Source organism: Streptomyces sp. NPDC033177 (assembly GCF_055577715.1).
Map to the genome: position 1 here is coordinate 169378 of NZ_JBVIPS010000002.1, position 56775 is coordinate 226152.

At 70.1% G+C, this 56775-nt stretch carries 51 protein-coding genes and 1 riboswitch (1 of these 52 only partly in view); of the genes, 26 read left to right on the forward strand and 25 right to left on the reverse strand.

From position 1 onward, the window contains the following. Positions 1-267: 267 nt before the first annotated feature. The gene (locus ACZ5U5_RS06815; protein WP_469017356.1) at positions 268-1617 is read right to left on the reverse strand and encodes an NYN domain-containing protein; all 1350 of its coding nucleotides are present in this window, start codon (positions 1615-1617) and stop codon (positions 268-270) included. A 34-nt stretch (positions 1618-1651) separates the two neighbouring features. Further along, on the reverse strand, positions 1652-1891 hold the full coding sequence (locus ACZ5U5_RS06820; RefSeq protein WP_363208279.1) for a hypothetical protein: 240 nt from the start codon (positions 1889-1891) through the stop codon (positions 1652-1654). A gap of 138 nt (positions 1892-2029) precedes the next feature. On the opposite strand from ACZ5U5_RS06820, the gene ACZ5U5_RS06825 reads away from it, so the two are divergent. From ACZ5U5_RS06825 to ACZ5U5_RS06855, 7 genes are all read left to right on the forward strand, one after another. Then, positions 2030-2761, forward strand: coding sequence for a rhomboid family intramembrane serine protease (locus ACZ5U5_RS06825; protein WP_469017359.1), 732 nt, complete (start codon positions 2030-2032; stop codon positions 2759-2761). Next, a complete protein-coding gene (locus tag ACZ5U5_RS06830; protein WP_363208281.1) occupies positions 2758-3039 on the forward strand; it encodes an Lrp/AsnC family transcriptional regulator in 282 nt (93 codons plus the stop codon). The genes ACZ5U5_RS06825 and ACZ5U5_RS06830 overlap by 4 nt, the downstream gene beginning before the upstream one ends. A gap of 119 nt (positions 3040-3158) precedes the next feature. Next, positions 3159-3500 (forward strand): small secreted hydrophilic protein, encoded by a 342-nt coding sequence (locus ACZ5U5_RS06835; protein ID WP_469017363.1) that lies wholly within the window; start codon positions 3159-3161, stop codon positions 3498-3500. After that, positions 3427-4932 (forward strand): sensor histidine kinase, encoded by a 1506-nt coding sequence (locus ACZ5U5_RS06840; RefSeq protein ID WP_469017365.1) that lies wholly within the window; start codon positions 3427-3429, stop codon positions 4930-4932. Before ACZ5U5_RS06835 ends, ACZ5U5_RS06840 begins: the two co-directional genes overlap by 74 nt. Beyond that, entirely contained in the window at positions 4929-5591 is a 663-nt protein-coding gene (locus ACZ5U5_RS06845) for a response regulator transcription factor (protein ID WP_469017368.1), read from the forward strand. Before ACZ5U5_RS06840 ends, ACZ5U5_RS06845 begins: the two co-directional genes overlap by 4 nt. A 75-nt stretch (positions 5592-5666) precedes the next feature. Beyond that, a complete protein-coding gene (locus tag ACZ5U5_RS06850; protein ID WP_469017370.1) occupies positions 5667-7079 on the forward strand; it encodes an SLC13 family permease in 1413 nt (470 codons plus the stop codon). A 31-nt stretch (positions 7080-7110) separates the two neighbouring features. Then, positions 7111-8319, forward strand: coding sequence for a glycerate kinase family protein (locus tag ACZ5U5_RS06855; protein WP_469017372.1), 1209 nt, complete (start codon positions 7111-7113; stop codon positions 8317-8319). On the opposite strand, the gene ACZ5U5_RS06860 is transcribed toward ACZ5U5_RS06855, so the two are convergent. The 6 genes from ACZ5U5_RS06860 to ctaE form a co-directional block, all read right to left on the reverse strand. Further along, complete coding sequence (locus tag ACZ5U5_RS06860; protein WP_469017374.1) at positions 8271-9644, reverse strand: aminotransferase class V-fold PLP-dependent enzyme; 1374 nt, start codon at positions 9642-9644, stop codon at positions 8271-8273. The genes ACZ5U5_RS06855 and ACZ5U5_RS06860 overlap by 49 nt on opposite strands. 167 nt (positions 9645-9811) lie before the next feature. After that, positions 9812-9928, reverse strand: a riboswitch (SAM riboswitch). 74 nt (positions 9929-10002) lie between these two features. Then, the gene (gene trpD, locus ACZ5U5_RS06865; RefSeq protein WP_469017377.1) at positions 10003-11067 is read right to left on the reverse strand and encodes an anthranilate phosphoribosyltransferase; all 1065 of its coding nucleotides are present in this window, start codon (positions 11065-11067) and stop codon (positions 10003-10005) included. 136 nt (positions 11068-11203) lie between these two features. Then, positions 11204-12835 (reverse strand): cytochrome bc1 complex cytochrome b subunit, encoded by a 1632-nt coding sequence (gene qcrB, locus ACZ5U5_RS06870; RefSeq protein ID WP_469017379.1) that lies wholly within the window; start codon positions 12833-12835, stop codon positions 11204-11206. Beyond that, positions 12832-13887, reverse strand: a complete 1056-nt coding sequence (gene qcrA / locus ACZ5U5_RS06875) for a cytochrome bc1 complex Rieske iron-sulfur subunit (protein WP_453450544.1) — start codon at positions 13885-13887, stop codon at positions 12832-12834. The genes qcrB and qcrA overlap by 4 nt, the downstream gene beginning before the upstream one ends. Continuing rightward, entirely contained in the window at positions 13884-14693 is an 810-nt protein-coding gene (qcrC, locus tag ACZ5U5_RS06880) for a cytochrome bc1 complex diheme cytochrome c subunit (RefSeq protein WP_469017381.1), read from the reverse strand. Before qcrC ends, qcrA begins: the two co-directional genes overlap by 4 nt. Before the next feature lie 83 nt (positions 14694-14776). Beyond that, the gene (gene ctaE / locus ACZ5U5_RS06885; protein ID WP_363208291.1) at positions 14777-15397 is read right to left on the reverse strand and encodes an aa3-type cytochrome oxidase subunit III; all 621 of its coding nucleotides are present in this window, start codon (positions 15395-15397) and stop codon (positions 14777-14779) included. Between the two features lie 179 nt (positions 15398-15576). Here ctaE and ACZ5U5_RS06890 point away from each other — a divergent pair, with 179 nt between their 5' ends. After that, positions 15577-15978, forward strand: a complete 402-nt coding sequence (locus ACZ5U5_RS06890; RefSeq protein WP_363208292.1) for a DNA-binding transcriptional response regulator — start codon at positions 15577-15579, stop codon at positions 15976-15978. A 60-nt stretch (positions 15979-16038) separates the two neighbouring features. Here ACZ5U5_RS06890 and ACZ5U5_RS06895 read toward each other — a convergent pair whose 3' ends face one another. From ACZ5U5_RS06895 to ctaC, 4 genes are all read right to left on the reverse strand, one after another. After that, complete coding sequence (locus ACZ5U5_RS06895; RefSeq protein ID WP_469017385.1) at positions 16039-17286, reverse strand: L,D-transpeptidase; 1248 nt, start codon at positions 17284-17286, stop codon at positions 16039-16041. A gap of 134 nt (positions 17287-17420) precedes the next feature. Further along, positions 17421-17819 (reverse strand): cytochrome c oxidase subunit 4, encoded by a 399-nt coding sequence (locus tag ACZ5U5_RS06900; protein WP_469017388.1) that lies wholly within the window; start codon positions 17817-17819, stop codon positions 17421-17423. Beyond that, complete coding sequence (ctaD, locus tag ACZ5U5_RS06905; protein WP_469017391.1) at positions 17816-19555, reverse strand: aa3-type cytochrome oxidase subunit I; 1740 nt, start codon at positions 19553-19555, stop codon at positions 17816-17818. The genes ACZ5U5_RS06900 and ctaD overlap by 4 nt, the downstream gene beginning before the upstream one ends. Then, complete coding sequence (ctaC, locus tag ACZ5U5_RS06910; RefSeq protein WP_363208296.1) at positions 19552-20514, reverse strand: aa3-type cytochrome oxidase subunit II; 963 nt, start codon at positions 20512-20514, stop codon at positions 19552-19554. The genes ctaD and ctaC overlap by 4 nt, the downstream gene beginning before the upstream one ends. A 341-nt stretch (positions 20515-20855) precedes the next feature. Here ctaC and ACZ5U5_RS06915 point away from each other — a divergent pair, with 341 nt between their 5' ends. Next, the gene (locus ACZ5U5_RS06915) at positions 20856-22238 is read left to right on the forward strand and encodes an aminotransferase class V-fold PLP-dependent enzyme (protein ID WP_469017394.1); all 1383 of its coding nucleotides are present in this window, start codon (positions 20856-20858) and stop codon (positions 22236-22238) included. Here the strand turns inward: ACZ5U5_RS06915 and ACZ5U5_RS06920 are convergent, their stop codons facing one another. Next, a complete protein-coding gene (locus ACZ5U5_RS06920) occupies positions 22239-23213 on the reverse strand; it encodes a carbohydrate kinase family protein (RefSeq protein ID WP_363208298.1) in 975 nt (324 codons plus the stop codon). It lies immediately after the preceding gene. A gap of 135 nt (positions 23214-23348) precedes the next feature. Here ACZ5U5_RS06920 and ACZ5U5_RS06925 point away from each other — a divergent pair, with 135 nt between their 5' ends. Continuing rightward, the gene (locus ACZ5U5_RS06925) at positions 23349-23567 is read left to right on the forward strand and encodes a hypothetical protein (RefSeq protein ID WP_469017397.1); all 219 of its coding nucleotides are present in this window, start codon (positions 23349-23351) and stop codon (positions 23565-23567) included. A 166-nt stretch (positions 23568-23733) separates the two neighbouring features. Next, on the forward strand, positions 23734-25266 hold the full coding sequence (locus ACZ5U5_RS06930; RefSeq protein WP_469017399.1) for a hypothetical protein: 1533 nt from the start codon (positions 23734-23736) through the stop codon (positions 25264-25266). Positions 25267-25336: 70 nt separating this feature from the next. Here the strand turns inward: ACZ5U5_RS06930 and ACZ5U5_RS06935 are convergent, their stop codons facing one another. Continuing rightward, positions 25337-25693, reverse strand: a complete 357-nt coding sequence (locus ACZ5U5_RS06935) for a HesB/IscA family protein (protein WP_363307246.1) — start codon at positions 25691-25693, stop codon at positions 25337-25339. A gap of 297 nt (positions 25694-25990) precedes the next feature. Here ACZ5U5_RS06935 and nadA point away from each other — a divergent pair, with 297 nt between their 5' ends. Next, on the forward strand, positions 25991-27196 hold the full coding sequence (gene nadA, locus ACZ5U5_RS06940) for a quinolinate synthase NadA (protein WP_469017404.1): 1206 nt from the start codon (positions 25991-25993) through the stop codon (positions 27194-27196). 50 nt (positions 27197-27246) lie between these two features. Here nadA and ACZ5U5_RS06945 read toward each other — a convergent pair whose 3' ends face one another. Further along, positions 27247-27759, reverse strand: a complete 513-nt coding sequence (locus ACZ5U5_RS06945) for a MarR family winged helix-turn-helix transcriptional regulator (protein WP_469017407.1) — start codon at positions 27757-27759, stop codon at positions 27247-27249. A gap of 64 nt (positions 27760-27823) precedes the next feature. On the opposite strand from ACZ5U5_RS06945, the gene ACZ5U5_RS06950 reads away from it, so the two are divergent. Further along, the gene (locus tag ACZ5U5_RS06950; RefSeq protein ID WP_469017410.1) at positions 27824-29044 is read left to right on the forward strand and encodes a multidrug effflux MFS transporter; all 1221 of its coding nucleotides are present in this window, start codon (positions 27824-27826) and stop codon (positions 29042-29044) included. A gap of 12 nt (positions 29045-29056) precedes the next feature. Here the strand turns inward: ACZ5U5_RS06950 and ACZ5U5_RS06955 are convergent, their stop codons facing one another. The 5 genes from ACZ5U5_RS06955 to ACZ5U5_RS06975 all read right to left on the reverse strand — a co-directional run bounded on the left by ACZ5U5_RS06955 (position 29057) and on the right by ACZ5U5_RS06975 (position 35471). Continuing rightward, entirely contained in the window at positions 29057-32194 is a 3138-nt protein-coding gene (locus ACZ5U5_RS06955) for an efflux RND transporter permease subunit (RefSeq protein WP_469017412.1), read from the reverse strand. Between the two features lie 151 nt (positions 32195-32345). Continuing rightward, positions 32346-33026 carry a response regulator gene (locus ACZ5U5_RS06960; RefSeq protein WP_469017414.1) on the reverse strand — a complete coding sequence of 227 codons (681 nt, stop codon included), beginning with the start codon at positions 33024-33026 and terminating at the stop codon, positions 32346-32348. Continuing rightward, a complete protein-coding gene (locus tag ACZ5U5_RS06965) occupies positions 33023-34261 on the reverse strand; it encodes a sensor histidine kinase (RefSeq protein WP_469017417.1) in 1239 nt (412 codons plus the stop codon). Before ACZ5U5_RS06965 ends, ACZ5U5_RS06960 begins: the two co-directional genes overlap by 4 nt. A 111-nt stretch (positions 34262-34372) precedes the next feature. Then, a complete protein-coding gene (gene pspAA / locus ACZ5U5_RS06970; protein WP_469017419.1) occupies positions 34373-34651 on the reverse strand; it encodes a PspA-associated protein PspAA in 279 nt (92 codons plus the stop codon). Positions 34652-34679: 28 nt separating this feature from the next. Continuing rightward, positions 34680-35471, reverse strand: a complete 792-nt coding sequence (locus ACZ5U5_RS06975; RefSeq protein WP_384279107.1) for a PspA/IM30 family protein — start codon at positions 35469-35471, stop codon at positions 34680-34682. 219 nt (positions 35472-35690) lie between these two features. Between ACZ5U5_RS06975 and ACZ5U5_RS06980 the strand changes: the two genes are divergently transcribed. From ACZ5U5_RS06980 to ACZ5U5_RS06990, 3 genes are all read left to right on the forward strand, one after another. Next, entirely contained in the window at positions 35691-36365 is a 675-nt protein-coding gene (locus ACZ5U5_RS06980; protein ID WP_469019308.1) for a DUF3043 domain-containing protein, read from the forward strand. Between the two features lie 74 nt (positions 36366-36439). Continuing rightward, entirely contained in the window at positions 36440-37150 is a 711-nt protein-coding gene (locus tag ACZ5U5_RS06985) for a class I SAM-dependent methyltransferase (RefSeq protein ID WP_469017421.1), read from the forward strand. A 140-nt stretch (positions 37151-37290) separates the two neighbouring features. After that, positions 37291-38346, forward strand: a complete 1056-nt coding sequence (locus ACZ5U5_RS06990; RefSeq protein ID WP_469017424.1) for a S1C family serine protease — start codon at positions 37291-37293, stop codon at positions 38344-38346. Positions 38347-38417: 71 nt separating this feature from the next. Here the strand turns inward: ACZ5U5_RS06990 and ACZ5U5_RS06995 are convergent, their stop codons facing one another. After that, positions 38418-38639, reverse strand: a complete 222-nt coding sequence (locus ACZ5U5_RS06995) for a hypothetical protein (protein ID WP_469017426.1) — start codon at positions 38637-38639, stop codon at positions 38418-38420. 90 nt (positions 38640-38729) lie between these two features. Here ACZ5U5_RS06995 and ACZ5U5_RS07000 point away from each other — a divergent pair, with 90 nt between their 5' ends. Further along, positions 38730-39929, forward strand: coding sequence for a bifunctional adenosylcobinamide kinase/adenosylcobinamide-phosphate guanylyltransferase (locus ACZ5U5_RS07000; RefSeq protein WP_469017428.1), 1200 nt, complete (start codon positions 38730-38732; stop codon positions 39927-39929). 9 nt (positions 39930-39938) lie between these two features. Here ACZ5U5_RS07000 and ACZ5U5_RS07005 read toward each other — a convergent pair whose 3' ends face one another. After that, entirely contained in the window at positions 39939-40676 is a 738-nt protein-coding gene (locus ACZ5U5_RS07005; protein ID WP_469017430.1) for a class I SAM-dependent methyltransferase, read from the reverse strand. A 156-nt stretch (positions 40677-40832) separates the two neighbouring features. On the opposite strand from ACZ5U5_RS07005, the gene cobT reads away from it, so the two are divergent. The 3 genes from cobT (at position 40833) to ACZ5U5_RS07020 (ending at position 44591) form a co-directional block, all read left to right on the forward strand. Next, on the forward strand, positions 40833-41978 hold the full coding sequence (gene cobT / locus ACZ5U5_RS07010) for a nicotinate-nucleotide--dimethylbenzimidazole phosphoribosyltransferase (protein WP_469017433.1): 1146 nt from the start codon (positions 40833-40835) through the stop codon (positions 41976-41978). Positions 41979-42105: 127 nt separating this feature from the next. Then, complete coding sequence (locus ACZ5U5_RS07015) at positions 42106-43854, forward strand: phosphatidylglycerol lysyltransferase domain-containing protein (protein ID WP_469017436.1); 1749 nt, start codon at positions 42106-42108, stop codon at positions 43852-43854. Further along, the gene (locus tag ACZ5U5_RS07020; RefSeq protein ID WP_469017438.1) at positions 43851-44591 is read left to right on the forward strand and encodes a hypothetical protein; all 741 of its coding nucleotides are present in this window, start codon (positions 43851-43853) and stop codon (positions 44589-44591) included. The genes ACZ5U5_RS07015 and ACZ5U5_RS07020 overlap by 4 nt, the downstream gene beginning before the upstream one ends. Here the strand turns inward: ACZ5U5_RS07020 and ACZ5U5_RS07025 are convergent. Next, positions 44528-45295, reverse strand: coding sequence for a hypothetical protein (locus ACZ5U5_RS07025; protein ID WP_469017440.1), 768 nt, complete (start codon positions 45293-45295; stop codon positions 44528-44530). The two genes, ACZ5U5_RS07020 and ACZ5U5_RS07025, sit on opposite strands and share 64 nt — an antisense overlap. A gap of 530 nt (positions 45296-45825) precedes the next feature. Between ACZ5U5_RS07025 and ACZ5U5_RS07030 the strand changes: the two genes are divergently transcribed. From ACZ5U5_RS07030 to aceE, 6 genes are all read left to right on the forward strand, one after another. Then, positions 45826-46608 carry an adenosylcobinamide-GDP ribazoletransferase gene (locus ACZ5U5_RS07030; protein ID WP_469017443.1) on the forward strand — a complete coding sequence of 261 codons (783 nt, stop codon included), beginning with the start codon at positions 45826-45828 and terminating at the stop codon, positions 46606-46608. Between the two features lie 168 nt (positions 46609-46776). After that, complete coding sequence (locus tag ACZ5U5_RS07035) at positions 46777-48309, forward strand: leucyl aminopeptidase (RefSeq protein ID WP_469017446.1); 1533 nt, start codon at positions 46777-46779, stop codon at positions 48307-48309. 302 nt (positions 48310-48611) lie between these two features. Further along, positions 48612-50000 carry a dihydrolipoyl dehydrogenase gene (gene lpdA / locus ACZ5U5_RS07040; protein ID WP_469017448.1) on the forward strand — a complete coding sequence of 463 codons (1389 nt, stop codon included), beginning with the start codon at positions 48612-48614 and terminating at the stop codon, positions 49998-50000. 62 nt (positions 50001-50062) lie between these two features. Continuing rightward, a complete protein-coding gene (sucB, locus tag ACZ5U5_RS07045; protein ID WP_469017451.1) occupies positions 50063-51820 on the forward strand; it encodes a 2-oxoglutarate dehydrogenase, E2 component, dihydrolipoamide succinyltransferase in 1758 nt (585 codons plus the stop codon). 150 nt (positions 51821-51970) lie between these two features. Beyond that, the gene (locus ACZ5U5_RS07050; protein ID WP_469017453.1) at positions 51971-52594 is read left to right on the forward strand and encodes a GntR family transcriptional regulator; all 624 of its coding nucleotides are present in this window, start codon (positions 51971-51973) and stop codon (positions 52592-52594) included. Positions 52595-52881: 287 nt separating this feature from the next. Further along, on the forward strand, positions 52882-55578 hold the full coding sequence (aceE, locus tag ACZ5U5_RS07055; RefSeq protein ID WP_469017456.1) for a pyruvate dehydrogenase (acetyl-transferring), homodimeric type: 2697 nt from the start codon (positions 52882-52884) through the stop codon (positions 55576-55578). 117 nt (positions 55579-55695) lie between these two features. Here the strand turns inward: aceE and ACZ5U5_RS07060 are convergent, their stop codons facing one another. Together ACZ5U5_RS07060 and ACZ5U5_RS07065 are read right to left on the reverse strand one after the other, a co-directional pair. Continuing rightward, positions 55696-56667: a helix-turn-helix transcriptional regulator gene (locus ACZ5U5_RS07060; protein WP_469017459.1), complete on the reverse strand. Its 972-nt coding sequence runs from the start codon at positions 56665-56667 to the stop codon at positions 55696-55698. 37 nt (positions 56668-56704) lie between these two features. Beyond that, positions 56705-56775 carry the end of an SDR family oxidoreductase gene (locus ACZ5U5_RS07065; RefSeq protein ID WP_469017462.1) on the reverse strand. It continues 901 nt past the right edge of the window, so the window shows 71 of its 972 coding nt (coding positions 902-972); its start codon lies beyond the right edge, outside the window; it ends in the stop codon at positions 56705-56707.

A 56775-nucleotide genomic window follows, 5' to 3' on the forward strand; every position in this document is an offset into this window, starting at 1 on the left:
TACCACCGCTGTCACCCCGGATGGGTGATCAACCGAGCGGAGGTTCGAGGCGAGACCCTAGTGACCTTCTTGTGATCAGTTCAAATCCTGACCGGCAAAAAGTGGGGTGCGGGAGGCATATTTTACCGATAACGCACAGCCGGTGATGATCTCTTGACGCTACGTCGCGCAGTCGGCTCCCCAATTCGGGCATAGGGCGCAGGAGTTACTTGCACCCCTTTAGGAGTGCGAAACCGGCGCGCGCCGGGCGTGAGCAAACGGCGCGCGTCAGCCGCGCGAGAGCCGCTTCAGAAGAACGGCCGAAGCGACGGGCCGCGCCCCCGCCTTCGCGATCCCGTCCGCCACTTCGCGGTCGGTCGAGACGACGACCACGGGGCGCCCGGGAGGCTCGGCGCGCACCAGCTGGCGGATCAGTTCGTCCGCGGTGACGCCCGGCTTGGAGAACAGCACCCGCACCCCGCGCGGCGGCGCGAGCAGCACGGGCGCGGCGAGTTCGGCCCCGTCGAAGACGCAGGTCATCTCGGCGCCGGTCTGCGCGGCAAGCTGCGAGAGCGAACCGAGAAGGCGCAGCCGCTGCTTCTCCAGGGGCATCGTCGGATAGCCGGTCTTGGTGACGTTGTAGCCGTCCACGACCATGTGCGCCTGCGGCAGCGCGAGCAGTTGGTCGATGATCGCCGGGTCGTTCTCGGAGAGGGCGCGTGCGGCGATGTCCTTCGGCGTCATCCGCCCCGGCTCGACGGCGTCGACGGTCTCGGCGGGCCGCACGGAGACGGGCGGCAGGGCCAGTTCGCGGCGCAGCCCCTGGGCGGACTCGAGCACCGTGTCGAGCAGCAGCCGCACCCGCATGTCCTCGACGCTGCGGCCCTCGCGCGCCGCCCTGCGGCTGGCCTCCAGGGCGGCCTCGGTCTCGCTGAGCCGGGCCTTGAGCCGCCGGCCCTCGCTCTCGGCGGCGGACAGCTGTGCCTGGCCGTCGGCCCGCGCGGCGTCGTACTCGGCGGCGGCCTTGCGCAGGGCCGCCTCGCCGCGCTTGACGTCGCTGAGAGCGCCGCGCAGCTTGCGATGCATCGATTCGGCTTCCTTCTTCGCCGACTCAAGCTCCGTGCGCAGCCGCTCGGTCTCGGCCTTCGTCTGGCCGCGGGCCGCCGCGAGTTCCTCGCGCAGCCGTTCGAGCTCGGCCCGGGTCTCGTCGTCGACGCGCTCGGCGTCCGCCCGCAGGGCCTCCTCGCCCGCGGCGGTCACCAGCTTCACCCAGCCGGTGGGACGCAGCACATAGGCCGCGGCCGCCACATCGAGGGGGTCCGCGGCCGGGGGCGGTGAGCCCGCGCCCAGGGCGCCGGTGAGCTCGGGCTGCGCCTCTCTGAGACGTTCGCCGATGCGCTGCCGGAAGAGCGCGTCGCCCTCCAGGGCCGCCGCCATGGCGTTGCCCGCGAACTTCGTGCGCCGGGTCGGCGTGAAGCGGGCGTACTGCCGCAGCTGTGCGGGCAGTTCGCTGACCGTGAGGCCGCCGAAGCCGTCCGAGACGATCTGGACGACCCTCCGGCGCACTCCGTCGGGCAGCGGGCGGTCGAGCACCTCAGCGGCGCCGTCGTCCGGCTCCCCGCTCGCGCTCTCCACCATCCGTCACCCCACTAGCTGTGCGGGGCCCGCTCCGTCAGGAGCCGGCACCCGGCCTGTCCACGAGTTCCACCTGGTCCACCGCGTTGCACCAGCGGCAGCGCACCGACTCGATGGTCTCACTGACCACCTCGCGTTCCTCGATGTTCGACTCACCGGCCAGGTCGAGGTGCACATATTCGACGACCTTCGAACTGCGGGTCACGTCGAAGCGCGTGAGGTTGCCGCAGAGCTGGCAGCGCCACCTGGTGGTGTCGGTCGGCAGAGGAACCGTCATCGTGGCTGTTCGCTTTCCTTCGGAATTCCATGGTGCGTGGTGCCCGTAACCCTAAGGCCTGTAAGGGTCTCCATGCGGCGGCCTCCCACGCGGCGGGGCGCTCTGTACGGTTTACCGCCCTTACGTCATGCTCTGTTCATGATCAGGACTTGGGGTACGACGGCGGGCCGAATGCTCAAGGGGCAGTCCGCCCCGGTGACGTACGGCCTGATCGCCGCCTGTTGTCTGGTCTTCGTGATCTCGCCGGTCTCCGGGCTCAATCCCGCGTACGGCACAGGCGACGACGTGCTCGCCGCCATGCAGGCCTACTTCGAGCGCTGGGGCGTGATTCCCTCCGAGCTGTTCAGCGGCGCGGCGCGGCCCCTGCTCGCCCCCGCCACCGCGCTCTTCGTGCACGGCAGCTGGCTGCATCTGCTGGGCAACATGCTCTTCCTCTTCGTCTTCGGGGCGATGGCCGAGGAACGGATGGGGCACGTCCAGTTCGCGCTCTTCTACGTCGGCTGCGGCTATCTCGCCCTGTTCGCCTACGCGGTCGCGCACGCGGGCTCCGACCAGACCCTGGTGGGCGCGTCGGGGGCGATCTCCGCCGTGCTCGGCGCCTTCCTCAGCCTCTTCCCGAAGGCACGCGTCACCAGTCTCTTCCCGTTCCTCTTCTTCCTGCCGCTGCGGTTCCCTGCGTGGGTGGTGCTGCCGTTCTGGGTGGTGCTGCAGTGGCTCGCGGCCTGGCAGGGCGCGGCGGGTCCCGGGGTGGCGTATCTGGCGCACCTGGTCGGGTTCTCGCTGGGCTTTCTGTACGCATGGGGGCGCTACAGGAGGACAGCTAGAGTGAAGAAGCCAGCACCGGTTACCGAGGGAGACAGTCAGCCGTGATCACCGCGATCGTGCTCATCAAGACCAGCGTGGACCGGATCCCGGAGATCGCCGAGTCGATCGCCGCCCTCGACTGCGTCAGTGAGGTCTTCTCCGTGACCGGCACGTACGACCTGATCGCCATGGTGCGCGTCTCGCGCCACGACGACCTGGCCGACGTCATTCCCGGCAAGATCAGCAAGATCCCCGGCGTGGAGGGGACAGACACGCACGTCGCGTTCCGCACGTACTCGCAGCACGACCTGGAGGCGGCGTTCGCGATCGGCCTCGACTCCTGAGGCGTCCGGTCCCGAGTCGTCCGGTCCTGGCCGCCCGTCGTCCGCCGCGCGTGCCGGATGAGGGTTTCTTCATCTGCGGCTCATGCTTGTGACGTGCTTCGCCCTGCACGCTCACCGTCATGGTCTTCTCCCACCGCATGGCCGCGCTGGCCGCCGTCGTGGCGATCCCCCTCGGCATCGCCGCGACCAGCTACGCCCTGACCGACAGCCCCGAGCCGCCCAAGGCCCCGCCCAAGGTGGAACTGGAGAGCGGTTCACCGTCCTCGGCCCCCTCTTCGTCCTCTTCCTCCTCTTCGCCGTCGCCGTCCGCGAAACCCACCACGCCCCGGCCGACGCCGAGCGACGAGACGGTGTCCCCGCCGCCGGTGAGCGAGAATTCCACGGGCGATGACGACGACGACGGCAACGAAGGCACCGGACAGGGCGACAACGACGACGACGGTCCCGGTGACGACGGCTGAGCGCCCGCACCGCTGGATATCCGCCCGTGTCCGCATCCTGCTCTGGCTGCTCGTGGTGATGGCCGTCGCGCTCACCGCGGTCGCGGCCACCACGCGTTCCGTACTGCTGCGCGACGTCGACCACCGCATCGACCGGCTGCTCGCCCAGGAGACCGGGGAGTTCACCAACCTCGCCCGGGAAGGCGTCGACCCGCACACGGGCCGGAAGTTCACCGCTCCCGATCCTCTCCTGCGGCTCTTCCTCTCCCGGCAGTACGCCGACCCCGACGAGGAGCTGCTCGGTCTGGTCGGCCGCTCCGGCAAGCCGCCCGCCAAGAAGGAGCAGGCACGCGAGCAGCGGATAGATCATCCGCTCGCCGAGGACCCCGCCGCGCTGCGCACGGTCTTCGACTCCCCCGACGCGACCGGCACGCTGCACCGCGACCGGGGCGAGGTCCGCTGGGCCAAGGTGGAGATCGCGGCGAGCGCCGGACATCCGGCGGCCGCGTTCGTCGTCGCCTTCCACCCGGAGGGCGAACAGGCCAAGGCGGGCGACGTGTTCACGATGCTGCTCGCCATCTCCGGCGTCGCGCTCCTGATGACGACCGGCATCGGCTGGGCGGTCGCCGGCCGCATCCTCAAGCCCGTCCGCCTGGTGCGTACGACCGCCGCGCAGCTCACCGAACAGGACCTGACCCAGCGCATCCCGGTGCAGGGCAGGGACGACATCGCGGCACTCGCCGAGACCTTCAACGGCATGCTCGACCGCCTGGAGCGCGCGTTCGCCGCGCAGCGCGAGTTCGTCGACGACGCGGGGCACGAGCTGCGCACGCCCATCACCATCGTGCGCGGCCACCTGGAGCTGATGGGCGACGACCCGGGTGAGCGGGAGGAGACGGTCCGGATCGTCATGGAGGAGCTCGACCGGATGAGCCGCATCGTCGAGGACCTCCTCCTCCTCGCCAAGGCCGAGCGGCCCGACTTCGTCACCCCGCGGCCGGTGCAGCTCGCCGAGCTGACCGCGGACGTCTTCGTCAAGGCACGGGCGCTCGGCGACCGGGACTGGCAGCTGGCCGAAGTGGCCGACGGAGAAACGCATCTCGACCCGCAGCGCATCACCCAGGCGATGGTGCAGCTCGCCCAGAACGCCGTCCAGCACACCGTCCCCGGCCAGCGCATCGGCATCGGCTCACGCAGCACGGCGGGCCGGATCGAGTTGTACGTCGCCGACAGCGGGCCCGGCGTCCAGGCGCAGGACGCCGCGGTGATCTTCGAGCGCTTCCGGCGCGGCACCGCCCGCCGTGGTGCCCGCGCCACCGGCGCCGGACTCGGCCTCGCCATCGTGCGGGCGATCGCCGAAGGACACGGCGGTCAGGTCGAGCTGCGACCCACGGAAGGCGGCGGCGCCACCTTCGTACTCGACCTGCGAGAACAGGAAGCAGGACTGCCATGAACCGGATTCTCATCGTCGAGGACGAGGAGCGCATCGCCTCCTTCGTCGAGAAGGGCCTGCGCGCCAACGGCTTCACCACCAGCGTCGTCGGCGACGGCGACGCGGCCTACGACTACGCCCTGACCGGCGGCTTCGACCTGGTCGTCCTGGACATCGGCCTGCCCGGCAAGGACGGCTTCACGGTCCTGCGGCAGCTGCGCGAGGCCCGCGTGACCACCCCGGTCATCGTGCTGACCGCGCGCGACTCGGTCCGCGACACCGTGGCGGGCCTCGAAGGCGGCGCGGACGACTGGATGACCAAGCCGTTCCGCTTCGAGGAACTGCTCGCGCGGGTGCGCCTGAGGCTGCGTACGGCGGCGGGGGCCCCGGAGGTGACGGTGCTGCGGGGCGGGGACCTGTCACTGGATCTGCGCACGCGCAGGGCGCGTTCGGGCGAGCGGACGGTGGACCTGACGGCACGTGAGTTCGTGCTGCTCGAACTCTTCCTGCGCCATCCGGGGCAGGTGCTCTCGCGGGAGCAGATCCTGTCGCACGTGTGGGGGTACGACTTCGACCCCGGGTCCAACATCGTGGACGTGTACGTCCGGGCGCTGCGCAAGAAGCTGGGTGCCGAGCGGGTGGAGACGGTACGCGGGATGGGGTACCGCCTTCCGGGGTGACATGTCGGCCTGCGGGTGAATTTCCTTTCATCCACGGCTCATTGAGGACTCACGGCCGGGCCGGAGGCTCAGTGCGTGACCCTGAATCCCCGCCAAGCCCTCACCCTCTGCGTCGCGCTGAGCCTGTGCGCGCTGCTCCTGGTGCCGGGCAACTTCCCCGGTCTGAGCGGCGACGCACGCCTCACCCTCGGCGTGTTCGCCCTGGCGACCTGCGCGTGGATCAGCACCCCGATCGACGACACGTACATCGCGCTGGGCGCCGGGCTCGCGCTCACCGCGACCGGGGTGATCAGCAGCGACACGCTCTTCGGCACCCTCGGTGACGAGACGGTCTGGCTGCTGATCTGCGCCTTCGTGCTGGCGGCCGCGGTCGCCCGCAGCGGCCTGGCGGGCCGGGCGGCGGCCTTCCTGGTCAGCGGGGCGCGCACCGTACGGCAGTTGACGCATCTGACGACGGCCGCCCTGGTCGTGACGGCCTTCGCGGTGCCCGCCACGTCGGGCCGTGCCGCGCTCGCGCTGCCGGTCTTCCTGGCGCTCGCGAAGGTCCTCGCCGACCGCAGACGCCTGGTGGTGATGCTCGCGCTGCTGTTCCCGACGGTGATCCTGCTGTCCGCGGTCGCGACCCTGATCGGCGCGGGCGCGCATCTGATCACGGTGTCCGTGCTGTGGGAGGCCACCGGGGAGCGGATCGGCTTCACGCAGTGGATGCTGCTCGGTCTTCCGCTCGCCGTCGCCTCGTCCCATCTGGCGGCGGAGGCCGTCCTGTTGACGACGACGCGGCGGGAGGACCGCAAAGGGCCGGTACACATCACCGTCGAGCAGCTCCAGGAGCACAGCGAGCAGCCGGTCGCCGGGGCCTGGGAGCCCGCGGAGACCCGCTGCGCGCTGCTCCTCGCCACGGTCGTCGCCCTGTGGTGCAGCGAGCTGCTGCACCAAGTCCCGCCCGCCGTCGTCGCGTTGATCGGCGCGGTTGTCGCCTCCTCCCCGGCGCTGGGCACCGTACGTCTCAAGGACGCGCTGAAGACCGTGCCCTGGGCGCTGTTGCTCTTCATGGCGGCGACGATGGCGATGGGCGTCGCGCTCGCCGAGTCGGGGGCGGCGAAGTGGCTGGTCGGCGGGGTCCCCCTCGATGTGCCGCCCTGGCTCTTCCTGGCCCTCGTGGTGGCGGTCAGCACGGCCGCGCACCTGATCCTGCAGTCCCGTTCGGCGCGCTCGTCCGTGCTTGTCCCACTGGTCGTCGCGGCGGCCGTCGGCGCGGGCGTCAACCCGGTCGCCGCCGCGCTCGCCTCCACGGCGGCCGCCGGCTTCTGCCACACCCTGCCCGCCTCCGCGAAGCCCGTCACGCTCTTCGCCGACATCCCGGGCACCCCCACCTACACCCCGCGCGACCTGCTGCGTCTCTCCGCGGTCCTGGCACCGCTGACCGCCGCCCTCGTCCTGCTCTTCGCCGTGGCGCTCTGGCCGCTGCTCGGCGTACCCCTCCGCTGATCCCACCCTTGAACCCACTCTGGAGACCCACGTGCTGACCCACTTCGCCATCGCCCCCAGCGGTTTCAAGGAGTCCCTGTCCGCGCAGTCCGCGGCCGAGGCCATCGCCGAAGGAGTACGCCGTGTCGTCCCGCACGCCGAGACCGATCTGATCCCCCTGGTGGACGGCGGCGAGGGAACCGCGCGCGCCCTGGCCACCTCGGGCGGCGGGCGCCTGGTCGCGCTGCCCGCCACCGGTCCCGTCGGCCAGCGGATCGGCACGCACTTCGCGCTGCTCCCGGACGGCACGGCGGTCGTCGAGATGGCGGCCGTGGCCGGGCTCTCGCTCGTCCCCCGCGACCTGCGCGACCCGGGCGCCACGACGACGTACGGCGTCGGCGAACTGATCGGCGCCGCCCTCGACGCGGGCGCCCGCCGCATCCTGGTGGGCTGCGGCGACTCCGGCACGTCGGACGGGGGCGCGGGGGCGCTCCAGGCGCTCGGGGCCCGGCTCCTGGACGCGGACGGCTGGGAACTGCCGCGTGGCGGGCGGGAGTTGACCCGGCTGAGCCGCATCGACCCCGCGGGCCTCGACCCCCGCCTGCGGGACACCGAGATCCGCGTCGCCTGCAACCCCTTCAACGTCCTGACCGGTGAGCGCGGCGTCGCCCGCGTCTTCGGCCCCCAGAAGGGCGCGACGCCCACGCAGGTCGAACAGCTGGCGGCGGGCCTCGAACACTGGGCGCACGTCCTGACCCGCGACCTGCACGCCACGGGAGACCTCGCCCTCGGCCCCGGCACAGGCGCGTCCGGCGGCCTGGGAGCCGGCCTGGCGGCACTCGGCGCCCAGCTGCTCCCCCGCTTCGACGTCCTCCTGGACCACCTGGACCTGAACGCGCGCCTGGCCCGCGCCGACCTCGTCGTCACCGCCGAGGGCGCCCTCGACCACCAGACGCCCCGCGGCAAGGTCCCGGCCGAAGTGGCGCGCCGCGCCAAACGGTTCGGCCGGCCGGTCCTGGTGCTCGCGGGCACCATCGGTCAGGGCGCCCACCACGTACGGGCGGAGGGTGTGGACGCCTACAGCGCGATCCTGCCCGCGCCGGTCTCGCTCACCGAGGCGCTCGGCCGTGGGGCTGAGTTCCTCACCGACGCGACCGAGCGCGCCCTGCGGATGATCGTCCTGGGGTCACGCCTGAAGGGACGGGCCAAGGCTCAGGCAGTGTTGCTGTCCGGCACGCAACGCCCGTCCTCCGTGCGGTAGTTCCAGCGCGCACCGTCCGCCACGAGCTCCTTGACTGCGCGCACGAAGCGCTCCACGTGCTCGTCCGGGGTGCCCGCGCCGAAGCTCACGCGGATCGCGTTCAGCGACTTCTCGCCGGGCGCGGCCTCGGGGGCACCGCACTCGCCCTGGGTCTGCGGGTCGCTGCCGAGGAGGGTGCGCACCAGCGGGTGGGCGCAGAAGAGGCCGTCGCGTACGCCGATGCCGTACTCGGCGGAGAGCGCGGCGGCGAAGTGCGAGCTGTTCCAGCCGTCGACGACGAAGGAGATGACGCCTACGCGGGGCGCGTCGTCACCGAAGAGCGAGAGCACCTTCACCGCGGGTACGTCGGCGAGGCCCTCGCGCACCTTCGCGATGAGGTGACGCTCCCGGGCGACGAGCTCGTCGAAGCCCGCCTCGGTCAGCGCCTTGCAGGCGGAGGCGATGGAGTACACGCCGATGACGTTCGGCGAGCCGGCCTCGTGCCGCGCCGCGGTGTCGTGCCACTCGACGTCAACGCCGCCGTCCGTACGCCGTGCGACCTTGCGCGAGGCGCCGCCGCCGGCGAGGTAGGGCTCGGCCGCCCGGAGCCAGTCGGAGCGGCCGGCGAGGACGCCCGAGCCGAAGGGCGCGTACAGCTTGTGGCCGGAGAAGGCGACCCAGTCGACGTCGAGCTCGCTGATGGAGACCGGGTGGTGGGGCGCGAGCTGCGCGGCGTCCAGGACGATGCGGGCGCCGTGCGCGTGGGCGGCGGCGGCGAGCTCCTTGACCGGCCACAGCTCACCGGTGACGTTCGATGCGCCGGTCACGCAGACCAGGGCGGGCCCGTAGGGATCACGGTCGGCGAGGGCGCGCTCCAGGGTGGCGACGGCCTGGTCGGCGGTGCGCGGGGCGTTCAGGTACGTCACGCGGGCGTCGCGCCAGGGCAGCAGCGAGGCGTGGTGCTCGGTCTCGAAGACGAACACCTGGCAGTCGGCGGGCAGCGCGGCGGCGAGCAGGTTGAGCGAGTCGGTGGTCGACCGGGTGAAGACGACCTGGTCGTCCTCGCGGCAGCCGAGGAACTCGGCGACGGTGACCCGGCTGTTCTCGAAGAGGTCGGTGGAGAGCTGCGAGAGGTACCCGGCGCCGCGGTGCACGCTGCCGTAGTACGGCGCGTAGGCGGCCACGTCGTCCCACACCCGCTGCAGGGCGGGGGCGCTGGCCGCGTAGTCGAGCGCCGCGTAGGTCACCTCGCCGCCGGTGACGAGCGGCACGGTGACGTCGCGGCCGAGGACGGGCAGCGGGGCGGCACAGAGGGTCTGGTCGGCGGCAGCGGTGGTGACAGACATGGCGAACTCCCGTGGGAAGGCAGGCGAGTTCACTGCGGAAGCGCGCGTACGGCGCCGCAGTGACGAAGAGAAAGGGGGGTGCGGAAAAGGGGCCGGAAAGCCCTATCGCATTCGCTTGCTCACGAGACTGCTCCCTTGAGGACCAGGACCCCAGGGTTGTTCGCAGGGGTCCGCGCTTGCCATGGACCTTGCTGTCCACGGCCTGGTCTTCACCCGGGGCACCCCGCCACGGACGGAGGGTTGCCGGACAGCGAGCCGGGGCCTAATCGCTGTCACTCATGACCTGCGCAGCATCTTGCCACACGATCTTCCCGGTGCCCACCGCAGTCCGGATGCCGGACTGCGGTGGGCGCCACACTCACCTGTTGCTGGCCGCCACCCACAGCTCAAGGGCCTTCTTGGCCGACCCGGAGTCGATCGCCTCCGCGGCCTTCGCGATGCCGGCGCCGATCTGCTCCACCAGGGTCCCCTCGCCGGGCGAGAGGGCCACCAGGGCAGCCGCCGTGTTGAGCAGCACGGCGTCCCGCACCGGGCCCTGCTCGCCGTCCAGGAGGCGCAGCGCCACCTCGGCGTTGTACGAGGCGTCGGCGCCCCGCAGCGCCTCGACGGGGACGAGGTCGATGCCCACGTCCCGCGGGTCGAAGGCCTCCTCGCGCACGGCTCCGTCGCGCACCACCCAGACCCGGGACGTCGACGTGGTCGTCAGCTCGTCGAGACCGTCGTCGCCACGGAAGACCAGGGAGGAGTTCCCGCGTTCGGCGAAGACCCCGGCCACGATCGGTGCCATCCTCGGGTCGGCGACCCCGACGGCCTGGGCCCGCACCTTGGCCGGGTTGGTGAGCGGACCGAGGGCGTTGAAGACGGTCCGGATGCCCAACTGGCTGCGCGCCCCGCCCGCGTGCCGCAGCGCCGGGTGGAACTTCACGGCGAAGCAGAAGGTGATCCCGGCTTCCTCGGCCACCTCGACGACCCGCTTCAGCGGCAGCTCCAGGTTCACCCCGAGCTTCTCCAGGACGTCGGAGGCTCCCGAGGCGCTGGAGGCCGCGCGGTTGCCGTGCTTGACGACCTTCGCGCCCGCGCCGGCGGCCACGATCGCGGACATCGTGGAGATGTTGACGGTCTTGGCGCCGTCACCGCCGGTGCCGACGATGTCGACGGTCCGCCCCGGCACCTCGATCACGTTGGCGTGCTCGTACATCGTGCGGACGAGGCCGGAGATCTCCTCCACGGTCTCGCCCTTGGCCCGCAGGGCGACGACGAAGCCCGCGATCTGCGCGTCGGTCGCCTCGCCGCGCATGATGCGGTCCATGGCCCAGGCCGTGTCCTCGGTGCTCTGGTCGCGTCCCTCGAGCAGTCCGTTCAGCACACCCGGCCAGGAACGGGCCGCCGCGGTGTTGCCTCCTGCGGGGGTCACAGCGCTCATCTGCCGCTCCTGGGTTCGTCTAGGCATGGGACAGGAACACCTTATCCAGCCCGGGGGACGGCAAAGAGCCCCGTCCATGCAGTGGAACGCATGGACAGGGCTCTCGCCGTGGCGACCTTGTCAGAGTCTCAGGTGATCAGTGGTGGCCGTGGCCGCTGGTGATCTCCTTGTACTCCTCGGTGGTGGGCTTGGGGATCTGGTTGTCCTCCCCGTAGTAGCCCTTGGAGAGCTTGGCCCGGAGCTTCTGCGAACCGGTCACCTTGCGCTCGACGCCGTTCTCGTCGACCGAGGGGCCGATCTCGACCGGCGCGTACTGCTCGTGCGCGGTGAGCGTGTGCAGCTGCTCCTGGCCCAGCGGCTCGTGGACCTCGATGAACTCACCGTGCGGCAGGCGCTTGATGATGCCCGACTCGCGTCCGTGCAGGACCTTGTCCTTGTCGCGCCGCTGCAGACCCAGGCAGATCCGCTTGGTGACGACGAAGGCGAGGACCGGTGCCACGAAGAAGGCGATGCGCACGAACCAGGTGATCGAGTTGATCGACAGATGGAAGTGCGTGGCCCAGAGGTCGTTACCACCACCGACGAGCAGCACCATGTACCAGGTGATCCACGCGACGCCGAAGCCCGTACGGGTCGGGACGTTGCGCGGGCGGTCCAGGATGTGGTGCTCGCGCTTGTCGCCGGTGACCCAGGACTCGATGAACGGGTAGACCGCGATCGCGACCAGGACCAGCGGGAAGATGATCAGCGGGATGAACACGCCCAGGACGAGCGTGTGACCCCAGGCGTTGATCTCCCAGCCCGGCATGACACGGATCAGGCCCTCGGAGAAGCCCATGTACCAGTCGGGCTGGGCTCCGGTGGAGACCTGGTCCGGACGGTAGGGACCGAGCGCCCAGATCGGGTTGATCGTGGCGATCGCCGAGATGGCCGCGATCACACCGAAGACCAGGAAGAAGAAGCCTCCGGCCTTCGCCATGTACACGGGAAGCAGCGGCATGCCGACGACGTTCTTGTTCGTCTTGCCGGGACCCGCGAACTGCGTGTGCTTGTGGTAGAAGACCAGGATCAGGTGCGCCACCACGAGCCCGAGCATGATGCCCGGCAGCAGCAGGATGTGCACCGAGTAGAACCGGGCCACGAAGTCGCCGCCGGGGAACTCCCCGCCGAACAGGAACATCGACAGATACGTGCCGACGACCGGGACGGACAGGACGGCGCCCTGCATGAAGCGCACACCGGTACCGGAGAGCAGGTCGTCCGGGAGCGAGTAACCGGTGAAGCCGGTGAACATGCCGAGGACGAACAGCAGGAACCCGAAGACCCAGTTGACCTCGCGGGGCTTGCGGAAGGCACCCGTGAAGAAGACGCGCATCATGTGCACGAACATCGCCGCGAGGAAGATCAGCGCCGCCCAGTGGTGGATCTGCCGGATCAGCAGACCACCGCGCACATCGAAGCTGATGTGCATGGTCGAGTTGAACGCCTCGGACATCAGCTGGCCCTGCAGCGGGATGTAGCTGCCGTGGTACTCCACCTCGTTCATCGACGGGTGGAAGAACAGGGTCAGGTACACACCCGTGAGGATGATGATGATGAAGCTGTAGAGGCAGATCTCACCGAGCATGAAGGACCAGTGGTCCGGGAAGATCTTGCGCATGTTGGCCTTGGCCAGGGAGTAGATCCCCAGACGTCCGTCGGCCCAGTCGGCGACCCGCTCTCCGGCGGGCGCCTCCTTCTTGCGCGTCTCAGTCGTCTTAGTGCTCATCCGCGCTCCCAGAAAGCAGGACCGACGGGCTCAGCGAAGTCGCCGAGCGCCTCGAGGTAGCCCTCTTCGTTCACGCCGATGCGCAGCTGCGGCAGCGCGTGACCGGCCGGGCCGAAGATCACTCGGGCACCGTCGGAGAGGTCGAAGGTGGACTGGTGACACGGGCAGAGGACGTGGTGCGTCTGCTGCTCGTACAGGGAGATCGGGCAGCCGACGTGGGTGCAGATCTTGGAGTACGCGACGACACCGTCGTGCGACCACTCGAGCTCCTGCTTGTCCTTGATGTTGTCCGGCTGGATCCGGACGATCATCAGGGCCGCCTTGGCGATCTCCTTCTGGAAGTCGTGGTCGTGCTCCTCCAGGCCCTCGGGCTTGGCGAAGGTCAGCGAACCGACCTGGACGTCCGACGGACGGAGCGGCTCGTTCGTGTTCATGTTCACGAGCAGCTTGCCCTTGGCCCACAGGGTGTGCCGCAGCTTGTCCTCCGGCAGCGGACCGAGGTCGCGCAGCAGGACGACGCCGGAGAGCGGCACCATGGCAAGCGCGCCGAACATCGTGTTGCGGATCAGCTTGCGCCGGCCGAACTGCGACTCCGCGGCACCGGCCTTGAAGTCGGCCATGACCTTGGCCTTGACCTCGGGCTCGGCCTCGATGGGGTGCCGCTCGTCGGCGACCTCCACGTCGGACATCAGGGTGCGGGCCCAGTGGACCGCGCCCGCGCCGATGCAGAAGAGCGCCACGCCCAGGGTCATGCCCAGGGAGAAGTTCAGCGCGCTGATGTGACCGATCGGCCAGATGTAGACGCGCTTGTCGACCGGGAACGCCACGTACGAGGCGATGAAGCCGATCGTGGCGAGCATCGAGAGCGTGAACAGGAAGGCGACCGCACGCTCGGACCGCTTGGCGGCCCGCTCGTCGATGTCCTGGACACGGTGCTCATGGGGCGGAAGCCCCGGGTCGGCGAACGGGTTCTCGTCCGCGACGGCCACCGAGCCGTGCTCGGTCTCCTGCACGCTGGGCAGGTTCTCTTCTGATTTCTCTTGGCTACTCATGACTTCTTGGCCTTTGCGGTCCGAGCGGCGACCCACACGGCGACCGCGATCAGCGAGCCGAGACCGAAGATCCAGCCGAACAGGCCTTCACTGACGGGACCCAGGCCGCCCAGCTTGAGACCGCCAGGGCTCTCGGTCTGTTCGCCGTTGACCGCGTCGAGGTACGCGATGATGTCCTGCTTGTTCTTCTCCGGCATGATCGTGTCGGGGAAGGACGGCATGTTCTGCGGGCCGGTCTGCATGGCCTCGTAGATGTGCTTCGGGGAGACATCCTCCAACGAAGGGGCGAACTTGCCCTTCGTCAACGCGCCACCCTCACCGGTGAAGTTGTGGCACTGCGCACAGTTGGTGCGGAACAGCTCGCCACCCTTGGCGATGTCCGCCCCGTCCGGGCTGTACTGCTTCTCGGTGGGGATGGTCGGGCCCGCGCCCAGCGAGGCGATGTACGCCGCGAGCTGGTCGATCTGGGCCTGGTTGTAGATGGCCTTCTTCTTCGGCGCCTGGGCGCCCGGCTGCTGGAGCGGCATACGGCCGGTGCTGACCTGGAAGTCGACGGCGGCTGCGCCGACGCCCACCAGGCTAGGACCGTCGGTGGACCCCTGACCGCCGGTTCCGTGGCAGCTGGAGCAGCCCACGGAGTACAGCTTCTTGCCCTCGTCGATGGCGAGGGACTGGGCGGTTTCGTCGGCCTGCGCCTTGTCCGCGGGTGCGAACGCGGCGTACAGCCCCCCGGTGGCCGCCAGCGCGAGGAGTAGGACGACGACCGCCGCCAGCGGGTGGCGTCGTCGTGCGGAGAGCTTTTTCACGGATTACCCCGGTGTCAGGATCTTCTGCGTCGATGCTTCTGGAATGAGTCGGAACGTCGGGCCCGTCGTGAGCCCGGCCCCGTTTACTTGATCATGTAGATCGTGGCAAAGAGACCGATCCAGACAACATCGACGAAGTGCCAGTAGTAGGACACGACGATGGCTGCGGTCGCCTGCTCATGGGTGAACCTCTTGGCCGCGTACGTCCTGCCGAGGACCAGCAGGAAGGCGATGAGACCGCCTGTCACATGCATGCCATGGAAGCCGGTGGTCAGGTAGAACACCGATCCGTACGGGTCGGACGAGAGCGAAAGACCCTCGTGCTTGACCAGCTCGGTGTACTCGAAGACCTGACCGCCGATGAAGACCGCACCCATGATGAAGGTGACGATGAACCACATCCGGAGCTTCTTCACGTCACCGCGCTCAGCGGCGAACACGCCTAGCTGACACGTGAGAGAGGAGAGCACCAGGATCGTGGTGTTCGTCGCCGAGAACGGGAAGTTCAGCGCGGACGCCATTTCCTTCCAGTGCTCAGGTCCTGTCACCGATCGCAGGGTGAAGTACATCGCGAAGAGGGCCGCGAAGAACATCAGCTCGGAACTCAGCCAAATGATGGTTCCGACGCTGGTGAGGTTCGGCCGATTGACCGGCGGGTGCGCGTGCCCGGTATCTACTGTCGTTGCTGTCGCCACGACCGACATTATGTCGGTCGCTTATCCCGCCCTCACCCCGGGGGGTGCCGTTCGGAGTGTCTGCGGGGTGTGTCCTGCCCGTATGGCCCATCGAAGGGCTGTCCGAACCGCTGTTGACGGGGTGTCCGGAGGAGTAGCATCCGCGCATCGGCCCCCGGCCGAGAGCCCCTCAACGAAGCGGAGGAACAATGCAGCCGACCGCCACGGTGCTGGTCTACAGCGACAACGCGAGCACCCGCGAGCAGGTCCGGTTGGCCACCGGACGCAGGCCGGCGGCGGATGTTCCCGCGGTCGAGTTCATCGAGTGCGCGACGCTGCCCGCCGTGCTGAAGGAACTCGACCGGGGCGGCATCGACGTCTGCGTCCTGGACGGCGAGGCCACCCCCGTCGGCGGCATGGGGGTCTGCCGTCAGCTCAAGGACGAGATCTTCCGGTGCCCGCCCGTGCTCCTGCTCATGGGGCGCCCGCAGGACGCCTGGCTGGCCACCTGGAGCCGCGCGGAGGCGGCGGTGACCCTTCCGGTCGATCCGGTCGAGTTCGCGAACTCCCTGGCCTCCCTCCTGCGCGAGAAGCTGGCCGTCCAGGCCTGACGCCACGACAGAAGGCCCCGCGCCTCGGCACGGGGCCTTCTGTGCTGTTCTGCGGAGCCGCTAGACCTGCGGCCGCAGCCGGGCCGCGTCGAGCGCCGTGGGGCCTTCCTTGGCCCCGCCGAGCAGCGCGCTGCCGTCCCGCCAGTTCTTCCAGCCGACGTTCCAGTCGCCGAAGCCGTTGCCGAACGGGTCCATGTCCGCGCCCAGGCTGTTGACGACCCGCACGAGGTCGCCCTGCCGGACGGTCTCGTAGAACCAGGCGGCGTCGCCGGTGCTCATGCCCGTGCAGCCGTGGCTGGTGTTCGCGTTCCCCTGCGAGCCGACCGACCACGGGGCGGCGTGCACGTACTCACCGGAATTGGTGACCCGTGTCGCGTAGTAGACCATCTTGTCGTAGAAGTCCGATGCGCCGATGCTGGCACTGGTCATACGTACGGAGTACTCCTTGCCCAGCACCACCTTGACGCCGTTGCGCGTGGAGTAGCCGGGCTTGCCCGTCGTCACCGGCATGGAGTTGATCTCCTCGCCGTTGCGGTAGACCGTCATCCAGTGCGAACCGGCGTCCGTGACGGCCTCGATGCGGTCGCCGATGGTCATCCGCAGCGGCTTGGCCTCACCGCCCCAGAGCTTGTCGCGGACCTTGATGCCCGCGAGGTTGCTCCGGACGTTGATGGTGGCGCCCACGGGCCAGTACTCCTTGGGCCGGTAGTGCAGCGTCGTGCTGTCCACCCAGTGCCACACGCCCTTCGTGGCGGGCTGCGTCTCGACCTTCAGCGAGCGCTCCACGATGGCCCTTGCCTTCTTGTCCTTCACCTTGGCGCTGAGCTTGGCCGTGACCGGCTGCCCCACCCCGTACTTGCCCGATTCGGGGCCGAAGGTGACGTCGAGCCGCTTCTTCTTGGCCGCCCCGTTCGTGTCGAACGTCAGGACCTTGCGCCCCGGTGAGCCCTCCTCGTCCTCCGTGCTGACCCGCACCGTGTAGTGCGCGCCCGCCGCGAGAGGCTCCGTGCTGTGCCAACGGGCGCCGTCGGCGGCGAGTTCACCCGCCACGTACCGCCCCTGCGCGTCGGTGGCCGTCACATCGGTGATGCGCCCGTCCTCGCCCTGGGCGGTGACCTCCAAGGGCTTGTCCGGATCCGCCTTCTGGCTGCCCACCGGGCCGTTGAAGGCGATCTGGCCCGCCGCGTCGTACGGCTTCGCCGAGAGCGGATGGCCGTCGGAGCTGCCGCACGCCGTGGTTCCCACCCCGAGGGCGGCCACCAGCGTGGTGCAGCTCAGTACCGTGCGGATTCGCGGTGAGTGGCTCATGAACACACGGTATGAAGGTTCATCGGCTCCGGCGCGTCGGGTGACCCGTACGAGTGTCAAGCGTGACACGCCGAAGGGCCCGGACTCTCCTGACGGAGTGTCCGGGCCCTTCGGTGGAGCGGGAGGTCACAGACTCACTGGGTCTGGTTCTCGCCCCGGTAGTACTCGAAGACCCAGCCGAAGAGGCCGACCATCAGGATGGGGGCCGAGAAGTACAGCAGCCACCAGCCGAAGACGACGCCCATGAAGGCGAGCGCGCCACCGATGGCCAGCGAGAGCGGCTGCCAGCTGTGCGGGCTGAAGAAGCCCACCTCGCCGGCCTCGTCCGCTACGTCGGCCTCCTTGTTGTCCTGTGCGGCCGCGTCGACACGCCGGGCCGTGAAGGCCAGGTAGTAGCCGATCATGATGCACAGGCCGAACGCCAGGAACAGTGCGGTCGTACCCGCCGGCTCCTTGGACCACCAGCCGTAGACGATCGCCATGACGAGCACGAAGACGCTCAGCCAGATGAACATCTTGCCCTGGATCTTCACTTCGCGGCCTCCTTGTCGCCGCCGAACAGTGCGGTGTCCTTCTGCCCGGCGTTCTCGAGCTGGTCGAGAGCCGCGATCTCAGGGTGATGCAGGTCGAACGCCGGGGATTCGGAACGGATCCGCGGCAGGGTGAGGAAGTTGTGCCGCGGCGGCGGGCAGGACGTCGCCCACTCGAGCGAACGGCCGTAGCCCCACGGGTCGTCGACCTCGATCTTCTTGCCGTACTTGGCCGTCTTCCAGATGTTGTAGAAGAACGGCAGGATCGACAGGCCGAGCAGGAACGAGGAGATCGTCGAGATCGTGTTCAGGGCGGTGAAACCGTCGGCCGCGAGGTAGTCCGCGTAACGACGCGGCATGCCCTCGGCGCCCAGCCAGTGCTGCACCAGGAACGTGCCGTGGAAGCCGATGAACAGCGTCCAGAAGGTGATCTTGCCGAGCCGCTCGTCCAGCATCTTGCCGGTGAACTTCGGCCACCAGAAGTGGAAGCCGGAGAACATCGCGAAGACCACGGTGCCGAAGACGACGTAGTGGAAGTGCGCGACGACGAAGTACGAGTCGGAGACGTGGAAGTCCATCGGCGGCGAGGCCAGGATGACGCCGGTCAGACCACCGAAGGTGAAGGTGATCAGGAAGCCGACGGCCCAGAGCATCGGTGTCTCGAAACTCAGTGAGCCCTTCCACATCGTTCCGATCCAGTTGAAGAACTTCACGCCCGTTGGCACGGCGATCAAGAACGTCATGAAGGAGAAGAACGGTAGGAGCACGCCTCCGGTGACGTACATGTGGTGCGCCCACACGGTCACGGAGAGACCCGCGATGGCGATCGTCGCGCCGATCAGGCCCATGTAGCCGAACATCGGCTTACGGGAGAAGACCGGGATGACCTCGGAAATGATTCCGAAGAATGGCAACGCGATGATGTACACCTCTGGATGGCCGAAGAACCAGAAGAGGTGTTGCCACAGCAGCGCGCCGCCGTTGGACGCGTCGAAGATATGGGCGCCGAATTTACGGTCCGCCTCCAGGGCGAACAGCGCGGCGGCCAGAACGGGGAAGGCCAGCAGGACCAGAACCGCGGTCAGCAGGACGTTCCACACGAAGATCGGCATCCGGAACATCGTCATGCCGGGTGCGCGCATGCAGATGATCGTGGTGATGAAGTTGACCGAACCGAGGATCGTGCCGAAGCCGGAGAAGGCCAGACCCATGATCCACATGTCGGCGCCGATGCCCGGCGACCGGACGGCGTCCGACAGCGGGGAGTAGGCGAACCAGCCGAAGTCGGCCGCACCCTGCGGGGTGAGGAAGCCGGCCACCGCGATGAGCGAGCCGAAGAGGTACAGCCAGTACGCGAACATGTTCAGCCGTGGGAACGCCACGTCGGGCGCGCCGATCTGCAGCGGCATGATCCAGTTCGCGAATCCGGCGAACAGCGGCGTCGCGAACATCAGCAGCATGATCGTGCCGTGCATCGTGAACGCCTGGTTGAACTGCTCGTTCGACATGATCTGCGAGCCGGGACGAGCGAGTTCGGCGCGCATGAAGAGCGCCATGACGCCGCCGATGCAGAAGAACGCGAACGACGTGACCAGGTAGAGCGTGCCGATCGTCTTGTGGTCGGTGGTCGTCAGCCACTTGATGACCACAGCGCCCGGCTGTGCGCGCCGTACCGGCAGCTCGTTCTCGAATGAGTCTTCTGCTGCCGCGGCACCCTGAGGTTCGTTGAGGATGCTCACAGGTTGTTCGTCTCCCGGTTCTTCTCGTGCTTCGTCTGCTCGATGCCGGCCGGGATGTAACCGGTCTGGTTCTTCTTCGCCAGGTCCTCGAGGTGCTTCTGGTAGCGCTCGGGGGAAACGACCTTGACGTTGAAGAGCATCCGGGAGTGGTCGACACCGCAGAGCTCGGCGCACTTGCCCATGAAGGTGCCCTCCTTGTTCGGAGTCACCTCGAAGGCGTTCGTGTGGCCCGGGATGACGTCCTGCTTCATGAGGAACGGCACCACCCAGAAGGAGTGGATGACGTCACGCGAAGTCAGCACGAACCGGACCTTCTCGCCCTTGGGGAGCCAGAGGGTCGGGCCGGGGTTGCCGTTCTGCGGGTTCCGCTGGCCGGGCGTACCGACGTCGTAGACGCCACCGGCGTTGGACGGGAACGCCTTCCGGAACTTGTCCGGGATGGCCTCAAGCTCCTTGGCGGACTTGGCGTCTCCCTTGTCGGAACCCGGCACGTCCTCGATGTAGTTGAAGCCCCAGCTCCACTGGTAGCCGACCACATTGACCGTGTGAGCGGGCTTGTCCTCGAGAGCGAGGAGCTTCGTCTCATCACGTGCCGTGAAGTAGAAGAGCACCGAGACGATGATGAGGGGCACCACCGTGTAGAGCGCTTCGATGGGCATGTTGTAACGCGTCTGCGGAGGTACCTCGACCTTGGTGCGGCTGCGCCGGTGGAAGATGACACTCCACAGGATCAGACCCCAGACCAGCACGCCCGTGGCGAGCGCTGCCGCCCACGAGCCCTGCCAGAGGGAGAGGATCCGGGGAGCCTCCTCCGTTACGGGGGTGGGCATACCAAGGCGGGGAAAATCCTTGTATGTGCAACCGGTCGCGGTTGCCAAGATCAGGCCCGCAGTCAGCACCTGCGGCAGCTTCCGCCGCATCGGGCGCCGCGACGAGCGGTCGGAGCCGTTGGGACTCACGTAGCGCCTTCCCGAGAGTCTCGGCCCGCGCGGTCGGGTGCGGCCTTCTCGGTCGTCGGTCGCCGCCCTGCGGCGGGCAGGGGTTTGGATGTTTATGCGGGCCAAACCTTACTGGACGCTATTTGGGGTCGCGCGGGGAGGGTGCCTAACGCGCCGCGGGTCACCCGGGAGGGTGGGACCCCCTGCCGTCCACCCCTTTCTGACGGGGGGTCGGGGCGCCCACCGGGTAGGTGGAATCCGTCGGTCCGCGGCTGCGGGGTGCGTCGTGGTTGATCGCGCCCACGCGGCGGAGCCGCATATGTCACAGCCCCGCGCCCCTTCGGGGCGCTTAGCGTTGCCCTGTGTCCTACTTCGATGCCGCTTCCTCCGCTCCCCTGCACCCCGTGGCCCGGCAGGCTCTGCAAGCTTCGCTGGACGAGGGGTGGGCCGATCCCGCGCGGCTCTATCGCGAGGGGCGGCGGGCCAGGCTGTTGCTCGATGCCGCGCGGGAGGCCGCCGCCGATGCGGTGGGCTGCCGTCCGGACGAGCTCTCCTTCGCCTCTTCCGGTACGCGGGCCGTGCACTCCGGGATCGCCGGGGCCCTCGCCGGACGTCGGCGTGTCGGGCGGCATCTGGTGGTGTCGGCGGTCGAACACTCTTCGGTGCTCCATGCGGCGGCGGCGCTCGAAGCCGACGGCGGGACGGTGACGGAGATCCCCGTCGACCGGTCGGGGTCGGTGTCCACGGCCGCGTACACCGCCGGTCTGCGCCCCGACACGGCGCTCGCCTGCCTTCAGTCCGCCAACCACGAGGTGGGCACCGAGCAGCCGGTGGCCGATGTCGCTTCGGCGTGTCGGGCCGCCGGGGTGCCGCTCCTGGTGGACGCCGCGCAGTCGCTGCCGTGGGGCCCGGTGGGCGGGGAGTGGTCGCTGCTCGCCGCCAGTGCCCACAAGTGGGGCGGGCCCGCGGGTGTGGGGCTCCTCGTGGTGCGCAAGGGGGTGCGGTTCGCCCCGCAAGGCCCGGCCGACGAGCGCGAGTCGGGGCGCGCCCCGGGCTTCGAGAACATCCCGGCGGTGGTCGCCGCCGCGGCCTCGCTGCGTGCCGTGCAGGCCGAGGCCGCCGAGGAGGGCGCCCGGCTGCGGGAGTTGACCGAGCGGATCAGGGCGCGGGTGCCGGGTCTGGTGCCGGACGTGGAGGTGGTGGGCGATCCGGAGCGGCGGCTTCCCCACCTGGTGACCTTCTCGTGTCTCTATGTCGACGGGGAGACAGTGCTGCACGAGCTGGACCGGGCGGGCTTCTCGGTCTCCTCCGGCTCGTCCTGCACCAGCTCGACGCTGACCCCGAGCCATGTCCTGAAGGCGATGGGCGTACTGAGCGAGGGCAACGTCCGGGTGTCACTCCCACGAGGGACCCAGGAAGCTGACGTCGAGCGTTTTCTGGGGGTTTTGCCGGGCGTGGTGGCCGGCGTCCGGGAGCAACTGGGCGCACCGGTGGTCCCGGCCGCCCCGCGTGCGGAGTCCGGCTCGCTCGTCGTCGACGCGCTCGGCAAGCGCTGCCCGCTCCCCGTCATCGAGCTCGCGAAGGTCATCGGGGACGTGCCGGTGGGCGGCACGGTCACGGTCCTCGCCGACGACGAGGCGGCCCGGCTCGACATCCCGGCGTGGTGCGAGATGCGGGGGCAGGAGTACGTGGGCGAGGAGCCGGCGGACCACGGAGCTGCCTATGTGGTCCGCCGGAGCTCCTGACTAGACCAGGTGGGTCTGGACCTCGGACGCCGCCTCATGGCCGTACGCCTTGGTGAAGCGGTCCATGAAGTTGCTGCGCTGCAGCTCGTACTCCTGGGTGCCGACGGTCTCGATGACCAGGGTGGCGAGCATGCAGCCGACCTGCGCCGCGCGCTCGTGGGAGACGCCCCAGGCGAGACCCGAGAGGAAGCCGGCGCGGAAAGCGTCGCCGACGCCGGTCGGCTCGACCTTCGCCTCCTCCTCCGGGACGCCGACCTCGATCGGGTCCTGGCCCGTCGCCTCGATGCGCACGCCGCGCGAGCCGAGGGTCGTCACGCGGTGGCCGACCTTGGAGAGGATCTCGGCGTCGGTCCAGCCGGTCTTGGACTCGATGAGTCCCTTCTCGTACTCGTTCGAGAAGAGGTACGTGGCGCCGTCGAGGAGGGTCCGGATCTCCTCGCCCTCCATGCGCGCGATCTGCTGGGAGAAGTCGGCCGCGAAGGGGATCTTCCGCGTCCGGCACTCCTCGGTGTGGCGCATCATCGCCTCGGGGTCGTCCGCACCGATGAGGACCAGGTCGAGGCCGCCCACGCGGTCGGCCACGGTCTTCAGTTCGATGAGGCGGGCCTCGCTCATCGCGCCCGTGTAGAACGAGCCGATCTGGTTGTGGTCGGCGTCCGTGGTGCACACGAAGCGGGCCGTGTGCAGCGTCTCGGAGATGCGGACCGATGCCGTGTCGACGCCGTGCCGGTCGAGCCAGGCGCGGTACTCGCCGAAGTCCGAGCCCGCGGCACCGGCCAGGATCGGGCTCGTGCCGAGCTGGCCCATGCCGAAGCAGATGTTGGCGGCCACTCCTCCCCTGCGTACGTCTAGGGCGTCGACCAGGAAAGAGAGAGAAACCGTGTGCAACTGATCCGCGACCAGTTGGTCGGCGAAGCGGCCGGGGAAGGTCATCAGGTGGTCGGTGGCGATGGAGCCGGTGACTGCGATACGCACGACGGCATGCTCCTGTGGAGGAGAGGAGAGGGGTTGACACCTCACGCTACCGGGTGGGGCCACCGTCACTGAAGAGGCCAAACTACCCGTTAGTAGGTCTTTTTTCGCGAGGTGTGCGATGCGTACGGTGCGGTTATGGCCGTTATCTCGAAGCATGTCGTGAACGCCCGTCCCGTAGAGCTGCCCGCCGAGTCCCTGGAGACGTTGCGCGGCGACTGCGCCCGCATGGCCCCGCACTGGGTGACCCCCGCGGCCGCCGCGACCGCCCCGGTCTCACCCACGCTGATCCATGGCGTCAGCGTGCCGTCCGCCTCCGCGCGGCTGCTCGACGGCATGTCCGAGTACGGCGACTGAGACGACAGCCGGTCCTCGACCGGCTCGGGGGCATCGGCGCGCGCCGAGGGAACCGCGCGCTCCCCCGCTGCGTCCCACCGCTGTCCCCCGTAAAGGGGACGCGGAATACGAACGAGGCCCCCGCGCGGGCCTCCTGGGACAGCAGTGCAGTCGAAGGAGCGATGCGGTGAGCACCGAGCGACCCGACCATGACGTGGCCGAGCAGCACCGGCGGCGTTCCCGCCTTGCCGTCGCGTCGGTGGCGGCCACGGTGCTGCTCGTCGGTGGCGGCGGCGCGTACTTCGCCGCCACCGCCTCAGGCGGCAGCGACGGCAACGGCAGTTCTCCCGCCGCCGACGGCGGCACGCCCCCACCCCTTGCCCTCGACGGCCACACGGACGGCGACCGGCAGGAAGGCGGCACCGACGGCTCGGGCGACACGAACGGCATCGCCCCCGGAGAGCCCGACCCGAGCGGCGCCACCTACCGCGCCGAGGGCAAGCTGCCCGGCGGCCCCGACGAGGCGGCCGTGTTCCACCCGCGGGGCACCGTCAGCCAGGACCAGGTCACCGAGCTGGCCAAGGCCCTCGGCGTCACGGGCAAGCCCACGTCGCAGGACGGCGCCTGGAAGATCGGCCCCACGAAGGACGGTTCCGGCCCCTCGCTCCAGGTGAGCAAGCAGGCGCCCGGCACCTGGACCTTCACGAAGTACGCCACCGGTGGCAGCGACAACTGCCAGAAGGGCAAGCCCTGTTCGGAGGGTTCGGGGACGTCCACCGCGCCGAACGGCGAGGGTGACGCGGTCGGCGAGAGCGCGGCGAAGAAGGCCGCGGCACCGGTCCTGAAGGCCGTGGGCCAGGACGACGCGAAGGTGGACGCGGGCCAACTCATGGGCGGCGTACGGGTGGTGAACGCCGACCCGAAGGTGGGCGGCCTGCCGACGTACGGCTGGTCGACCGGCATCCAGGTCGGATCGGACGGCCAAGTGGTCGGCGGCAGCGGCCAGTTGAAGGCGCCGGAGAAGGGCGCCACCTACCCGGTGATCAGCGCCCAGGAGACCCTGGACCAGCTCAACGCGTCGGGCGACAGTGGCGGCCGGGTCGGCATCGGCGGCTGCGCGTCGGCGGTTCCGAACCCCGCGGGCGACACCGCGGACAGCTCGGAGGGTGACGGCCCCGCGGTCGAGAAGGGGACGAAGGCGCCGTGCGAGGAGCCTTCCTCCGCGCCTCCGAAGCCGCAGCCGGTCACGGTGAAGGGCGCCACCTTCGGGCTCGCGGTGCAGTTCGTGGACGGGCGCCAGGCGCTCGTACCCTCCTGGCTGTTCGACGTGAAGCCGCAGGGTGCGCAGGACACGTTCACGGTGACGCACACGGCCGTGGAGCCGAAGTTCCTCACCTCGCCGAGCACGCCGTCCGCCGCCCCGACGCCCACCGAGAAGCCGGGCACGGGCAAGCAGGACTCGGGTACGCGCGTCGAGTCCTACCGCGCGGACGGCAAGTCCCTGACCCTGTCCTTCTGGGGCGGCGTCTGCAGCGACTACTCGGCTTCGGCCGACGAGAGCAAGGGCAGCGTGCGCGTGGAGGTGACCGAGACCCACAAGAAGGGCCAGGTCTGCGTCTCGATGGCCAAGAAGTTCACCAAGACCGTGACCCTCGACCAGCCGCTCGGCGACCGCAAGGTCGTGGACGAGACGGGCGGCGGGACGGTGCCGCGGAAGTAGTCCCGTACGGCGTCACATCACGCACGAAGGCGGCCCCCGAAGTTCTCGGGGGCCGCCTTCGTATGAGCCTTTAGCTGAACGAGTCGCCGCAGGCGCAGGAGCCCGTGGCGTTCGGGTTGTCGATCGTGAAGCCCTGCTTCTCGATGGTGTCGACGAAGTCGATGGAGGCGCCGCCCAGGTAAGGAGCGCTCATCCGGTCGGTGACGACCTTCACGCCGTCGAAGTCCTTGAGCACGTCGCCGTCGAGCGAGCGCTCGTCGAAGAACAGCTGGTAGCGAAGGCCGGAGCAGCCGCCGGGCTGAACGGCGACGCGCAGCGCCAGGTCGTCCCGGCCCTCCTGCTCAAGAAGGCCCTTGACCTTGGCCGCGGCGGCGTCGGACAGGAGGATGCCGTCGCTCACGGTGGTGGTCTCGTCCGATACGGACATCTGCTTCTCTCCCGGGTTGTACGGAGACTGCTTGCCGACGGTTGCAACCGTCGGGGCCGCGGATTCATTCCGGGCCGAGTGCTGTGTCTCTCGGCTGTCTGTCCCTTCATGCTCGCACATGCCGCCCGGCGGGGCATCGACCCGTCGGAGGCGAACGCGTCACATCGACACAATGGCCATCGTCAAACTGACGTGAAGCGGTTATGATAGATAACGTCAATTAGACGAAAAGGCTCCCCGGTGCAAGCACCGGCTCCACCGGAGCGGCTGCCGCCGCGCTCATCACATTCAGAAAGGGTGCGTGTCGTGACCACCGCCCAGTCCCCCGTGGACCTCGTGGAACTCGATGTTCAGCCCACACCGCTCGCTCTGCTGCTGCTCGGCCGCGAGGCTGACCCCAAGAGCGAGCGTGGCGTGGACTGCCCCGGCGATCTGCCGTCGCCCTCCGACCCCGACCTGGTGGAACGCGCCCGTGCCGCCAAGGAGAAGCTCGGCGACAAGGTCTTCGTGCTCGGCCACCACTACCAGCGCGACGAGGTCATCCAGTTCGCGGATGTCACCGGCGACTCCTTCAAGCTGGCCAAGGACGCGGCCGCCAGGCCGGAGGCGGAGTACATCGTCTTCTGCGGCGTGCACTTCATGGCCGAGTCCGCGGACATCCTGACCACCGACGACCAGAAGGTTGTCCTGCCCGATCTGGCCGCCGGCTGCTCGATGGCCGACATGGCCACCGCCGAGCAGGTCGCGGAGTGCTGGGACGTGCTGGCCGAGGCCGGGATATCCGAGCAGGTCGTGCCCGTCTCGTACATGAACTCCTCTGCCGACATCAAGGCCTTCACCGGTAAGCACGGCGGGACGATCTGCACCTCGTCCAACGCCAAGCGGGCCCTGGAGTGGGCCTTCGAGCAGGGCGAGAAGATCCTCTTCCTGCCGGACCAGCACCTCGGCCGGAACACCGCGGTCCGCGACATGGGCCTCTCGCTCGACGACTGCGTCCTCTACAACCCGCACAAGCCGAACGGCGGCCTGACCGTCCAGCAGCTGCGGGACGCGAAGATGATCCTGTGGCGCGGGCACTGCTCGGTGCACGGGCGCTTCTCGCTGGAGTCCGTGGAGGACGTGCGCGCGCGGATTCCCGGCGTGAACGTCCTGGTGCACCCCGAGTGCAAGCACGAGGTCGTGGCCGCGGCGGACTACGTGGGCTCCACGGAGCACATCATCCAGACCCTGGAGGCGGCCCCCGCCGGTTCCAAGTGGGCGATCGGGACCGAGCTGAACCTCGTACGCCGCCTGGCGAACCGTTTCGCCGCCGAGGACAAGGAGATCGTCTTCCTCGACAAGACGGTCTGCTTCTGCTCGACCATGAACCGGATCGACCTGCCGCACCTGGTCTGGGCCCTGGAGTCCCTGGCCGAGGGCAAGCTGGTCAACCAGATCGAGGTCGACCGCGAGACCGAGCAGTTCGCGAAGCTGGCCTTGGAGCGGATGCTGGCGCTGCCGTAGGGCTGCCGCTTGTCCGTCGCGTAAGGGGTGCCCGCCATTGCGGGTGCCCCTTAGCGCGTTCTACGCTCTTCCAGCCGCGATCTACGCTCCTTGAGCGCGCCGCCCAGCGCCTCCAGGGCCGGTACGGACGCGATCAGCGCCACCAGTTGCTCCTCGGAGAGCGTGGCGAGCGCGTCGGCGAAGATCTCCGCCCAGGCGTTCTCGATCAGGGCCATGCCCTGCTCCGCCTTGAGGGTCGGCTTCAGGCGCACCACCCGGCCGTCGTTCGGGTCCTTCTCGCGCTCCAGGTGTCCGGCGTTGACCAGGCCGCGGACCGTGGCGCTCACATTGCTGGCGTGCAGGCCGAGTTCACGGGCCAGGACGCTCACTGTCACGCCGGGTTCCGCGTGGACGTAGCGCATCAGCTCCAGCTCCGACGGCGGAAGCCGCCACAGCCCCGCCTCCTCCATGCCCTGGAAGCGCAGCACGCGCGAGAGCGCGTACAACGCGGGGGTCAGCTCCCTGGCGTGCCGCAGGAGCCTGCGGTCGGCCTCGTCGTTCTCCACGTCCCTCTGCTCTGTCACGCCCCCATGCTAGCGTCACCTATAGATATATAACTATCCCTAACTCGCCGGGGGGTTCTCCGCCATGCCCTTGCTCACCGCCGCGCTCGCGTTGCTCTCGTTCATCGGTCCGCTCTCGACCGACATGTACCTCCCCGCCTTCCCGCGGATGGCCGACGAACTGCACACCGACGCCTCCGGCGTGCAGCTCACGCTGACCGCGTTCCTCGTCGGGATGACGCTCGGGCATCTCGTCTTCGGGCCGCTCTCCGACCGGTACGGCAGACGCGCGCCGCTGCTCGCGGGCGCGGCCGTGTGCACCGCGGGGACCGCGCTGTGTGCCATGGCGCCGTCACTGGGGTGGCTGGTCGCGCTGCGGTTCGTGACCGGGTTCAGCGGGGCCGCGGGGGTCGTGATCAGCCGGGCCGTGGTCGCCGACCGGGTCCAAGGCGCCGCGGCCGCACGGCTGTTCGGGGTGCTCATGACGCTGGCCGGGATCGCGCCGATCATCGCCCCGCTGGCCGGCGGCGCGGTGATCGGGGCCGCAGGGTGGCGTGGCGTCTTCTGGGTGCTCGCCGGGGTGTCCCTACTCGTGACCCTGGCAGTGGTGGTCGGCGTACCGGAGAGCCTGCCGAGGGAGCGGCGGCACGAGGGCGGGGTACGGCAGGTGGTGGCCTCGGCCCGCGAGGTCGTGGGCGACCGGGCGTACGTGGGCTACACGCTCGCCTTCACCTTCGGGTTCGGGATGCTGTTCTGCTACATCGCCGGGTCACCGTTCCTGCTGCAGAACGTGCTGGGCATGGGGGTGGGGGCGTCGTCCCTCGCGTTCTCGGGCGGGGCCGTGGTCGCGACGCTCTCCAGTGCGGTGGGCTCCCGCCTCGTGGCGCGGGTCGCTCCCGAAGCGCTGCTGCGGGCCGGGCTCCTCGCGATGCTCACGGGTACGACGCTGCTGCTTGCCCTCACGCTGGCGGGGCTGTTGGGGGTGGTGGTGTGCCTGGTACTGATGGCTCTGGTGTGCGGTGGGCTCGGGCTCGTCGTGGCCAACGCTGCGGCGCTCGCGCTGGCACGGGTACCGTTCGCCTCCGGCGTGGGGTCCGCCTTGCTGGGTACTGCCCAGAGCGCACTGGGCGCGGTGGTCGCGCCGCTGGTGGGGCTCGGCGGTGAGCACACCGCGGTGCCCCTGTTCGTGGGGATGACGCTGTGCAGCGGGGCTGCCGTGCTGGCACTTGCGGTGGGCGTACGCGGACGGGGCGCCCCTCTGGATGAGGGGCGCCCCGTCGCTGATCGTGCCGGGCGTCCTGGTTGACGGGAGCCGCTCCTAGACCTGGGCGGGCTCCGTGTCCTCGGATGCCTGGGCGGGGACGCCCGCCTTCTTCGCCCGCTTCGCCTCGCGCTTCGTGCGCCTCTTCTCCTTGCGGAGCTCCACCATCGCGTACAGCGTCGGGACGAGGAGGAGGGTGAGGAGCGTCGACGTGATCAGGCCGCCGATGACCACCACCGCGAGCGGCTGGGCGATGAAGCCGCCCTCGCCCGTGATGCCGAGGGCCATCGGGAGCAGGGCGAAGATGGTCGCGAGGGCCGTCATCAGGATCGGGCGGAGGCGGTGCCTGCCACCCTCGATGACCGCCTCGACCACGCCGTGACCCTGCCCGCGGTACTGGTTGATCAGGTCGATCAGGACGATCGCGTTCGTCACCACGATGCCGATCAGCATCAGCATGCCGATCATCGCCGGGACGCCCATCGGGGTGTCGGTGGCGATCAGCAGGCCGATCGCGCCCGTGGCCGCGAACGGGATCGAGACCAGCAGGATCAGCGGCTGCACGAGCGAGCGGAACGTCGCCACGAGCAGCATGAAGACGATCGCGATCGCCGCGAGCATCGCGAGGCCGAGCGAGGCGAACGCCTCGTCCTGGTCCTCGGAGACGCCGCCGATGGACGCCGTGGCGCCGTCCGGCAGCTTCAGCGCGTCGAGCTTCTTGGTGAGGTCGGCGCTGACGGCGCCGGTGTTCTCGCCGGTCGGCTTCGCGGTGATCGTCGCGGCGCGGGCGCCGTCGATGCGGGTCATCGAGACCGGGCCGTCGACCAGCTTGACGTCCGCGATCTCACCGAGCTTCACGGAGCCGAGGTTCAGCTTCCGCAGTTCCGCGAGAGTCTTCGCCGGCTGCTTCGACTTCACCACGACGTCGCGCTCGGTGTCGTCCAGGATCGCCTTGCCGCTCTCGGTGCCGCGGACCGCCTGGGCGACGGCCTGGCCGAGGGTGGTGTCGTTGAACCCGGCCGCGGCGGCCTTGGAGTTCGCCTTGACCGAGATCCGCGGGATGCTCTGCGACAGGTCGCTCTGCACGTCCGTGACGTCGTCGAGCTTCGCGACCTCGTCCCGCACCTCGTCGGACGCCTCGCGCAGCACATCGCCGTCGGCGGCCTTGACGACCACGCTCAGGTCCTGGCTGCCGAAGCCGTCACCGGCCGCGATGGACGTCTGGCCGATGCCGGAGAGCTTGCCGAGCTCCTCCTCGACCTTGTCCTGCGTCTTGTCGTACGAGGACTTGTCCTTGAGCGTCAGGGTGTACGAGGCCTGGTTGGTGTCCGTGGAGCCGCCGAAGGCCGCCATGAAACCGGAGGAGCCGACCGTGACCTGGTAGTCCTTGATCTCGTCGAGACCGTCCAGCATCTTCTCGACCTTCTTGGCCGAGGCGTCGGACGCCGCCAGGCTGGTGCCCGGCTTCAGCTCCTGCTTGATGGTCAGGACTTCCTGCTCGCCCTGGTCGAAGAAGTTGGTCTTCAGGAGCGGTGCCATGCCGAACGTGCCCACGAGGACCACGACCGCGATGACGAGGCTGGTGAAACGGCGCCGCGTCGCGAAGCGGAGCACGGGGACGTAGAAGCGCTGGAGCCTGCTCTTCGCCTCCTTCTCCTCGGCCTTGCGGCGGGCTTCCTCCGGGTCGGCGCCGCGGACGTCCTTGGGGGGACGCAGGAACCAGTACGAGAGGACCGGCACAACCGTGAGCGAGACGAGCAGGGAGGCCAGGAGCGCCGCCGTGACCGTCAGCGAGAAGGAGCCGAAGAGCTCGCCCACCATGCCGCCGACCAGGCCGATCGGCAGGAACACCGCGACGGTCGTCAGCGTCGAGGACGTCACGGCGCCCGCGACCTCCTTGACGGCCGTGATGATCGCGGCCTCGCGCTCCTCGCCGTAGCCGAGGTGACGCTTGATGTTCTCCAGGACCACGATCGAGTCGTCGACGACGCGGCCGATGGCGATGGTCAGCGCGCCGAGCGTGAGCATGTTGAGGGAGAGGTCCCGCGTCCACAGCACGATCAGGGCGAGGACGACCGAGAGCGGGATGGAGACCGCGGTGACCAGCGTCGAGCGGATCGACGCCAGGAAGACCAGGATGACCAGGACCGCGAAGACCAGGCCGAGGGCGCCCTCGGTGGTGAGGCCGTCGATGGACTTGGAGACCGCGGGGCCCTGGTCGCTCGCGACCGTCAGGTCGGAGCCCGCGCCGAGGTCCTTGCGCAGGTCGGGCAGCTTGTCCTTGACCGCGTCGGAGATGGCGACGGCGCTGCCGTCCTGGTCCATCGTGATCGCGAGGGCGAGGCTGGGCTTGCCGTTGGTCCGCGTGATGGAGGTGGCCTCGGAGGGCGCCTGCTTCACCGTGGCGACATCACTGAGGCGCACCGGCTTGGCAGGGCGCTCCCCCGGCTTGGCCTCGGCGGCGACCATCAGGTCCTGGATCTGCTTCAGGGAGGTGTAGCCGCCGCCGACCTGGACGGTGCGGTTCTTGCCGCCCTCGTCGAAGGAGCCCGCGGGCAGCGTGGCGCCGCCGGCCTGGAGCGCCTGGCCGAGCGCGGCCGGGGTCAGGCCCGCCTTGGCCAGCTTCCTGTCGTCCGGGGTGACGTCGACCTGGAGGTCGCGCACGCCGTCGACGGTGACCTGGGCGACGCCGTCGATGTCCTTGAGGGAGGGCACGACGGTGCGGTCGAGCTGGTCGGAGAGCGCCTGCTGGTCCTTGTCGGAGGTGACGGAGAGGACCACGGTCGGGATGTCGTCCGTGGAGCCCGCGATGACCTGCGGGTCCACGTCGTCGGGGAGCTGGGCCCCGGCGCGGTTCACGGCCTGCTGGACATCGGCGACGAGCTGCTTGGAGCCGCTGCCGTAGTCGAACTGGGCCATGATCACGGCGTTGCCCTCGCTCGCCGTGGAGGTGATGCCGGTGATGCCGTCAACCGCGTCGATCGAGGACTCAAGGGGTTCGACGACCTGCTTTTCCACCACATCGGGGGACGCGCCCTGATACGGGGCCAGGACGGACACCATCGGCAGTTCGATGGAGGGCAGCAGCTGCTGCTTGAGCTGAGGGATCGCGATCGCGCCGAAGACGAGGGCGATGATCGATATCAGCCCGACAAGGGCCCGTTGGGCGAGGCTGAACCGGGACAGCCAGGACATGGTGGTCTCTCTCTGTGGCGTACTGCGCAGGAACGGGCACCGGCCAGCCGGTGCCCCCTACACGATCTGCCATGTCCAGAGCAGGAATCGTCCCTCCGAGGACCCGTTCTAACGCGGCGCATACTGCGAGTGCAGTACGTCGCACCCGCAATCACTCCACCCTTGGGCGTACCAGGCCCGATTCGTAGGCAATCACGACGAGTTGTGCCCGGTCACGGGCGCCCAGCTTCGCCATCGCACGGTTCACGTGCGTCTTCACGGTGAGCGGGCTGACCTCCAGGCGCTCGGCGATCTCGTCGTTCGAGTGGCCGCCCGCGACCTGGACGAGCACCTCGCGCTCACGCCCGGTGAGCGCGTCGAGCCGCTCGCCGCGCGCCCCGTTCTCCTCGTCCGAACTGTCGCCCTGCGCGAGGAACTTGGCGATCAGGCCCTTCGTCGCCACCGGGGAGAGCAGGGCGTCGCCCGCGGCCGCGATCCGGATCGCGCCGAGCAGTTCGTCCGGCTCCGCGCCCTTGCCGAGGAAGCCGGAGGCACCGGCGCGCAGCGACTGCACCACGTACTCGTCGACCTCGAAGGTGGTCAGCATGACCACGCGTACGTGGGCGAGCTCGGGGTCGGCGCTGATCAGCCGGGTGGCGGCGAGGCCGTCCGTGCCGGGCATGCGGATGTCCATCAGGACGACGTCCGCGGCCTCGGATCTGGCGAGCTCGACGGCCTCCGCGCCGTCCGACGCCTCGGCGACGACCTCCATGTCGGGCTCGGAGTCGACGAGCACCTTGAACGCGCTGCGCAGCAAGGCCTGGTCGTCGGCGAGCAGCACCCGGATCGTCACGCGGTCCCTCCCTCTGCCGGGGTGACCGGCGTTGCCGTGACCGGCAGGATCGCATGGACGCGGAAGCCGCCGCCGTAGCGGGGTCCGGCGGTGCAGCGGCCGTTCAGGGCGCTGACGCGCTCGCGCATGCCGAGCAGGCCGTGCCCGCCGCCATCACCCTCGCCGGCCGGTTCCTTCTTCTCGCCCCCGCCGTCGTCCAGGATCGTGACCTCGGCGTTCGGCCCCACGCGGATGACGCTGACCTCGGCCTTGGCGCCCACGCCCGCGTGCTTCTGCACGTTCGTGAGGGCTTCCTGGATGATGCGGTACGCGGCCAGGTCGACCCCGGCGGGCAGGTCGGCCACCGTGTCGTCGCAGGTCACCTCCACGGGGAGGCCCGCGTGGCGGAAGGTCTCGACGAGGTCGTCGAGGCGGGCCAGGCCCGGGGCCGGCTCGGTGGGGGCCTCGGGGTCGCCGGTCTGCCGCAACAGGCCGACGGTGGCGCGCAGTTCGTTGAGCGCGGAGCGGCTGGCGTCGCGTACGTGGGAGAGGGCTTCCTTGGCCTGGTCGGGCCGCTTGTCCATGACGTGGGCGGCGACTCCCGCCTGGACGTTGACGAGGGCGATGTGGTGGGCGACCACGTCGTGCAGGTCGCGGGCGATGCGCAGCCGTTCCTCGGCGACGCGGCGCCGGGCCTCCTCCTCGCGGGTGCGTTCCGCGCGTTCGGCGCGCTCGCGTATGGCGTCCACGAAGGCGCGGCGGCTGCGGACGGCGTCCCCGGCGGCCGCGGCCATACCGGTCCAGGCGAAGATGCCGAGGTTCTCCTGCGCGTACCAGGGCAGGGGGCCCGCCAGCATCGCCACCGCGGTGAGCCCGGTCATGGTGATCAGGCCGACGCGCCAGGTGGTGGGGCGGTTGGTGGTGGCCGCGACGGTGTAGAGGGCGATGACCGCGCTCATGACGACGCTTCCGCGGTATTCGCCGGTGATCAGGTCGGCGACGGTGCAGGTGCAGGTCGCCGCGAGCACGATCCAGGGGGCCCGGCGGCGGAAGATCAGCGCGGAGGCGCCGAGCAGCATCAGGACGAGGCTGAGGGTGCCCGGGGTGCGGGTGCCCCAGGAAGGGCCGCCGTCATGGCCGTACGGCTCGACGAAGGAACCGATGACCATGCACACGAGGACGGCTGCCGCGAGGGTTCCGTCCACGGCCAGGGGGTGCGCCTTGGCCCAGCAGCGGCCTCGCACGAGAGTGGTCACGCCTTGCCCTGCCCTTTGTCATGGCCGAGCTCCGACTCCCTGGGCGTCCTGGCCCGCCACTTCGCGCCGGACCTTCCCCGCCCACCCACCTGATTGCCCCGCATCCAGTGTCTAACCAGGGATCAAGCCGTCGTCGCTCAGCATTTCCCGGACCTCGTCCAGCGTCGCGTCCGGTCCGGGGAGGATCAGCTCCGAGGGTTCGAGCGCGTCGTCCGGGAGGGGTTCGCCCAGCTCCCGGACCTTGTCCAGCAACGCGTTCAACGTCCGGCGGAAGCCGGACTCGTCGCCGCTCTCCATTTCGGCGAGCAACTCGTCGTCCAGCTTGTTCAGTTCGGTGAAGTGGCTGTCGGCCAGCTTCACCTGCCCCTCCCCCATGATCCGTACGATCATGTCGCCCTCCTCGGACGTGAGCGGTGAACTACTGCTTGTCGAAGCGCGGGGTGTCCTGCGGCTCCTTGGCCTGGGGCTGCCCCTGACCCGGCTCGATGGCCTGCTTCGACGTCGAGCCCCCGGCCAGTTCCGCCTTCATGCGCTGCAGTTCCAGCTCTACATCAGTACCACCGGAGAGGCGATCCAGCTCGGACTGGATGTCGTCCTTGGCGAGCCCGGAGGAGTCGTCGAGAGCACCGGAAGCGAGCAGTTCGTCGATCGCGCCCGCCCGCGCCTGGAGCTGAGCGGTCTTGTCCTCGGCGCGCTGGATCGCCATGCCGACGTCGCCCATCTCCTCGGAGATGCCGGAGAAGGCCTCGCCGATCCGGGTCTGCGCCTGGGCGGCGGTGTACGTGGCCTTGATCGTCTCCTTCTTCGTGCGGAAGGCGTCGACCTTGGCCTGGAGGCGCTGCGCCGCAAGGGTGAGCTTCTCCTCCTCGCCCTGGAGCGTCTGGTGCTGCGTCTCCAGGTCGGTCACCTGCTGCTGCAGGGCCGCACGGCGCGAGAGCGCCTCGCGGGCCAGGTCCTCACGGCCGAGGGCGAGGGCCTTGCGGCCCTGGTCCTCAAGGGTGGAGGACTGCTTCTGGAGCTGGCTCAGCTGCAGCTCCAGGCGCTTGCGTGACGTCGCCACGTCGGCGACACCACGGCGCACCTTCTGCAGCAGCTCGAGCTGCTTCTGATACGAGTAATCGAGGGTTTCGCGCGGGTCCTCGGCCCGGTCAAGGGCCTTGTTCGCCTTCGCGCGGAAGATCATCCCCATACGCTTCATGACACCGCTCATGGGCTTCGCGCGCCCCCTTCTGACGGACTTCCAGCTCCAGGTACTGCTCAGAACCCACAGTACGGGCCCTGCATCCATTACCGCACTGTTCGCGTGCCGATGCGCTCATCCCCAAGGACGACTGTGTCCGGCCGGGCTCAGGCGTAGGGAGTAGGTGCACCCCCGGGAACCGCCCGAAAACCGCTTGTAAACCACACGGAACGTCCCCTTAGCCACACAATCAAGACGCCCGGTGTTGCCGGATCGTTCCCCGTGGGACTGGGGTCCACACGTCCGCACCCCGTACCCTTGGGTTTTGTGTTCCGTAGCCGATCCAAGGACGAGAAGGCCCCGGTAGCCAAGGCCCCGGTGACCGACTCCCAGCAGCCCCGTGACCCCGAGGCCCCCAAGGGCCGCCCCACGCCCAAGCGCAGTGAGGCCCAGACCCAGCGCCGCAGCGTGGCCAACACGCCTGTGACGCGCAAGGAGGCGGCCAAGCGGCAGCGCAGTGAACGCCGCGTCCAGATGGACAAGCAGCGGCAGGCGCTCGCCAGCGGTGACGAGCGTTATCTGCCCGCCCGCGACAAGGGGCCCGTGCGCAAGTTCGCGCGTGACTTCGTCGACTCGCGCTTCTGCATCGCGGAGTTCTTCCTCCCGCTCGCGGTGATCATCCTCGTGCTGAGCATGGTCCGCGTCCCGCAGCTGCAGAACATCGCGCTGCTTCTCTGGCTCTTCGTGATCGTCCTGATCATCGTGGACTCGGTGACGACGGCGGTGCGCCTGAAGAAGCGCCTGAACGAGCGCTTCCCGAGCGAGAGCAAGAAGGGCGCGGTCGCCTACGCCCTGATGCGTACGCTCCAGATGCGCCGTCTGCGACTGCCGAAGCCGCAGGTCAAGCGCGGAGAGCGGCCCTGAGCGGATTCGCCGGCGGGGCCGCCGCGTGGCTTCAGAAGCTCGGCGGCCTGCGTAACGCCGTACGCCAGGAACTGGTGACCCGGCAGCTCGACGAGCAGATAGCCAAGCGCTTCCCCGTGGGGCAGCGGCTGCGGGTGCTCGATGTGGGCATGGGCCAGGGCACACAGGCCTTGCGGCTCGCCCGCGCCGGGCACAAGGTGACCGGCGTCGAGCAGGATCCGGCGATGGTGGCCGCGGCGCGTGCCGCGCTCGCCGCCGAGCCCGAGGGGATCCAGGGCCGGGTGCGGATCGTCGAGGGCGACGGGCGCGAGACCGGGGTGCATTTCCTGCCGGGCAGCTTCGACGTCGTGCTGTGCCACGGCGTCCTGATGTACGTCGAGGAGCCCGACGCGCTCCTTGCGGGGCTCGCCCGGATGCTGGCCCACGGCGGGCTGCTCTCCCTCCTCGTACGGAACGCGGACGCGCTGGCCATGCGGCCGGGGCTCGCCGGGGACTGGGCGGGGGCGATGGGCGCCTTCGACTCCACCGTGTACCGCAATCGGCTCGGCCTGGAGGCGCGGGCCGACCGGCTCGACGCCGTCTCGGCTTCGCTCGCGGGGATCGCGGCGCCGCTGCATGCCTGGTACGGGGTGCGGGTCTTCACCGACGGCGCGGCGGATGATGCGGTTCCGCCGTCGGAGGATGCGGAGTTGGCGGCGCTGCTTGCCGCCGAGGAGCGGGCGGGGCGGACCGACCCGTATCGCCGGGTCGCGGCTCTGTTGCATGTCTGCGGCGTGCGGGACTGACTGAGTCCGCCGCTTCGCGGCGGATGTTTCCCGCCCACCCACCCGAGCACCCCGCGGCGGTAGGGATGAGGGAGGGCCGAAGGCCCTGATCGGCCCTCTAATTCAGGGCGACATACTGGGGCAAACGGAACACTCGGGGCATGACTGTCTCGCGTATCCGTACCGTCACCGCCGCCGTTGTCGTCGCCTCCGGGCTTCTCGTGAGCGGCTGCTCCGGAACCGGTTCCGGGGACTCCGGTGAGTCCACCACTCAGGCCGCGCCCATGGCGGAGAGCGATCTGCAGGACGCCTATCAGCAGGTGATCAAGGACGTCCTGCCGTCGGTCGTCCAGATCGACGCCTCCGACAGCCTCGGCTCCGGCGTCGTCCACGACGACGAGGGCCATGTCGTCACCAACGCCCATGTCGTGGGCAAGGAGGAGACCTTCAAGGTCACGACGGCCACCGGGGAGCAGGCCCTCACCGCGAAGCTCGTCGCCACCTATCCCGAGCAGGACCTCGCCGTGATCAAGATCGACAACCCGCCGAGCAAGCTCAAGCCCGCGAAGTTCGCGGACTCGACGAAGGCCGAGGTCGGGCAGATCGTGCTCGCCATGGGCTCGCCGCTCGGCCTGTCGTCCAGCGTCACGCAGGGCATCATCTCCGCCACCGGACGGACCGTGAGCGAGCCCCGTACGGAGGGCGCGGCCGCCGGGGCCACCATCGCGAACATGGTGCAGACGTCCGCCGCGATCAACCCGGGCAACAGCGGCGGTGCCCTGGTCACCCTCGACAGCGAGGTCATCGGCATCCCGACGCTCGCCGCGTCCGATCCGCAGATGGGTGACAGCGCGGCGCCCGGCATCGGGTTCGCGATCCCGTCCTCGATGGTGAAGTCCATCGCCGACCAGATCATCAAGGACGGCAAGGTCACCGACTCGGGCCGGGCCGCGCTCGGCATCACCGGGCGCACGGTCCTCGGCGACGACTACAAGCCCGCGGGCGTCGCCGTCGTCGACGCGCAGAAGAACGGTGGGGCGGCCAAGGCCGGCCTTCGGAACGGCGACATCATCACCAAGCTCGGCAACTCCGCGATCACCACCATCACCTCGCTCTCCGAGGCACTCGCCGGTGAGAAGCCGGGCGAAAAGGCGCAGGTGACGTACGTACGGGACGGCTCCGAGAAGACCGCCGACGTCACGCTGGGCGAGATGTAGGGGCCCGCGACGCGGGAACGCGTGAGGGGGCGCCCGCTCGAAGCGGGCGCCCCCTCACGTTCAGGCGTCAGTCATCCCTGCGCCGCGTCCTCCGCGTGCAGGCTCATCGGCCCATAGATCTTGTTCGCGTCCTCGAAGAGCGACACCTGGTCGGCGCCGCCTTCCACGAGTTCCTTCCAGAACTCGCCGAGCCACGACTCCGCGTCCCCCTGAGTCGTGAACTCCTCGGGCGTCAGAGCGGGCTGGACCTCCGTCCCGTCCGCCTTCTCGAACCGCCACGTCCATGCCGCCATGCCAGCCTCCCGATGGTCCGACAGCTGTATGAAGCCCTTCGCAGCCTAGCCGGGCGAGCGGCGCTCGCGGTGACGCGGGAGGATCTTCCTGTGGAACTGACTCTGCTCGGCACCGGTGCCCCCGAAGGCCTGCCCCGCCCCGGCTGCCCCTGCGCGGCCTGCGCGACCGCGCTCGGCAGCGCGGCGCGCGCCGCCACCGCGCTCCTGGTGGACGGCGTCCTGCTGCTCGACCTCACTCCTGGCGCCGCCTTCGCGGCCGCCCGCTCCGGGCACTCGCTCAGCGGTGTACGCCAGGTGCTCCTCTCCCATCCGCACGACGGCCCCTCGGTGGAGGTGCCCGCGGGCCTGCCGCAGCCGGGCCGGGTGCCCGACGGGCGGGAGCTCGCGCTGCTCACCGGGCACCGGGTGCGCGCGGTGGCGATGGACCACCCCGGCACGGGGTACGAAGTCGTGGGTCCCGACGGGGAGCGGCTGCTGTATCTGCCGCCGGGCGGTGCGCCGGCCGGGCTGCCGGAGGAGCAACCCGCGTACGAGATGGTCCTCGCCGATGTGGTGGGGCGCCCCGACGGTCTCGCGCGGCTGCGGGCCGCCGGGGCGATCGGGCCGACCACGGATGTCGTCGCCGTCCATCTGGGCCACGAGGCGCCGCCGGGCGCGGAACTGACCCGCAGGCTGGCCGCCGCCGGTGCGCGGGCGGTGCCGGACGGGGCGACGCTGGTGGTCGGCGCCTATGAGGACGTACCGGACGTGCCGCGCCGGACGCTGGTCCTCGGCGGTGCGCGGTCCGGGAAGTCGGTGGAGGCCGAGCGGCGCCTCGAGGCCTTCCCCGAGGTGCTGTACGTGGCCACGGGCGGCACCAGGAACGGCGACTCCGAGTGGGCGCACCGGGTGAGCGCCCACCGGGAACGGCGGCCCGGGTCGTGGAGCACGGCCGAGACCTGCGACCTCGTGCCGTTGCTCGCGGAGAGCGGCCCTCCCCTGCTCATCGACTGCCTGTCGCTGTGGCTGACGTACGCCATGGACGAGGTGAACGCGTGGGACGACGACGAATGGGCGGGCGGTGGCGAGCGGGCGCTGCGCAAGCGGGTCGCCGAGCTCACGGACGCGGTGCGGGCGACCCGGCGCACGGTCGTCGCCGTGTCGAACGAGGTCGGCTCCGGCATCGTCCCCGCGACCGCGTCGGGCCGCCGCTACCGCGATGAACTGGGCCGTCTGAACGCGGCGTTCGCCTCGGAGTGCGAGCACGTCCTGATGGTCGTGGCGGGCCAGGCGCTCACCCTGCGCGGCTGAACCGGCCGTTCAGGCGGTGGGGTTGCGGCGGGCGATGATCCGGTAGGCGTTGGAGAAGCGGGTGCGGCTCACCAAGGGGGCGAGGATCCGGTCGGCCAGGGCCGCCGCGGCCAGGAGCGGCACCGCGACACGGGCGGCCGCACGGATACGGCCGAGGGTGACGGCGAGCCGCGCGGTCAGGTCGAAGGGGATGTGCGGCTCGCGCCGGTCGGTGGCCACGACGGTGTAGCCGAGGCTCTCCAGCTCGGCGTGCAGGGCATCGGGCGGGATGCGGTGGTAGGGCTGGGGCCTGATCCATCCCGTGTCGAGGATCCTGGCGTACCGGCTGCGCGGCACGGGGACCTCGATCATCAGATGGCCGCCGGGCCGCAACACCGTGCGGGCTGCGATGAGTTCGATGCGCGGATCGGCGCTGCGCTCCAGGTAGTGGAACATGCTCAGCGCGTCGTAACGCCCCGCGAGCTTCGGCGCCAGGTCGGCGAGCAGCCCGCGGTGGGCCTCCTCGACACGGCCGGCCCTGCGGCCTTCCTCCACGCGCCCGGTGAGGTCGAGGCCGTCGAAGGAGGTGTACGGATGCACTTCCTGCGCGACGGCAGGGAAGTGACCGAGCCCGGTCTCGACGTCCAGCCAGCTCTCGGGCTCGATGAACCGGCCCATCGCGCGGGCCCGAGCCCGGTGGCGGCGGGTGGAGCACGGGACGGCGAAGATCTTCTCTGCCTGGGCGGCGGCGGCCTGGGCGGCGTCCATGGGCGTGGCGGGCTCCTTCGTCGGGCGGCGCGGATGCATGTGGCTCGACAATGCGCACCAAACGGTACGTAAGGGATTATTCATGCCGACGCAACGACACCGGGGAGGGCCGGGCCGTCTGACTCGCCGCCAAGCCCTGCCGGTACTGTTCGGCGAATGAGCTCGCTGAATCTCGACGACTTCACCGACCTGATCGAGCGGCCCGACGGCGGGATCCGCCGCGACGCCGAGGAGCGCAGGGAACGGCAGAGCGTGCCGCCCGGAGCGCTCGGCCGCCTGGACGAGCTGGCCGAGTGGCTCTCCGCGGCCCAGTCATCGGTGCCGGTCAAGCCGATCGAGCGACCGCGCGTGATCCTCTTCGCCGGTGACCACGGGGTCGCGGGCCTCGATGTGTCCGCGAGGCCCGCGGGCAGCGCGGCCGAACTCGTGCGCGCCGTACTCTCCGGCGCCAGCCCCGTGTCCGTTCTCGCGCGCCGTCTCGATGTGCCCGTCCGGGTCGTCGACATGGCCCTGGACTGCGACCCGGCCGAGCTTCCCGCGGAGGTCGCGGGGCATCGGGTGCGGCGCGGCTCGGGTCGCGTCGACATCGAGGACGCGCTGACGACGGAGGAGGCCGAGGCCGCGGTGCGGGCCGGGATGGCCGTCGCCGACGAGGAGGCCGACTCCGGGACGGACCTGGTCGTGCTCGGCGATGTGAGCGTCGGCGGCACGACGCCCGCGGCGACGCTGGTCGCCGCGCTGTGCGGAACCGACGCTTCCGTGGTCACCGGGCGGGGCGGCTCGCCGATCGACGACCTCGCGTGGATGCGCAAGTGCGCGGCGGTACGGGATTCACTGCGGCGGGCGCGGCCCGTACTCGGGGATCAGCTGGAGCTGCTCGCGACGGTGGGCGGTGCGGACATCGCCGCCATGACCGGGTTCCTGCTGCAGTGCGCGGTTCGGCGCACGCCGGTCGTCCTGGACGGCGTGGTGGCCTCGGCCGCGGCACTCGTGGCCCAGCGGGTCGCCTTCCGGGCGCCGGACTGGTGGCTCGCGGGGCACAACAGCGGGGAGCCCGCGCAGGCCAAGGCCCTGGACCGGATGGCACTCGACCCGGTGCTCGAACAGGGCGTACAGATCGGCGAGGGTGTGGGCGCGCTGCTCGCGCTGCCGCTGGTGCGGGCCGCGGCGGCGCTCTCGGCCGAGCTGCCGGAACACAAGCCGGAGCCGGAGCCGGAGGCCACCGCCGAGCCGGAGGCCGAGCCCCGCGCCGAAGCCGCCCCCGAGGTGCCGCCCAGAGCCGGGGACCCCGAAGCGGAGTAGGCGGCACAATCCGAAGCGGAGTAGGCGGCACATCCGACGCGGAGTGAGCGGCGCGTCCGAAGCCGGTTGAGCGGCGCGTCCCCGCGCAGCCGGTGACGGCCCGGCGTGCCCCATATGATCCCTTTTCATGGGAGATGAGCAAACTACTGCCGGGCGCCGTCAGCGCCTCGCCGCGGCCTTCAGCGTCTGGTACCTCCGCGCCGTCACCTTCATCAACTTCCTGAGCGCGGTCTGGGTCTCCCTCGGGCAGGATCTGCGGCGGCACAACACCGAGAACTACTTCACGCCCTATCTGCTCACCGCGGGCTTCGCCTCCGGCGCGTTCACGATGTTCCTGGCGATCACGATGCGCCGCCGCAAACGGGCCGCCTGGATCCTCAACCTCGTGCTCAGCGGGCTCTTTCTGCTCCTCTTCGCGTTCGCGATGGTCTTCCCGGAGATCCGCCGGCACGCGCAGAACTGGATCTCCCTCGTCCTGACCGCCGCTTTCGTCGCCGCGCTGATCGTCGGGCGGCGCGAGTTCTACGCCAAGGGCGACCGCTCCAACCCGAAACTCGCCGCGGCCGTCGCCGTCGGCGGGCTGCTCGTGACCTCGCTGATCGCCGCGCTCCTGGTCACCGTCACCAACAACGCGCACGACGAGGGCCGTTCGACCTTCCTCGACCGCTGGCGCTACGGCGCGATGCGCCTGGTCTCGCTGGCCGCCGACGACCGGCGCTTCGAGGGCGTCACCACGCCCGGCTGGGTCAACGTCACCATCAACGTGCTCAGCACCCTCCTCCTCCTGGCCGTCCTGTACGCGGCGTTCCGCTCGCGCAAGGCGGTCGACCCGCTCACCGAGGACGACGAGCGCAAACTGCACGAACTGCTCGACAAGTACGGCGAACGCGACTCGCTCGGCTACTTCGCGCTGCGCCGCGAGAAGAGCGTCGTGTGGTCGCAGAGCGGCAAGGCCGCGGTCGCCTACCGGGTCGTCGGCGGTGTGTCCCTGGCCTCCGGCGATCCCATCGGGGACCCGGAGGCCTGGCCCGGCGCCATCGAACCCTGGCTCGCCGACGCCCGTGAGCACGGCTGGATCCCGGCCGTGATGGGTGCGAGCGAGGAGGCGGGCACGATCTACGCCCGGCATGGCCTGGACGCGCTCGAACTGGGGGACGAAGCCATCGTCGAGACTGCTGAGTTCACGCTGGAGGGGCGGGCCATGCGGTCGGTCCGTCAGGCGTACAACCGGGTCAAGAGGGCCGGTTACGAGGTGCGCATCCGGCGCCACGAGGACATCCCCGCCGACGAGATGACGTACCTGCTCGCGCGGGCCGACGACTGGCGTGACGGGGCCACCGAGCGGGGCTTCTCCATGGCGCTCGGGCGGCTCGGCGATCCCACGGACGGGCGGTGCGTGATGCTCGAATGCACCGATGGCGACGGCGAGTTGCGGGCCGTCCTCTCCTTCGTGCCGTGGGGGCCGAACGGGCTCTCGCTCGACCTGATGCGGCGTGACCGCGACTCCGAGAACGGCCTGATGGAGTTCATGGTCATCGAACTGCTCCAGCGCGCCGGCGAGATCAAGATCACTCAGGTCTCCCTCAACTTCGCGATGTTCAGGTCGGTCTTCGAACGTGGCTCGCGGCTCGGCGCGGGCCCGGTCCTGCGGCTGTGGCGCTCACTGCTCACCTTCTTCTCGCGGTGGTGGCAGATCGAGTCGCTGTACCGCGCCAACGCGAAGTACCGCCCGATCTGGGAGCCCCGCTTCCTTCTCTTCGAGAAGAGCGGTGACCTGCCGCGCATCGGTCTCGCGTCGGCCCGCGCGGAGGGCTTCCTGGAAGCGCCGGGCCTGCCGAAGTGGCTGCACCGCAAGCACCTGGAGTCCCGACGATGAACGCCCCCGCCCCGGCCCCCGCCCGGCCGGCCCGGTCCGGCCGACTGGCCCGCCTGGCCAGGGCCGAGTGGGGGCCGCTGTACGCCGCCATACGGGAGGGCGTCGCCGGGCGGTGGTGGCGGGCGGCGCCCATGACACTGGCCGCGGTCTGCCTCACCGCCCTGCTCCAGTTCACACAGAACCAGTCCTGGGGCTATCAGTTCGTACAGAACATCGGCTCCGTACGGGCCGACGACCCGCTCTGGCTCGCCCTCCTTCGCACCCCGCTCTCCCTCTTCGTGCCCGCGCTCGACCTGCCCGTCTGGGGTGCGCTCGCGCAGATCCTGCTGGTGTTCGGCATCGCGGAGATCTGCGTCGGCTGGTGGCGCACGCTCGTCGTCGGCTACGCGGCCACCCTCGCGGGCACGCTCTACGCGCGCGTGGGCATCGCGTGGGGGCCGGGCCACCCGCTGGGGCTCCCCGCGTCCGACGCGCAGGTCGTCGACACCGGGCCGTCCGCCGCCGTGGTCGGCCTCGCGGTGTACGTGTGCTGGCGGTACCGGGCCTGGTGCACGGCCGGGCTCGTCATCGCCGCGATGGTCGTGGAAGTGATCGTCAAGGACAACCTCGCGGGCAGAGAGCATCTGGCGGCGATCGCGGCCGTGCTGGTGCTGTGCGCCTGCTCGGAGGTGCTTCAGTGGCGTGGCGGGTGGCTGCGGGGCAGTTCCGGGTCGGGTCTGCCGCCGATCACGTCCTGAATCCTGCGGCGCGGTCCGGCCCAGCGGCGGTCGTGGTGGAAGGCGCGCAGGCCCGATCGGGCGCGGGCACGGGGCCGGTTGCGGTAGAAGCGCCTGGCCCATGCCGATCCGGGGCGGGCGAGGCGGATCGCTCCCACCAGCGCGACCAGCGGGATCACCACGCCGATGAGGGCCGTCCGCAGCTTTCCCTTGGCCAGGGCGACCAGGGCGAAGCAGCAGTTGACGGCGATGTTCAGGGCGAAGCCCGCGCGGTTGCCGCGTTCCTCGGGCGTCAGGTCGTTCACGCCGAACGGCGTGAAGCCGGTGAGGATGAGGACCACCAAGGCCGCGGTGAGCATCACGACCTCGACGCTCTTACGGCCCTGTTCGCCCCAGTAGACGTCGTCCAGGTAGAGGATCAGGGCGAACTCGTCGAGCACGAGACCGGCGCCGATGCCGAAGATGACCGCCGCGAACATCGAGGCGAGGCTGTGCCGGCCCGCGGCGACCGCCCAGAAACCGCCGACGAGCATGAGGAAGATGCCCGGTACGACGTGGTGGATGTGGACGTCTCCCGAGCTGATGTTCCGGAAGGGGCCCTTGCCCGCGCGGATGAGGCGCGTGATGGTCCGCGTGACGAGGAAGCAGCCCACGAAGGAGAGCAGGGCCAGGAGCAGCGGGAGCTTTCCCGGCTCCGTGATGTTCCGGTACCACCAGTCGGCCATGGGCCCATCCTGGGCCGGGGGCCTGGTTGCCGCATTTCGCCGCAGGCGGGTGGGTGCTGTGGGTGCTCCCCTGCGTCACCGCTTCCCCGTACCGGCCGCTTCTCTGCGTCGCTGCTGCCCCGTACCGGCCGCTGCCCTGCGTCGCTGCTGCTGCCCTGCACTGCTGCGCGTCGCTGCTGCCCTGCGTCGCCGCTTTCCGTACCGGCCGCTTCCCTGCGTCGCTGCTGCCCTGCGTCGCCGCTTCGCGGCGAATCTTTCCCACCCACCCACCCGATTGCCCCGGGGCGATAGGCGGGTGGGCGGGAGAGCCTGTTCGGCCAGGGGCGGATGCGGGGTAAACGGGCGGGTGGGCGGGAGAGCCTGTTCGACCAGGGACGGATGCGGGTGAACGGGCGGGTGGGCGGGAGAGGCTGTTCGGCCAGTGCGGGTGCGGGGTGAACGGGTGGGTGGGTGGGAGAGGCTGTTCGGTCAGGGGCGGATGCGGGGGCGCTCCGTTCAGGCCCGGCGCAGCCCCCGGTACTGTTCCGGCCGTGCCCCGAACCTCCCCCGCCGACGGCCTTCGCTTTGCCTTCGGGACCCTCACCGCGCTTCCGGTCCGCGTCGCCAAGTGGGATCGTGACGCCGCCCGCAGCGGCATGCTCTGCGCGCCGCTGGCCGGGCTGGTCGTCGGGGGCTGCGCAGCCGCGCTCGGCGCCTCGCTCCTGGCCCTCGGGGCGGGCCCGCTGCCGGCAGCCGTGGCCACCGCCGCCGTACCGGCGGCACTCACCCGCGGCCTCCACCTCGACGGCCTCGCCGACACCGCCGACGGGCTCGGCAGCGCCAAGCCGGCCGACGAGGCGCTCCGCATCATGAAGCAGTCCGACGTCGGCCCCTTCGGCGTCATCACGCTGCTCTTCGTCCTGCTCGCCCAAGTGGCCGTCCTCTTCCAGCTCTACGAGGCCTCCTGGACCCGGGGCGCGCTCGCCGCGGTCGTCTCGGCGGCCGCGGCCCGCCTCGCCCTCACCCTGGCCGCCCGCAAGGGTGTCCCGCCGGCCCGCCCGGAGGGGCTCGGGGCCGCGGTGGCGGGAACGGTCCCCCGGGGTGCGGCTCTGCTCGCGACGGCACTGGTCACCGCCGTATCCGCCCTCGCCGCCGTGCCCTTCGGGGCGCAGGACGCGGTGCAGTACGCGGCGGCCGTCCTCCTCGCCGTCTGCGCCGCCGAACTCCTCCTGCGGCACTGCGTCCGCCGTTTCGGTGGCATCACCGGAGATGTCTTCGGCGCACTCGCCGAGACCGCGGCCACGACGGCTCTGGTCGTCCTCGCCCTCGGCTGAAACATAAATGCGCCGACACGAACGGATGAATCTGCGCCGACACGATCGAACGGGCGCGACGCGCGTAGGCTCATGTCCGGCGCCTTTCCGGCCCGTTCTAGGCTGGCGCCGGGCGGGTCGACCCACCCCATCGGCCAAGGAACTCAACGGAAGCGAGAATTCACCACCGTGACTGCTCTGACTCTCAGCACTGCCGCCGCGTCCGGCCTCCGTGCCGACGCGATCGTCGTCGGCGTCGCGAAGGGCGCCAAGGGTCCGGTCGTCGCACCGGGCGCCGAGGCCGTGGACAAGGCGTACGACGGCAAGCTCGCCTCCGTCCTGGAGACCCTCGGTGCCTCGGGCGCCGAGGGCGAGGTGACCAAGTTGCCCGCCCCGTCCGGCTTCAAGGCCCCGGTCGTCGTCGCGGTCGGCCTCGGCACGGTGCCGGAGAAGGACGAGACGTACGGCACCGACGCCCTGCGCCGCGCCGCCGGTACCGCCGCGCGCGCCCTGTCCGGCTCGAAGAAGGCCGCGTTCGCGCTGCCCTCCGAGGACGCCGAGGACACCGGCGCGATCGCCGAGGGCGCGCTGCTCGGCGCGTACGCCTTCGACGCGTACAAGGAAAACGGTTCCTCGAACGGCAAGAACAGCAAGGACGCCAAGGGTCCGCTCGCTGAGATCGCCCTGCTGGGCGGCAAGCCGCGCGACAAGGCGTACAAGGCCGCCGTCGAGCGCGCCACCGCCCTGACCGAGGAGCTCAACCGCGCCCGCGACCTCGTCAACACCCCGCCGAACGACCTGAACCCCGAGGCCTTCGCCGCGGTCGCCACCGCGGCCGCCAAGGAGCACGGCATCAAGATCCAGGTCCTGGACGAGAAGGCGCTCACCAAGGGCGGCTTCGGCGGCATCCTCGGCGTCGGTGTCGGCTCGGACGCCCCGCCGCGCCTGGTGAAGCTCTCGTACACCTCGTCCAAGGCGAAGAAGCACCTCGCCTTCGTCGGCAAGGGCATCACGTACGACTCGGGCGGCATCTCGCTGAAGCCCGCCGGTCACAACGAGACCATGAAGTGCGACATGGCCGGTGCCGCCGCCGTCTTCGCGGCCGTCGTCACTGCCGCGCGCCTGGGCCTCGAGGTGAACGTCACCGGCTGGCTGGCGCTGGCCGAGAACATGCCGTCCGGCTCCGCGACCCGCCCCGGCGACGTCCTGCGGATGTACAGCGGCAAGACCGTCGAGGTCCTGAACACCGACGCCGAGGGCCGTCTGGTCCTGGCCGACGCGCTCGCCAAGGCCTCCGAGGACAAGCCCGACGCGATCGTCGACGTGGCCACGCTGACCGGCGCGATGATGATGGCGCTCGGCAGCCGCACCTTCGGCATCATGGCCAACGACGACGCGTTCCGCGCCGCGATCCACGACGCCTCCGAGGAGGCGGGCGAGCCCTCCTGGCCGATGCCGCTGCCCGACCACCTGCGCAAGGGCATGGACTCCCCCACCGCCGACATCGCCAACATGGGCGAGCGCATGGGCGGCGGTCTGGTGGCCGGTCTCTTCCTGCAGGAGTTCATCGGCGAGGGCATCACCTGGGCGCACCTGGACATCGCGGGCCCGGCCTTCAACGAGGGCGGCCCGTTCGGCTACACGCCCAAGGGCGGCACCGGCACCGCGGTCCGCACCCTGGTCCGTCTCGCGGAGCGCACGGCCGCGGGCGACCTCGGCTGACCGGCTGATCTGTCGTACGCAGGCAGGGCCCGGACGTCCAGATGTCCGGGCCCTGCCTGATTTCGCCCTCAACGAAATCCGTACGTTCATACGCCTGAGTAACGCCCTCACGTGGCGAATCAGACATCTCACAGCCCGGCCCGCCGTCCCACCTCTCGCCGACAAGTGCGAAGATGGGTTCTCGGCAGGACAGGGCCCCCACCACAGGGCCGAAACAAGAGCGGCCGATACCAGCCGACCGACCGGTCGTCCCCCGCGAAAAAGGGGTCCGGCGTACGGCGCACATGCATGGAGGACGTGACGTGGCGAACGACGCCAGCACCGTTTTCGACCTAGTGATCCTCGGCGGCGGTAGCGGCGGTTACGCCGCGGCACTGCGCGCGTCGCAGCTGGGCCTGGACGTCGCCCTGATCGAGAAGGGCAAGGTCGGCGGCACCTGCCTGCACAACGGCTGCATCCCGACGAAGGCGCTGCTGCACGCCGGTGAGATCGCCGACCAGGCTCGCGAGGCCGGCCAGTTCGGCGTGAAGGCCACCTTCGAGGGCATCGACATGGCGGCCGTCCACAAGTACAAGGACGACGTGATCTCCGGGCTCTACAAGGGCCTGCAGGGACTCATCGCCTCGCGCAAGCTGACGTACATCGAGGGTGAGGGCAAGCTCTCGTCCCCGACCTCGGTGGACGTGAACGGCCAGCGCATCCAGGGCCGCCACGTGCTCCTCGCGACCGGCTCCGTGCCGAAGTCGCTGCCGGGCCTGGAGATCGACGGCAACCGCATCATCTCCTCGGACCACGCGCTGACCCTGGACCGCGTGCCGAAGTCCGCGATCATCCTGGGCGGCGGCGTCATCGGCGTCGAGTTCGCCTCGGCGTGGAAGTCCTTCGGTTCCGAGGTCACCGTCGTCGAGGGCCTCAAGCACCTCGTGCCGGTCGAGGACGAGAACTCCTCGAAGCTTCTTGAGCGCGCGTTCCGCAAGCGCGGCATCAAGTTCAACCTCGGCACCTTCTTCGAGAAGGCCGAGTACACGCAGGACGGCGTCCGCGTGACCCTCGCCGACGGCAAGACCTTCGACGCCGAGGTGCTGCTCGTCGCCATCGGCCGTGGCCCCGTCTCCGCCGGTCTCGGCTACGAGGAGCAGGGCGTCGCGATGGACCGCGGCTTCGTCCTCGTCGACGAGTACATGCAGACCAACGTCCCGACCGTCTCGGCCGTGGGCGACCTGGTCCCGACGCTCCAGCTCGCGCACGTCGGCTTCGCCGAGGGCATCCTGGTGGCGGAGCGCCTGGCCGGTCTCAAGACCGTCCCGATCGACTACGACGGCGTGCCGAAGGTGACGTACTGCCACCCCGAGGTCGCCTCCGTGGGCATCACCGAGGCCAAGGCCAAGGAGATCTACGGCGCGGACAAGGTCGTCGCCCTCAAGTACAGCCTGGCGGGCAACGGCAAGAGCAAGATCCTCAAGACCGCGGGCGAGATCAAGCTCGTCCAGGTCAAGGACGGTGCCGTGGTCGGCGTCCACATGGTCGGCGACCGCATGGGCGAGCAGGTGGGCGAAGCCCAGCTGATCTACAACTGGGAGGCGCTGCCGGCCGAGGTCGCCCAGCTCATCCACGCCCACCCGACGCAGAACGAGGCCATGGGCGAGGCCCACCTGGCCCTCGCGGGCAAGCCGCTGCACTCCCACGACTGACCTTCGGTCACTCGGGCGCGACGACCAGACTTCCGCAATTTTCGTAAGGAGCAACTGAAACCATGGCGGTTTCCGTATCCCTTCCGGCGCTCGGCGAGAGCGTCACCGAGGGCACTGTCACCCGTTGGCTGAAGGCCGAGGGCGAGCGCGTCGAGGCCGACGAGCCGTTGCTCGAGGTCTCGACCGACAAGGTCGACACCGAGATCCCCTCCCCGGCCGCAGGCATCCTGGCCTCCATCAAGGTCGCCGAGGACGAGACCGTCGAGGTCGGCGCCGAGCTGGCCGTCATCGACGACGGCTCCGGCGACGCGGGTGGCTCGGCCGCCCCGGCGCAGGCCGAGGCCCCGGCCGCCCCCGCCCAGGAGGAGGCCCCCCAGCAGCAGGAGGCCCCGGCCCAGGCCGAGGCGCCCGCCGCCCCCGCTCCGTCCGGCGGTTCCGCCGAGGGCACCGACGTCACGCTGCCCGCACTGGGCGAGTCGGTCACCGAGGGCACCGTCACCCGTTGGCTGAAGGAGGTCGGCGAGGAGGTCGCGGAGGACGAGCCCCTGCTCGAGGTCTCCACGGACAAGGTCGACACCGAGATCCCCTCCCCGGCCGCGGGCGTGCTGCTCGAGATCGTCGTGGGCGAGGACGAGACCGCTGAGGTCGGCGCCAAGCTCGCCGTCATCGGTGCTCCCGGTGCCGCTCCGGCTCCGGCCAAGGAGGAGGCCCCGGCCGCCCCCGCGCAGCAGGAGGCCCCCAAGCAGGAGGCCCCGAAGCAGGAGGCCGCCCCGGCTCCCGCCCCGGCCCCGGCGCAGCCCGCCGCCCCGGCGCAGCCCGCGGCTCCGGCTCAGCCCGCCGCGGCCGCTCCGGCTGCCCCCGCCGCCCCCGCCGCTCCGGCCTCCCCGGCCGATGAGGGCGCGTACGTCACGCCGCTGGTCCGCAAGCTCGCGGGTGAGCACGGCGTGAGCCTCGGGGACGTCAAGGGCACCGGCGTCGGTGGCCGTATCCGCAAGCAGGACGTCATCGCGGCCGCCGAGGCCAAGAAGTCGGCTCCGGCTCCGGCCGCCGCCGCTGCCCCGGCCGGTGCGAAGGCTCCGTCCATCGAGGCGTCCCCGCTGCGCGGCCAGACCGTCAAGATGACCCGCATGCGCAAGGTCATCGGCGACAACATGATGAAGGCGCTGCACTCGCAGGCCCAGCTGACCTCGGTCGTCGAGGTCGACATCACGAAGCTGATGAAGCTGCGCGCCAAGGCGAAGGACGCGTTCGCGGCCCGTGAGGGCGTCAAGCTCTCCCCGATGCCGTTCTTCGTCAAGGCCGCCGCCCAGGCGCTGAAGGCCCACCCGGTCGTCAACGCCCGGATCAACGACGACGAGGGCACCATCACGTACTTCGACTCGGAGAACATCGGCATCGCCGTTGACGCCGAGAAGGGTCTGATGACGCCGGTCATCAAGGGTGCGGGCGACCTGAACATCGCCGGTATCTCCAAGAAGACCGCCGAGCTGGCCGGCAAGGCCCGTGGCGGTGGCCTCACCCCGGACGACATGTCCGGCGCCACCTTCACGGTCTCCAACACCGGTTCGCGCGGTGCCCTGTTCGACACGGTCATCGTGCCGCCGAACCAGGCCGCGATCCTCGGCATCGGTGCCACGGTGAAGCGTCCGGTCGTCATCAACCACCCGGACCTCGGCGAGACCATCGCCGTGCGGGACATGACGTACCTCTCGCTCTCCTACGACCACCGTCTGGTGGACGGCGCTGACGCCGCCCGCTACCTGACCACGGTCAAGGCGATCCTTGAGGCCGGCGAGTTCGAGGTCGAGCTCGGCCTGTAGTTCCACGGCCCGTAGTCATACGGCGCCAGGGCTGTAAGACTCGTCTCATCAGCACGTACGCCCCCGTTCGGAGGTTTCCGAGCGGGGGCGTCGCCGTATTGTCTAGGGGTCACCACGCCCTGGGGCGCTGCCCCCGCCGGAGGAGCCCACATGACCGCGCCCGTCGTTCACTCGCTGCGCGAACAGATCCGCGAGCACATCGTGGAGGGGATCGTCAGCGGGCGCTGGCAGCCGGGCGAGCGGATCGTGGAGCGGCGGATCGCCGTCGAGCTGGAGGTCTCGCAGACTCCCGTACGGGAAGCCCTGCGCGAGCTTGAGACGCTGCGGCTCATCGAGTCGGCGCCCAACAAGGGCGTCCGCGTACGGAACTTGACCGCCGCGGACCTGGAGGAGAGCTACCCCGTCCGCGCGGGTCTTGAGGCCATCGCGGCCGAACTCGCGGCGGAGAGCCTGGCCGCGGACTGCTCGGCCCTCGAACCCCATGTCGCCGCACTGTACGAGGCGGACCGGGCCGCCGACGGCACCGCGCAGGTGCGGCACACGGTCGGTTTCCACCGGGAGTTGGTGCGGGCGGCGGACAACTCCGTCCTGCTGCACACCTGGGAGGGGCTCGGCATCGAGGTCTTCACCGCCCTTTCGATCCGATGGCTCGGGACGGTGCAGCAGTCGTACGCCGAGGAGCACGAGGCCCTCGTCACGGCCTTCCGGCAGCGGGACCCCGCCATCGCCGAGCTGGTGAAGGCCCACGTACTGGGCTGCGCGCCGCGTCCTTGACGCTCCCCGCGGGCTCGCGCTCATCCGTGACATGCCCGCTCATACGTGCTCCCACCTGCGACGATCCTTGCATTCGAAGGCACCGCGTGCCCGCATTAATGGCACCGGATGCCTACTTTCTGAATATGAAGGAATTTTCGCCTTCAACCCTTTGATCGATCATCGATCACGGAGTTAGAGTCTCCGACGGGCTCCCACCCGAGCCTTACGCCCTGTCCTGCCAAAGACCTAGGGCACCCCACCCCTTACCGAACAGGGGACCCCCTCCGACTCAGGAAGGCGGCGACATGACCGACCCCTCCGCAATCCAGCCGAGCGAGCTCGACCAGCTCCCGGACCGCGACCCCGAGGAGACCGCCGAATGGCAGGCCTCCCTGGACGCCGTTACCCAGGCGGCCGGGCCGCACCGTGCTGCATACCTGATGCGCCGCACGCTGGAGCGCGCCGAGGGCGCGGGCCTGGCGCTGCCCAAGCTCCTTGAGACCGACTACGTCAACACCATCCCCACCTCCGCCGAGCCGGCGATCGAGGGCGACGAGGCGCTGGAGCAGCGCATAGCCGCGTGGAACCGCTGGAACGCGGCCGCGATGGTGACCAGGGGCAGCAAACACGGCGTCGGCGGCCACATCGCCACCTTCGCCTCCGCCGCCTGGCTGTACGAGACGGGCTTCAACCACTTCTTCCAGGGCAAGGAGGGGGACGGCTCCGGCGACCAGCTCTACATCCAGGGCCACGCATCCCCCGGCATCTACGCCCGCGCCTTCCTCGACGGCCGCCTGAACGAGGCGCAGCTCGACAACTTCCGCCAGGAGGCGGGTGGCAACGGCCTGCCGTCCTACCCGCACCCGCGCCGCCTGCCCTGGCTGTGGGAGTTCCCGACCGTGTCGATGGGTCTGGGTCCGCTCTCCGCGATCTACCAGGCGCGCTTCAACCGGTACCTCTCCAACCGCGGCATCAAGGACGTCTCCGCCTCGCACGTGTGGGCGTTCCTCGGTGACGGCGAGATGGACGAGCCCGAGTCGACGGCTGCCCTCGCCCTGGCCGCGCGTGAGGGTCTCGACAACCTCACGTACGTCATCAACTGCAACCTGCAGCGCCTCGACGGCCCGGTCCGCGCCAACTTCCGCGTGGTCCAGGAGCTGGAGGCCCAGTTCCGCGGTGCGGGCTGGAACGTCATCAAGGTGCTGTGGGGCAACGCCTGGGACGAGCTGTTCCAGCTCGACACCAACGGCGCGCTCGTACGCCGCCTGCGCGAGGTGCCGGACGCGCAGTTCCAGACGTACGCGACCCGCGACGCCGCCTACATCCGCGAGCACTTCTTCGGTGCCGAGCCCGCCCTCGTCGAGCTGGGCAAGCTGCTCAGCGACGACAAGATCAGCGAGTGCTTCCACCTCTCGCGCGGCGGCCACGAGGCCCGCAAGGTCTACGCGGCCTACCGTGCGGCGCTCACCCACAAGGGCGCGCCGACCGTAATCCTCGCGCAGACGGTCAAGGGCTTCACGCTGGGCAAGGGCTTCGAGTCCAAGAACGCCAACCACCAGATGAAGAAGCTCACGGTGGACGAGTTCAAGGACATGCGCGACCTCCTTGAGCTGCCGATCTCCGACAGCCAGTTCGTCGACGGCGTGGTGCCTTACGGCCACCCGGGCGCCGATTCCCCCGAGGTCCGCTACCTCCAGGAGCGCCGTGCCGCCCTCGGCGGTCCGGCCCCGGCCCGCCGCACGCAGCCCCTCTCCCCGCTGCCCGCCCCGGCCGACAAGGCGTTCGCCTCGTTCGACAAGGGCTCCGGCTCGCAGTCGATCGCGACGACCATGGCCTTCGTACGCCTCGTCAAGGACCTGATCCGCGACAAGGAGTCCGGCAAGCGCTGGGTGCCGATCGTCCCCGACGAGGCGCGCACCTTCGGCATGGAGTCGCTCTTCCCGTCGCTCGGCATCTACTCGCCCAAGGGCCAGACGTACGAGCCGGTCGACCGCGACCAGCTCATGTACTACCGCGAGGCGAAGGACGGCCAGATCCTCAACGAGGGGATCACCGAGGCCGGGTCGATGGCGGACTTCATCGCCGCGTCGACGTCGTACGCGACGCACGGCGAAGCCATGATCCCGTTCTACATCTTCTACTCGATGTTCGGCTGGCAGCGCACGGCCGACCAGATGTGGCAGCTCGGCGACCAGCTCGGCCGCGGCTTCCTCGTCGGCGCCACCGCAGGGCGTACGACGCTGACGGGTGAGGGTCTGCAGCACGCGGACGGTCACTCGCCGGTGATCGCCGCGACGAACCCCGCCGCCATGTCGTACGACCCGGCGTTCGCCTACGAGGTCGCGGCGATCGTCAAGGACGGTCTGCGCCGGATGTACGGCGAGGCCGCCCCCGGTGAGGACCAGAACGTCTTCTACTACCTCACCGTCTACAACGAGCCGATGCCGCAGCCCGCGAAGCCCGCGGGTGTGGACGAGGGCATCGTGAAGGGCCTGTACCGCTTCAACACGGCTGAGACGGCTGGTCTTTCGGCCGCCGCCAACGCCGCGCGCATCCAGCTGATCGGTTCGGGCACGGCCATCCACTGGACCCTCGCGGCCCAGAAGATGCTTGCCGAGGAGTGGGGTGTGGCCGCCGACGTGTGGTCCGCGACCTCGTGGACCGAGCTGCGCCGCGACGCCCTGGAGGCGGACGAGGCGATCCTCCGCGGCGAGGAGCGGATTCCTTACGTGCGTACGGCGCTCGACGGTGCGCAGGGTCCCGTCCTTGCGGTCTCCGACTACATGCGGCAGGTGCCGGACCAGATCGCGCAGTGGGTCGAGCAGGACTACTCGTCCCTGGGTGCGGACGGCTTCGGCCTCTCCGACACGCGTGACGCGGCCCGTCGCCACTTCGGCATCGACGCGGAGTCGATCGTCGTGGCCTCGCTGGCGCAGCTTGCACGCCGTGGCGAGGTTCCCGCTTCCGCGGTGAAGGAAGCTCGGGCCAAGTACGGTCTGTAGCGGTTTGTGGCCTTCGCTTGATGCGGGTCCCTGTCCCCTTCTGGGGATGGGGGCCCGCTTTCGGTTGCGGGTCCGGGGTGGGTGGGCGGGGAAGATCGCCGCGAAGCGGCGTCTGAACTACCGGTAGCGGTCGGCCATTTGGCGGGCCGCCTCGGCGAAACGCTCCCGCAGGGCCGTCGGCTCGAGCACCTCCGCCTCCGGCCCCAGCGCCATGAGCTGGGTGTACGCGACATCCTCGTTCTCGACCCGAAGGGTCAGCGTCACCCAGCCCTCCTCATCCACGGGGCCCGCGGCCCCCAGTGCTTCACGCGTGGACGCGGAATCCGTGGCGTACGGAAGCTGCCGTACGCCCGCCTCGGAGAGCCGGAGCACGACCTCCGAGCGCAGGATCGCCCGTGCGAACTGCGCGGCCCGTTCCTCCCAGAAGCCCGGCAGGTCGAACTCCTCGTCGCGTACGAAGCGGTCGTCGCCCGCTGCGATCGCGGTGAAGCGGTCGATGCGGTACACCCTGAACGAACCCGTGTCGGGAACCCGCGCGCACAGATACCAGACCCCGGCCTTGAGCACGAGGCCGTAGGGCTCCAACTCCCTTTCCACCTCGGCGTCCTGGCGCCGGTAGCGGGCGGTGACGCGCCGGTCGTCCCACACCGCGTCCGCCAGCGCGGGCAGCAGTTCGGGCGCGGGCGTCTCCTTGAACCAGCCCGGCGCGTCCAGGTGGAACCGCTGCGACGCGTTCTGCGAGGCGTCCCGCAGCGAAGGCATCAGCGCCGCCGACACCTTCAGGCGGGCCGCCGACGCCGCGTCCTCCAGACCCATCTCGCGCAGCGCACCCGGCACTCCGGAGAGGAAGAGTGCCTCCGCCTCGCTGCGCCCGAGGCCGGTGAGCCGGGTGCGGTAGCCGCCGATGAGCCGGTAGCCGCCGGCCCGCCCCCGGTCCGCGTAGACCGGGACGCCCGCCTCCGAAAGGGCCTGGGCGTCCCGCGTGATGGTCCGCTCGGACACGTCGAGCTCACCCGCGAGCTCGGCGGCGGTCATGGAGGGGCGGGCCTGGAGCAGAAGCACCATCTTGATGAGGCGTGCAGCGCGCATGCCCCCATGATGCCGTCAGCCGGTGGGCGGGAGGCGGCTAGCGGTAGCCGGTGACGTCCGCGGGCTTGCCCTTCTGCTCGACCTCCGCGATGTAGCGCCAGGCATCCG

What these genes read in the sequence shown, in the direction of transcription:
- ACZ5U5_RS06815 (WP_469017356.1), bottom strand. Translation starts at nt 1,617, where the DNA reads ATGGTGGAGAGCGCGAGCGGGGAGCCGGACGACGGCGCCGCTGAGGTG.
- ACZ5U5_RS06820 (WP_363208279.1), bottom strand. Translation starts at nt 1,891, where the DNA reads ATGACGGTTCCTCTGCCGACCGACACCACCAGGTGGCGCTGCCAGCTC.
- ACZ5U5_RS06825 (WP_469017359.1), top strand. Translation starts at nt 2,030, where the DNA reads ATGATCAGGACTTGGGGTACGACGGCGGGCCGAATGCTCAAGGGGCAG.
- ACZ5U5_RS06835 (WP_469017363.1), top strand. Translation starts at nt 3,159, where the DNA reads ATGGTCTTCTCCCACCGCATGGCCGCGCTGGCCGCCGTCGTGGCGATC.
- ACZ5U5_RS06840 (WP_469017365.1), top strand. Translation starts at nt 3,427, where the DNA reads ATGACGACGACGACGGCAACGAAGGCACCGGACAGGGCGACAACGACG.
- ACZ5U5_RS06845 (WP_469017368.1), top strand. Translation starts at nt 4,929, where the DNA reads ATGAACCGGATTCTCATCGTCGAGGACGAGGAGCGCATCGCCTCCTTC.
- ACZ5U5_RS06860 (WP_469017374.1), bottom strand. Translation starts at nt 9,644, where the DNA reads ATGTCTGTCACCACCGCTGCCGCCGACCAGACCCTCTGTGCCGCCCCG.
- trpD (WP_469017377.1), bottom strand. Translation starts at nt 11,067, where the DNA reads ATGAGCGCTGTGACCCCCGCAGGAGGCAACACCGCGGCGGCCCGTTCC.
- qcrB (WP_469017379.1), bottom strand. Translation starts at nt 12,835, where the DNA reads ATGAGCACTAAGACGACTGAGACGCGCAAGAAGGAGGCGCCCGCCGGA.
- qcrA (WP_453450544.1), bottom strand. Translation starts at nt 13,887, where the DNA reads ATGAGTAGCCAAGAGAAATCAGAAGAGAACCTGCCCAGCGTGCAGGAG.
- ctaE (WP_363208291.1), bottom strand. Translation starts at nt 15,397, where the DNA reads ATGTCGGTCGTGGCGACAGCAACGACAGTAGATACCGGGCACGCGCAC.
- ACZ5U5_RS06890 (WP_363208292.1), top strand. Translation starts at nt 15,577, where the DNA reads ATGCAGCCGACCGCCACGGTGCTGGTCTACAGCGACAACGCGAGCACC.
- ACZ5U5_RS06895 (WP_469017385.1), bottom strand. Translation starts at nt 17,286, where the DNA reads ATGAGCCACTCACCGCGAATCCGCACGGTACTGAGCTGCACCACGCTG.
- ACZ5U5_RS06925 (WP_469017397.1), top strand. Translation starts at nt 23,349, where the DNA reads ATGGCCGTTATCTCGAAGCATGTCGTGAACGCCCGTCCCGTAGAGCTG.
- ACZ5U5_RS06935 (WP_363307246.1), bottom strand. Translation starts at nt 25,693, where the DNA reads ATGTCCGTATCGGACGAGACCACCACCGTGAGCGACGGCATCCTCCTG.
- ACZ5U5_RS06950 (WP_469017410.1), top strand. Translation starts at nt 27,824, where the DNA reads ATGCCCTTGCTCACCGCCGCGCTCGCGTTGCTCTCGTTCATCGGTCCG.
- ACZ5U5_RS06955 (WP_469017412.1), bottom strand. Translation starts at nt 32,194, where the DNA reads ATGTCCTGGCTGTCCCGGTTCAGCCTCGCCCAACGGGCCCTTGTCGGG.
- pspAA (WP_469017419.1), bottom strand. Translation starts at nt 34,651, where the DNA reads ATGATCGTACGGATCATGGGGGAGGGGCAGGTGAAGCTGGCCGACAGC.
- ACZ5U5_RS06975 (WP_384279107.1), bottom strand. Translation starts at nt 35,471, where the DNA reads ATGAGCGGTGTCATGAAGCGTATGGGGATGATCTTCCGCGCGAAGGCG.
- ACZ5U5_RS06990 (WP_469017424.1), top strand. Translation starts at nt 37,291, where the DNA reads ATGACTGTCTCGCGTATCCGTACCGTCACCGCCGCCGTTGTCGTCGCC.
- ACZ5U5_RS06995 (WP_469017426.1), bottom strand. Translation starts at nt 38,639, where the DNA reads ATGGCGGCATGGACGTGGCGGTTCGAGAAGGCGGACGGGACGGAGGTC.
- ACZ5U5_RS07005 (WP_469017430.1), bottom strand. Translation starts at nt 40,676, where the DNA reads ATGGACGCCGCCCAGGCCGCCGCCGCCCAGGCAGAGAAGATCTTCGCC.
- cobT (WP_469017433.1), top strand. Translation starts at nt 40,833, where the DNA reads ATGAGCTCGCTGAATCTCGACGACTTCACCGACCTGATCGAGCGGCCC.
- ACZ5U5_RS07015 (WP_469017436.1), top strand. Translation starts at nt 42,106, where the DNA reads ATGGGAGATGAGCAAACTACTGCCGGGCGCCGTCAGCGCCTCGCCGCG.
- ACZ5U5_RS07020 (WP_469017438.1), top strand. Translation starts at nt 43,851, where the DNA reads ATGAACGCCCCCGCCCCGGCCCCCGCCCGGCCGGCCCGGTCCGGCCGA.
- ACZ5U5_RS07025 (WP_469017440.1), bottom strand. Translation starts at nt 45,295, where the DNA reads ATGGCCGACTGGTGGTACCGGAACATCACGGAGCCGGGAAAGCTCCCG.
- sucB (WP_469017451.1), top strand. Translation starts at nt 50,063, where the DNA reads ATGGCGGTTTCCGTATCCCTTCCGGCGCTCGGCGAGAGCGTCACCGAG.
- ACZ5U5_RS07050 (WP_469017453.1), top strand. Translation starts at nt 51,971, where the DNA reads ATGACCGCGCCCGTCGTTCACTCGCTGCGCGAACAGATCCGCGAGCAC.
- aceE (WP_469017456.1), top strand. Translation starts at nt 52,882, where the DNA reads ATGACCGACCCCTCCGCAATCCAGCCGAGCGAGCTCGACCAGCTCCCG.
- ACZ5U5_RS07060 (WP_469017459.1), bottom strand. Translation starts at nt 56,667, where the DNA reads ATGCGCGCTGCACGCCTCATCAAGATGGTGCTTCTGCTCCAGGCCCGC.